The 57,671-nt window shown below is 57.0% G+C and carries 54 protein-coding genes (1 of these 54 running past the window's edge); 34 read left to right on the top strand and 20 right to left on the bottom strand.

Annotation, left to right across the window (positions count from 1 at the left end; genetic code table 11):
* Positions 1 to 425 precede the first annotated feature (425 nt).
* From V8G57_RS00005 to sctU, 16 genes are all read right to left on the bottom strand, one after another.
* Positions 426 to 1,817 carry a hypothetical protein gene (locus V8G57_RS00005; RefSeq protein WP_342827674.1) on the bottom strand — a complete coding sequence of 464 codons (1,392 nt, stop codon included), beginning with the start codon at positions 1,815 to 1,817 and terminating at the stop codon, positions 426 to 428.
* 252 nt (positions 1,818 to 2,069) lie between these two features.
* Positions 2,070 to 2,525 (bottom strand): CesT family type III secretion system chaperone, encoded by a 456-nt coding sequence (locus V8G57_RS00010; protein WP_092398330.1) that lies wholly within the window; start codon positions 2,523 to 2,525, stop codon positions 2,070 to 2,072.
* A gap of 114 nt (positions 2,526 to 2,639) precedes the next feature.
* Positions 2,640 to 2,786 (bottom strand): hypothetical protein, encoded by a 147-nt coding sequence (locus tag V8G57_RS00015; RefSeq protein ID WP_175501024.1) that lies wholly within the window; start codon positions 2,784 to 2,786, stop codon positions 2,640 to 2,642.
* Between the two features lie 86 nt (positions 2,787 to 2,872).
* Positions 2,873 to 3,025, bottom strand: coding sequence for a hypothetical protein (locus V8G57_RS00020; RefSeq protein WP_342827678.1), 153 nt, complete (start codon positions 3,023 to 3,025; stop codon positions 2,873 to 2,875).
* An 84-nt stretch (positions 3,026 to 3,109) separates the two neighbouring features.
* Positions 3,110 to 3,259 carry a hypothetical protein gene (locus V8G57_RS00025; protein ID WP_167351437.1) on the bottom strand — a complete coding sequence of 50 codons (150 nt, stop codon included), beginning with the start codon at positions 3,257 to 3,259 and terminating at the stop codon, positions 3,110 to 3,112.
* Positions 3,260 to 3,346: 87 nt separating this feature from the next.
* Complete coding sequence (locus V8G57_RS00030; RefSeq protein WP_167351437.1) at positions 3,347 to 3,496, bottom strand: hypothetical protein; 150 nt, start codon at positions 3,494 to 3,496, stop codon at positions 3,347 to 3,349.
* A gap of 87 nt (positions 3,497 to 3,583) precedes the next feature.
* Complete coding sequence (locus tag V8G57_RS00035; RefSeq protein ID WP_167351437.1) at positions 3,584 to 3,733, bottom strand: hypothetical protein; 150 nt, start codon at positions 3,731 to 3,733, stop codon at positions 3,584 to 3,586.
* Positions 3,734 to 3,891: 158 nt separating this feature from the next.
* On the bottom strand, positions 3,892 to 4,137 hold the full coding sequence (locus V8G57_RS00040) for a hypothetical protein (protein ID WP_342827679.1): 246 nt from the start codon (positions 4,135 to 4,137) through the stop codon (positions 3,892 to 3,894).
* Positions 4,138 to 4,147: 10 nt separating this feature from the next.
* Entirely contained in the window at positions 4,148 to 5,161 is a 1,014-nt protein-coding gene (gene hrpD5, locus V8G57_RS00045; protein ID WP_342827680.1) for an HrpD5 family protein, read from the bottom strand.
* Positions 5,162 to 5,325: 164 nt separating this feature from the next.
* Positions 5,326 to 6,228 carry a hypothetical protein gene (locus V8G57_RS00050; RefSeq protein WP_342827682.1) on the bottom strand — a complete coding sequence of 301 codons (903 nt, stop codon included), beginning with the start codon at positions 6,226 to 6,228 and terminating at the stop codon, positions 5,326 to 5,328.
* Entirely contained in the window at positions 6,225 to 6,485 is a 261-nt protein-coding gene (gene sctS / locus V8G57_RS00055; protein WP_092351180.1) for a type III secretion system export apparatus subunit SctS, read from the bottom strand. The genes V8G57_RS00050 and sctS overlap by 4 nt, the downstream gene beginning before the upstream one ends.
* A 4-nt stretch (positions 6,486 to 6,489) precedes the next feature.
* Positions 6,490 to 7,137, bottom strand: coding sequence for a type III secretion system export apparatus subunit SctR (gene sctR / locus V8G57_RS00060; protein ID WP_092351181.1), 648 nt, complete (start codon positions 7,135 to 7,137; stop codon positions 6,490 to 6,492).
* Positions 7,121 to 8,230, bottom strand: coding sequence for a type III secretion system cytoplasmic ring protein SctQ (gene sctQ / locus V8G57_RS00065; RefSeq protein ID WP_342827683.1), 1,110 nt, complete (start codon positions 8,228 to 8,230; stop codon positions 7,121 to 7,123). The genes sctR and sctQ overlap by 17 nt, the downstream gene beginning before the upstream one ends.
* Positions 8,231 to 8,256: 26 nt before the next feature.
* On the bottom strand, positions 8,257 to 8,877 hold the full coding sequence (sctP, locus tag V8G57_RS00070) for a type III secretion system protein SctP (protein WP_342827685.1): 621 nt from the start codon (positions 8,875 to 8,877) through the stop codon (positions 8,257 to 8,259).
* A 2-nt stretch (positions 8,878 to 8,879) separates the two neighbouring features.
* Positions 8,880 to 10,802 (bottom strand): FHIPEP family type III secretion protein, encoded by a 1,923-nt coding sequence (locus V8G57_RS00075; protein WP_342827686.1) that lies wholly within the window; start codon positions 10,800 to 10,802, stop codon positions 8,880 to 8,882.
* Positions 10,803 to 10,813: 11 nt separating this feature from the next.
* A complete protein-coding gene (sctU, locus tag V8G57_RS00080) occupies positions 10,814 to 11,881 on the bottom strand; it encodes a type III secretion system export apparatus subunit SctU (RefSeq protein WP_342827688.1) in 1,068 nt (355 codons plus the stop codon).
* A 279-nt stretch (positions 11,882 to 12,160) separates the two neighbouring features.
* On the opposite strand from sctU, the gene V8G57_RS00085 reads away from it, so the two are divergent.
* The 10 genes from V8G57_RS00085 (at position 12,161) to sctC (ending at position 21,588) form a co-directional block, all read left to right on the top strand.
* Positions 12,161 to 12,625: an HrpB1 family type III secretion system apparatus protein gene (locus V8G57_RS00085; RefSeq protein WP_175501061.1), complete on the top strand. Its 465-nt coding sequence runs from the start codon at positions 12,161 to 12,163 to the stop codon at positions 12,623 to 12,625.
* A gap of 16 nt (positions 12,626 to 12,641) precedes the next feature.
* Positions 12,642 to 13,055 (top strand): hypothetical protein, encoded by a 414-nt coding sequence (locus tag V8G57_RS00090; protein WP_342827689.1) that lies wholly within the window; start codon positions 12,642 to 12,644, stop codon positions 13,053 to 13,055.
* Positions 13,056 to 13,064: 9 nt separating this feature from the next.
* Positions 13,065 to 13,844: a type III secretion system inner membrane ring lipoprotein SctJ gene (gene sctJ, locus V8G57_RS00095; protein WP_342827690.1), complete on the top strand. Its 780-nt coding sequence runs from the start codon at positions 13,065 to 13,067 to the stop codon at positions 13,842 to 13,844.
* Positions 13,841 to 14,563 carry a type III secretion protein HrpB4 gene (locus tag V8G57_RS00100; protein WP_342827691.1) on the top strand — a complete coding sequence of 241 codons (723 nt, stop codon included), beginning with the start codon at positions 13,841 to 13,843 and terminating at the stop codon, positions 14,561 to 14,563. The genes sctJ and V8G57_RS00100 overlap by 4 nt, the downstream gene beginning before the upstream one ends.
* Positions 14,548 to 15,324 (top strand): type III secretion system stator protein SctL, encoded by a 777-nt coding sequence (sctL, locus tag V8G57_RS00105; protein ID WP_092399178.1) that lies wholly within the window; start codon positions 14,548 to 14,550, stop codon positions 15,322 to 15,324. Before V8G57_RS00100 ends, sctL begins: the two co-directional genes overlap by 16 nt.
* Positions 15,321 to 16,643, top strand: a complete 1,323-nt coding sequence (sctN, locus tag V8G57_RS00110; RefSeq protein ID WP_092399176.1) for a type III secretion system ATPase SctN — start codon at positions 15,321 to 15,323, stop codon at positions 16,641 to 16,643. The genes sctL and sctN overlap by 4 nt, the downstream gene beginning before the upstream one ends.
* Positions 16,644 to 16,652: 9 nt before the next feature.
* Positions 16,653 to 17,138, top strand: a complete 486-nt coding sequence (locus V8G57_RS00115) for a hypothetical protein (protein WP_342827692.1) — start codon at positions 16,653 to 16,655, stop codon at positions 17,136 to 17,138.
* A gap of 63 nt (positions 17,139 to 17,201) precedes the next feature.
* Positions 17,202 to 18,059, top strand: coding sequence for a type III secretion system export apparatus subunit SctT (gene sctT / locus V8G57_RS00120; RefSeq protein ID WP_342827693.1), 858 nt, complete (start codon positions 17,202 to 17,204; stop codon positions 18,057 to 18,059).
* 143 nt (positions 18,060 to 18,202) lie between these two features.
* Entirely contained in the window at positions 18,203 to 19,663 is a 1,461-nt protein-coding gene (locus V8G57_RS00125; protein WP_342827694.1) for a helix-turn-helix transcriptional regulator, read from the top strand.
* A 47-nt stretch (positions 19,664 to 19,710) separates the two neighbouring features.
* The gene (gene sctC / locus V8G57_RS00130) at positions 19,711 to 21,588 is read left to right on the top strand and encodes a type III secretion system outer membrane ring subunit SctC (RefSeq protein WP_342827695.1); all 1,878 of its coding nucleotides are present in this window, start codon (positions 19,711 to 19,713) and stop codon (positions 21,586 to 21,588) included.
* Positions 21,589 to 21,955: 367 nt separating this feature from the next.
* Here sctC and V8G57_RS00135 read toward each other — a convergent pair whose 3' ends face one another.
* Complete coding sequence (locus tag V8G57_RS00135; protein ID WP_092399168.1) at positions 21,956 to 22,798, bottom strand: hypothetical protein; 843 nt, start codon at positions 22,796 to 22,798, stop codon at positions 21,956 to 21,958.
* Between the two features lie 538 nt (positions 22,799 to 23,336).
* Between V8G57_RS00135 and V8G57_RS00140 the strand changes: the two genes are divergently transcribed.
* Entirely contained in the window at positions 23,337 to 24,173 is an 837-nt protein-coding gene (locus V8G57_RS00140) for a hypothetical protein (protein WP_342827696.1), read from the top strand.
* 319 nt (positions 24,174 to 24,492) lie between these two features.
* Here the strand turns inward: V8G57_RS00140 and V8G57_RS00145 are convergent, their stop codons facing one another.
* Entirely contained in the window at positions 24,493 to 25,242 is a 750-nt protein-coding gene (locus V8G57_RS00145) for a GntR family transcriptional regulator (RefSeq protein ID WP_092399210.1), read from the bottom strand.
* Positions 25,243 to 25,342: 100 nt separating this feature from the next.
* On the opposite strand from V8G57_RS00145, the gene V8G57_RS00150 reads away from it, so the two are divergent.
* From V8G57_RS00150 to V8G57_RS00205, 12 genes are all read left to right on the top strand, one after another.
* Positions 25,343 to 26,524 (top strand): esterase-like activity of phytase family protein, encoded by a 1,182-nt coding sequence (locus V8G57_RS00150; RefSeq protein WP_342827697.1) that lies wholly within the window; start codon positions 25,343 to 25,345, stop codon positions 26,522 to 26,524.
* Positions 26,525 to 26,947: 423 nt separating this feature from the next.
* Positions 26,948 to 28,111 carry a nucleoside hydrolase gene (locus tag V8G57_RS00155; RefSeq protein WP_342827698.1) on the top strand — a complete coding sequence of 388 codons (1,164 nt, stop codon included), beginning with the start codon at positions 26,948 to 26,950 and terminating at the stop codon, positions 28,109 to 28,111.
* Entirely contained in the window at positions 28,108 to 29,061 is a 954-nt protein-coding gene (locus V8G57_RS00160; protein ID WP_342827699.1) for a carbohydrate kinase family protein, read from the top strand. Before V8G57_RS00155 ends, V8G57_RS00160 begins: the two co-directional genes overlap by 4 nt.
* A gap of 102 nt (positions 29,062 to 29,163) precedes the next feature.
* Entirely contained in the window at positions 29,164 to 29,820 is a 657-nt protein-coding gene (locus V8G57_RS00165) for a hypothetical protein (RefSeq protein WP_092399160.1), read from the top strand.
* A gap of 139 nt (positions 29,821 to 29,959) precedes the next feature.
* Complete coding sequence (locus tag V8G57_RS00170; protein ID WP_342828044.1) at positions 29,960 to 31,234, top strand: NCS2 family permease; 1,275 nt, start codon at positions 29,960 to 29,962, stop codon at positions 31,232 to 31,234.
* A 22-nt stretch (positions 31,235 to 31,256) separates the two neighbouring features.
* Positions 31,257 to 31,670, top strand: coding sequence for an ExbD/TolR family protein (locus V8G57_RS00175; RefSeq protein ID WP_342827700.1), 414 nt, complete (start codon positions 31,257 to 31,259; stop codon positions 31,668 to 31,670).
* A 3-nt stretch (positions 31,671 to 31,673) separates the two neighbouring features.
* Positions 31,674 to 32,381: an energy transducer TonB gene (locus V8G57_RS00180; protein WP_342827701.1), complete on the top strand. Its 708-nt coding sequence runs from the start codon at positions 31,674 to 31,676 to the stop codon at positions 32,379 to 32,381.
* Positions 32,382 to 32,461: 80 nt separating this feature from the next.
* Positions 32,462 to 34,966 (top strand): TonB-dependent receptor, encoded by a 2,505-nt coding sequence (locus tag V8G57_RS00185; RefSeq protein ID WP_342827702.1) that lies wholly within the window; start codon positions 32,462 to 32,464, stop codon positions 34,964 to 34,966.
* A 71-nt stretch (positions 34,967 to 35,037) separates the two neighbouring features.
* A complete protein-coding gene (locus tag V8G57_RS00190) occupies positions 35,038 to 35,634 on the top strand; it encodes a MotA/TolQ/ExbB proton channel family protein (RefSeq protein WP_342827703.1) in 597 nt (198 codons plus the stop codon).
* Positions 35,635 to 35,670: 36 nt separating this feature from the next.
* The gene (locus tag V8G57_RS00195) at positions 35,671 to 35,904 is read left to right on the top strand and encodes a hypothetical protein (RefSeq protein ID WP_342827704.1); all 234 of its coding nucleotides are present in this window, start codon (positions 35,671 to 35,673) and stop codon (positions 35,902 to 35,904) included.
* 84 nt (positions 35,905 to 35,988) lie between these two features.
* A complete protein-coding gene (locus tag V8G57_RS00200; protein WP_342827705.1) occupies positions 35,989 to 36,579 on the top strand; it encodes an RNA polymerase sigma factor in 591 nt (196 codons plus the stop codon).
* Positions 36,576 to 36,854, top strand: coding sequence for an anti-sigma factor family protein (locus V8G57_RS00205; protein WP_342827706.1), 279 nt, complete (start codon positions 36,576 to 36,578; stop codon positions 36,852 to 36,854). The genes V8G57_RS00200 and V8G57_RS00205 overlap by 4 nt, the downstream gene beginning before the upstream one ends.
* A 105-nt stretch (positions 36,855 to 36,959) precedes the next feature.
* Here V8G57_RS00205 and V8G57_RS00210 read toward each other — a convergent pair whose 3' ends face one another.
* Positions 36,960 to 37,211, bottom strand: a complete 252-nt coding sequence (locus V8G57_RS00210) for a hypothetical protein (protein ID WP_342827707.1) — start codon at positions 37,209 to 37,211, stop codon at positions 36,960 to 36,962.
* A 557-nt stretch (positions 37,212 to 37,768) separates the two neighbouring features.
* Here V8G57_RS00210 and V8G57_RS00215 point away from each other — a divergent pair.
* The 7 genes from V8G57_RS00215 to V8G57_RS00245 all read left to right on the top strand — a co-directional run bounded on the left by V8G57_RS00215 (position 37,769) and on the right by V8G57_RS00245 (position 51,046).
* Positions 37,769 to 42,175, top strand: coding sequence for a coiled-coil domain-containing protein (locus tag V8G57_RS00215; RefSeq protein ID WP_342827708.1), 4,407 nt, complete (start codon positions 37,769 to 37,771; stop codon positions 42,173 to 42,175).
* 204 nt (positions 42,176 to 42,379) lie between these two features.
* The gene (locus V8G57_RS00220) at positions 42,380 to 47,098 is read left to right on the top strand and encodes a hypothetical protein (RefSeq protein ID WP_342827709.1); all 4,719 of its coding nucleotides are present in this window, start codon (positions 42,380 to 42,382) and stop codon (positions 47,096 to 47,098) included.
* Positions 47,099 to 47,280: 182 nt separating this feature from the next.
* Complete coding sequence (locus V8G57_RS00225) at positions 47,281 to 47,523, top strand: hypothetical protein (protein WP_139220089.1); 243 nt, start codon at positions 47,281 to 47,283, stop codon at positions 47,521 to 47,523.
* The gene (locus V8G57_RS00230) at positions 47,513 to 47,719 is read left to right on the top strand and encodes a hypothetical protein (protein ID WP_342827710.1); all 207 of its coding nucleotides are present in this window, start codon (positions 47,513 to 47,515) and stop codon (positions 47,717 to 47,719) included. Before V8G57_RS00225 ends, V8G57_RS00230 begins: the two co-directional genes overlap by 11 nt.
* Before the next feature lie 216 nt (positions 47,720 to 47,935).
* Positions 47,936 to 48,388, top strand: a complete 453-nt coding sequence (locus tag V8G57_RS00235) for a lytic transglycosylase domain-containing protein (protein ID WP_342828045.1) — start codon at positions 47,936 to 47,938, stop codon at positions 48,386 to 48,388.
* Positions 48,389 to 48,414: 26 nt separating this feature from the next.
* Positions 48,415 to 49,494 (top strand): SET domain-containing protein, encoded by a 1,080-nt coding sequence (locus V8G57_RS00240; protein ID WP_342827711.1) that lies wholly within the window; start codon positions 48,415 to 48,417, stop codon positions 49,492 to 49,494.
* Between the two features lie 310 nt (positions 49,495 to 49,804).
* Positions 49,805 to 51,046 carry a hypothetical protein gene (locus tag V8G57_RS00245; RefSeq protein ID WP_342827712.1) on the top strand — a complete coding sequence of 414 codons (1,242 nt, stop codon included), beginning with the start codon at positions 49,805 to 49,807 and terminating at the stop codon, positions 51,044 to 51,046.
* A gap of 120 nt (positions 51,047 to 51,166) precedes the next feature.
* On the opposite strand, the gene V8G57_RS00250 is transcribed toward V8G57_RS00245, so the two are convergent.
* Positions 51,167 to 51,946 carry a response regulator transcription factor gene (locus V8G57_RS00250; protein ID WP_342827713.1) on the bottom strand — a complete coding sequence of 260 codons (780 nt, stop codon included), beginning with the start codon at positions 51,944 to 51,946 and terminating at the stop codon, positions 51,167 to 51,169.
* Positions 51,947 to 52,488: 542 nt separating this feature from the next.
* Between V8G57_RS00250 and V8G57_RS00255 the strand changes: the two genes are divergently transcribed.
* The 4 genes from V8G57_RS00255 to V8G57_RS00270 all read left to right on the top strand — a co-directional run.
* Positions 52,489 to 55,176 (top strand): hypothetical protein, encoded by a 2,688-nt coding sequence (locus V8G57_RS00255; protein ID WP_342827714.1) that lies wholly within the window; start codon positions 52,489 to 52,491, stop codon positions 55,174 to 55,176.
* 45 nt (positions 55,177 to 55,221) lie between these two features.
* Complete coding sequence (locus V8G57_RS00260; protein WP_342827715.1) at positions 55,222 to 55,632, top strand: CesT family type III secretion system chaperone; 411 nt, start codon at positions 55,222 to 55,224, stop codon at positions 55,630 to 55,632.
* Positions 55,633 to 55,813: 181 nt separating this feature from the next.
* Positions 55,814 to 56,767: an SAM-dependent methyltransferase gene (locus tag V8G57_RS00265; RefSeq protein WP_342827716.1), complete on the top strand. Its 954-nt coding sequence runs from the start codon at positions 55,814 to 55,816 to the stop codon at positions 56,765 to 56,767.
* Positions 56,768 to 57,069: 302 nt separating this feature from the next.
* Positions 57,070 to 57,671, top strand: the 5' portion of a protein-coding gene (locus V8G57_RS00270; protein WP_342827717.1) for a sensor histidine kinase. 2,353 nt of this gene lie beyond the right edge of the window; only the first 602 of its 2,955 coding nucleotides appear in the window; its start codon is at positions 57,070 to 57,072; its stop codon lies beyond the right edge, outside the window.

Consider the following 57,671-nt stretch of genomic DNA (forward strand, 5'->3'; position numbering starts at 1 on the left):
CCGCACACCTACCGAAGTCGAGGCACAGTTCAAAAGTGCTTAATTAACCTGTCCACCAAAACCGGGACACCTCACTCCGACCCCAGTTAGCTGTGTTTGTCAGGCGCGTTGAAATCATACATGACGGATTCGGAGAAAGACAGGGCGCACCAGGTGGTTTTGTTCTCTTTAACGATGAGATAGGTACTCCGTGGCCCGCTAACTGGGGCCAGAGTGAAGTTTCTGCAAAAAGCGCGCAGAAAGTTCACTCTGACCCCAGTTAGCTGCGTTTGTCAGGTGCATTGAAATGCTACATGAGCAGATTTTAAGCGGGGAACAAAATGCATGGCAGGATAAAACCAAGGTATCGAACCGGCGATCCGCTCTGACAACGCCGCCGGAAAAACCGGTCGGCTGTCGGATCGGATCGCGATGGCTGCAATAAATTAGTGCGACGCTGGAGGAATTCTGTTGTTGTTAGAGTCGTACCTGGCCTCAGGGTACAAGACGTCCTTTGCGTCTACTGTCAATACGCCAAGGAAATTAAATTGCGGTTCGCCTTCCGCCGTTTTTCCGACTTTGCAGAAATGCTCGACGCTCTTGGGGGAAACGCCTTCTGCGTTGGTCGCCATCAATCCCGTGAATTCGGAAATGATTTTTTCCAGCATCGCCTCTGCTTCGTCGTCGGTCGGCAATTCCTGATTTTTTTCCACTTGCTTGGCCAGGGCAATCTGGGCGTGCGCCGCTTGATACAAGCGTACGGCAACGCTTGAGCAGATCTCTCCCGGAGTACGTTCTTTCGGGGTCATGGACAAGAAATGAGTGCCATCCGACGGTTGCGCCTGCGGCGGAGTATGGGTGAATGGGTCCGACGCCACCTGCAGGATATCCTTTTTGGCTGCGTCGGTAAATTTTGTAAATTTGTCGCCCGGTTTCATCGACGTACCCAGGATGGTTTTGCTGTAGGGGACGTCCTGCCACATTTGACCCGCCTGAGCCGCCCAGTCGCCGACATTTTTATCGGTGGGTTTGTAGACCCAGTATTGGCCGTCCTGTATCGAGGACGCCTGCACCCGCATGGTGTTCGAGGTGCCGAGTCCGCCGCGCGCTTCCAGTTGTTCTGCCTCGCCTTTTCCATCCAGCTCTGTCTTGACCGGATTTTGCTTATCGTGCGCCCACATCATGATGTGAAAACAATTATCGTCGCCTTTGTTGTCCTCGATGCCATTCAGGTTGGGCGCCATTTGCAATCCCAGGGAAAACGCATGCGCCTTCGATTCCGGAATGCTTTCCTTGCGTACCAGGATACATCCGGGAAATAAATCTTCTTTGCCGATTTTATGGGTGAAAGACTGGGTTGCCTGGGTATTGAGCGCGGCTTCGGTCCCCGGCTTTTTCAACCACGTCTGGACCTGGCCTTTAACGTATTTCACCAAGTCGAGCGTATCTTTCACTTTGACTGTATCTGCCTCTTTGACTGTGAATTTGCCCTTGACTACCATTTCATCCATCTTGGCATCGAGCTGCGATGCGTTGGTAAATGCGTTCTTCAGATGCGCTGCAAGAGCGGCATTGCTAGCTTCGCTTTTATGGCCGCCGCTCTTGCGGGGAGCTTGTTCAATGGACAGAGCGGCTAATGAGCTGCTTCCTTTGCTGCTGAAAACATTGCTGCTCGCTACTTTCTTCCCGCTGCCGGAAAGCGATTCCAGTCCGGGCAGCGATTCCCGGGTTGGCGATCGACTGCCGCTGCGGCGTGCAGCGCTATCGCCTTGCTGTTCCGCGGCAGCTTCGGTATCGATATGTTGGGATGTTGCGGGGGCGTTTCTGGTGATTTCCATTTTATTTACTCCATGATGTGATGACATTACATTCTCGCGGCTAGATGCCTGCCGTTGAAAAGTGGACTGCGAAATTACCTGGAAAATAACGAAACAGATGACAACGGGATGACAATATTTTTCAGGATGGAGGCAAAGGATGCATTCGCTATCACGATGACCGGCTCGCTTGAAATTACAAGGAGTAATGACGGGTGATAGCGGGGAATAAACGGAGATGAGGATGGCGGGAGGTGACGGGATGTGGAACCGTCAGGCCCGAATCCAGACGTATTCACCGGATGCGATATTTTCGAACATGTCGTCCCGCGCCAGGAACATATTGTCGCGCCAGTAACGGCCATGCTCAAGATAGTGGTCGATGAGGTCGACCAGCCATTTTCCATCGATTTCATCGTCCAGGGCAATGCGGCTGATCAGCACGATGCCGCCGGTATCTACCTCCAGCCCAAGTTGCGCCTGGTCTTGCGCATAAACGGCAAGGTTGGCTTCCAGCAGCAATCTGAAGATACGCAGCGTACGGCCGGCCGTGACGATGCCGAGCTGGAAATTGGCGTAGATGGCTTTCGGGTCGTCATCGAAATAATCGATTGCCACTTCGAAACTGTCAATTTCGAGCAAGCCTGAATTCACCGCACCGTCCACGTCGGCAATTTGCCGAATCGCGCACAGTTCGCGAATCAATTCGTCACGGCGTTCTATGCTCATAAATTTACACGAGGAGGGATTGGAGATTGAGGGCTCGACAAAAGAACAAATGGCACGTCGTCGAAAGAAGTTGGCCGGTATCCGGAACAGCAGCGGCAAGTCGGCACTTGGCCGTTAGCCAACGATATCTTTGGCGGCCTTAAAACCCATCGTATGGACTTTGGCCAGGGTATTGGCCAAGTCGATGGCATTCTCCGCCGCAGCGGCAGCTTCGATGATATCTATTTGTTTATCTGTATTCAGACCGGTGATCGCAGACATGTTGATATCTCCAAAGTTAAAGCGCTGTATTCTGAAAAAAATCTTGGCCGACACGCCGAAGAGTGTCGCCCGGTCGTACCTGTAGATTAGCCGACGACATCTTTGGCGGCCTTCAAACCCATCGTGTTGACCTTGGCCAGGGTGTTGGCCAGGTTGATGGCGTTTTCCGCATCCGCTGCCGCTTTGATTTCAGCGATTTGTGCACCTGCATGCACGCCTGGAAGTGCTGATTTTTTCACTTTGATGCTCCTTGGCAGAAGTGATATTGATTGAAAAAGCAGCCGGTCGACACCTTGAAAGGCGTCGGCCGCCTGCTACGTTGATTAGCCGACGATATCTTTGGCTGCCTTCAGACCCATCGTGTGGACCTTGGCCAGGGTGTTAGCCAAGTTGATGGCGTTTTCTGCTGCCGCTGCCGCTTCGATTTCAGCGATTTGTGCACCTGTATCCAGACCGGTAATTGCTCCTGCCATTTTGATTCTCCCTGATGAAAGTGGTAAAGATTAAAAAAAGAGACTGGTCGACGCCTTGCAAGGCGCCGGCCGGTCGATTTACAACGATTAGCCGACGATATCTTTGGCTGCCTTCAGACCCATCGTGTGGACCTTGGCCAGAGTGTTAGCCAAGTTGATGGCGTTTTCTGCTGCCGCTGCCGCTTCGATTTCAGCGATTTGTGCACCTGTATCCAGACCGGTAATTGCTCCTGCCATTTTGATTCTCCCTGATGAAAGTGGTAAAGATTAAAAAAAGAGACTGGTCGACGCCTTGCAAGGCGCCGGCCGGTCGATTTACAACGATTAGCCGACGATATCTTTGGCTGCCTTCAGACCCATCGTGTGGACCTTGGCCAGAGTGTTAGCCAAGTTGATGGCGTTTTCTGCTGCCGCTGCCGCTTCGATTTCAGCGATTTGTGCACCTGTATCCAGACCGGTAATTGCTCCTGCCATTTTGATTCTCCTTGATGAAAAACATGCTTCGATTTCGAAGCGGGCTAGATGGACTCCGTGAGGAGCCCGGTTAAAATGTGCAATTCCCGTATGGGCACCACACAAAACTGAGTCGATGCCGTGAAAAGCGACCGCACGGCATTGAAAACTGATAAACATTACGCAGCTTGTTCTACTGCAGAGCGGCATAATTCGGCTGCGGCTCTCAATCCATCCACTATCACGCTGCCGGTCAGGCGGTCGCTCGGATCTGCGCTCGCCCGGTTGGCCTCGGCGGCGCTGACCGCCATCTGTTCCAGCGCCTGTGCGACCGCCTTCAACTCGGCGGAATGGGCTGGATCGCCGGCTAACTTAGGTAGCGCATTTAAAGTATTGATCAGCGGTTCTGTCATATATTCGTACATTGCAATCACCTCATTGGAAACGGAGCGAAGCGTGTTGCGGCGAAACGAAACTTTTCGTACCGTCGCTCGACGCGAAATATTGCAGGCCGTCGACTGCCAGCGCGGAACCGATATCCTTAGCGGTAGCGATCTCGTCGGCACGCATGACATTGACATCGACCTTTTTGACCAGCGGCCCCAGGTCGGCGCGGAATTGCTCTACGACTTTTTGGATGGCCTCGGGGTGCAGTACGGTTCCTGTGACGGCAAAGACGCCGTCGCCCCTGTATTGCACATTCACGTCGGGGGCACGCAATGATTCCTTGAGATCGCGCACCACTTCATCCGCCGCCCTGACGTTCCACTTCAAATGTCCTGCCGCGAAGGCGTGCGCCGCTTGATAGATCTTGGCCGCGGCATCTTCTCGTTTTACGATGCCGCTGACGTTGACCACGCCGTCTTGCTCGGTAATTGTCAGATCGTCTTGATTCAGGTGCGCCACAGCCAGTTTCAGTCTTTCCAGCGACGCCTGCGGTTGCGGCAGAACGCCGCTGCGCAGTGGATTCGTGCCGGGCACGATCATCGCGGTGGCGGTCACGGCCGCCAGCAGCGAGGAGGTAAGAACCAGCCAGCTGATGGTTGCGTGGCGCGCCCAGATGGGGACAGGTTTGACCGGATGCAGAGATGCCGATGCCTGGTCCGGTAAATTGTCCAATGCGGCTAGCTGAGCGGCTTGCGGAGAACAGACCATGCGCAGCAAGCTGATGTCGGACGGCCATGTTGCGTCTGCCGGCCCTGCGCACAGCACAATATCGCTGAAGCTGCGAGGCTCGAAATCTTCCAGCCGGACCTGCGGCTCGCTGTCATTTGAAGCACCTATCGCGACGCTGCCTTGCTCATCCAGGGTAAGCAACATGGCCGGCGCGTTCCAGTCAGAGATTTGAATTTCAGACCTGGCGTCGCAGCCGATCGTGGTGTCGCCATTGGCCAGATTGATCACTGCTCCGGAGTGATGGCCAGTCAATACGCGAATCTGTTTTTTCATGGACTAACTCCCTTGTTCTGCTGTTGAATCAGGATCAATCAGGCTGCTGTCGTTGTTCACTTTGTTGTACTGCTTTGTGCTGTACTGCTTTGATATAAGTCTATCTTCGTGTCCTGCAGGCTGGCAGCCAAGGCCCGAATTTATTCGCTTGCGAACGAACTTGGCTACCATCCGCGGCCGCGCAGAATCAGTGCTGAAAGCATCGCCACACCGATCGCGCATTCCACATCCGTACGCTTGCGGGACAGGTTCAGCAGCAGCAACGGCAGCAGCAGGTTCATGGTTTCCTCAGCGGCAGTGCGTGTTCGCCGGGGTACGGGGCCGGACCGGAACAGCAGGGCGGCGGAAGGCGCATCGCCACCCGCATTGCCACCTCTGTTGACTGCCGGTACAGCTTGCTTGCCAGGTTCGATAAGTGCCACCAGGCTGTCGCGTACCGTATGTAAAGTTGTTGTCTGCGTGCGGTCAGCAACCGGCATTTGCAAAAATTCGCGCATGATCGCCAGGATCTTGTACGTCGTGCCTGATTGCTCCTTACCGGAAGTCAAGCTGTCGCGTGCTCCGAGCAATGCCGTTTCGGCAGCCGCGCGGCCGCGCAGCCGCAAATTGGTGTCGTGCGCCAATGGCCATGTGCCGAGTAACAGCGCCTCGTCTCGGATTGGACGCTTGGCGGCCCGCATGATGTTGATGGTGCGCGCCGAGCCCGCGGCATGAAATTGCATGCGCCCGGCATTGCCTGCGGCATCGCGGCGGCCTTCGCGCCGATCGCGGTCGGATGGCCGGCCATCGTCGCTGGATTGGCGAAGATTTATTGTATTGAATTCTGTGCGTTGCGACGAGGTGTGCTCTTCCAGCATCATCAGCAGATCATCGCTCAGGGCGCCTGCTTCGACCTGTTCCGGGTCTCCGCCGGCGCCGCGCCGCGCCGTCTGCCGCCTGGCGCGCAGGGCGGCTGCCCGGTGGCGATGGTGACCGGGAACTGGCAGCTGGAGCGGCTGCTGGATCGGCTGTTCCTCATCATCCGCCTGGTGCGGACTGTTCCAGCCGTTGATGCGCGAGATGTTCATGGGAATATCACCTGGAACACGGAACGCGCATAGTTCTGGATTGCTGCGGCAGCCCAAGGGGCGGCGATAACCACCACGACCGTCACGACTATCATTTTAATGCCCTGCGAGATGCTGGAATCCTGCAGCGAGGTAATCGCCTGCAGGAAAGCAATCACCAGGCCGGTGATTGCAGCAACGCCGACAACCGGCAGGGACACCAGCAGGGCCAGCGTCAATGCCTGCGTCGTCAGGTGGGTGATTGCGTCGTATTCCATGGCTTCACCGATAAGTGGATATGAGTCCGTGGACCAAGGTAGACCAGCCGTCCAGCGATATGAACAGCAGCAGCTTGAATGGAATCGCGACGTTGCTCGGATTGACCTGGGATAGTCCCAATGCCATCAGCACGTTGGCGATCACCAGGTCGATCACGATGAAACACAGGTAGAGCAGGAAACCGATCTTGAAAGCCGCAGTCAGCTCACTCAACGCGAACGCCGGCGCCAGCACGATCAGGTCGTCCGGCTTCAGCTCCGCGGCCCGTTCCGGCGGCCAGATCTGGCGCGCCGAGCGCATGAAAAATGCTTTCTCGCGTTCGGACGTATGCTTGCGTAGAAAGGCGCGGAACGGTTCGCGTGCCGCGTCGAACAATGGCATGATTTGCGATCCGGCGGTTTGCTCGCTCGATAGCTGCGCGTGCTTGACAGCTTCCATGCCTACCGGCGCCATCACGAAGCATGAAATGATGATGGCGACGCCGTTCAGCACCGAGGTCGGCGGCACTTGCTGCAGGCCGAGTGCGTTACGCAGCAAACCGAGCACGACGACGATTTTCGTATACGACGTGACGACCATCGCGGCGAAAGGCAAGATGCTAAGGGCGAGCGCTGCGATCAGCAGCGACGCGATATCAGGAGTTCCGCTCATTGCGCTCTGCCATGCGGTGGATTTGCAGGCCGAGCTGGCCGCCGACTGCCACCAGTTCGCCAAACGCAAGAACCTGGCCGTGCGAAACCAGCCGGATCTGGGCGTCGTCTATCGGCACTGGAAGTTCCAGGATACAGCCGGGTTCGAGCGCGGCGATTTGCGCTATGGGCAAATTGAGCGTGACAATCTCAAGATGGACCGGAATCTCAAGCTGTCCGACATCGATCTGCGCCGCCGCTTCTGCCGCTTCCAGGTCCGCAGGCTGATCGTTGTCCAGATTGTAGGTGGTCGTCATAGGTTTGTTCTCCAGGGTAATGGTGTGTGCCGCGACGCTTGCGAGCGCATTGGCGCACCAGCCGTTGCTGACGCCCCAGCGCAGCGCCACGTTGTCGATAGGCGCGCCGCGCACATAGTTTCCGCGCGGCTGCCAGCCGAGCAGGATGTCGCCACAGCGCAAAGAAGCGAGCAAGGCCTGGCTGCAATTGCGGCTGCGCAGCCGCAGATGGGTGGGCAGGGAAAGTGCGGGTAATGCTTGCGTGGTGTTGAAGACAGTCAGCGATTGCTGCTCGAGCAGTGTCGCCAGAGGCAGCGGCAGATCGACAATGACGGCAACATCAGCAACAGCAGGGAAGGTGTCTGCCGATGCGTGCCGGAATTCAAACGCCAACCCCTGCGCCAGCGTCGATGCGCCAGCCAGCGTCAGTTCCGCAACGGTTGGCTGCGGATAGCCGTTCGCCGCCAATTTTTCAAGCAGCGGCGCCAGCCATAGATTGGCCAGTGCGATACGTCTTTGGCGGTCGCTGTCGAGCGCGATCATTTCAAGCGCCGGATGGCTGGCCAGATCGACCAGTGCGGTCAGGACGCCGCAGGAAGAATCCAGGCGCAGCGTAGCAGCGCGTTTGAAGCTGACCGACGCCGCCGGCAGCGCACGCAGTTCGATGCCGGCGGTGCGGGCTGCCATGCGCATCGTGCTGCGCGCATCGAACAAGCTTCGGGACAGGCTGGCCAGCGCTGCCGGATAGGAGCGCAAGCGGTTGCCGATGGGTGTTGCCTCGACTTGCTCTGTAACTTGTTCCGTAACTCGCTTATGCATAGGAATCCGTCTCTTTTCTGAAGGCTCTAGGCCACCTCGATGTCAATCTCGAGGCTGGCGCCGAGCCGGGAACGCAGGCGCTGTTGCAATGCGTCCGTGTTCAAGCAGATTAGGGCATTTGCCCGTATATCACTGCAATCGAAGCGAAGCGACAGCCGGAATGGCGAAAGTTTCAGCTGCAGGCTGGTCTCAGGCAGGATGGCAGGATTAAGCACGATGGTTACTTCCCAGATCCCGCCTCCTTGAACCGCCGGCGACGAGCAGAAATTTGCGATGCGCTCAGCCAGGTGCTCGACTACCAGGTCAGCCTCCGCCGCCTGCGAGCATTGCCGGATCATGCGCGCGCGCAGGGCGGCGAGCGCATCCCGCTCGGCGTCGTTGCCATCAACGGCTGCCGCCGCAGCGGCCTGGCTGTCTTCGTCCGCCATGACTGGCGGAGCATCGTCCCGCTGCTCCGCATCTTCATCCGTCGATCGGTTTTCGGAGCCAGCGTAGGCACTGTCAGTCAGCGATTGCCGGGCGGCGCCGAGAAGTGTGTTGAAACGCGCCGTCCGCTGCCGTGCGGGCCGGCTAGGGGTCGTCTCGGAATGCGCTGCGGAAAGTCGCAGGACCCGCAATTCGCGCGCCTGCCGGAAGCGGTTATCCATGGCTACAGATTAACCACGCCGACCGGCTGCAGCTCGACATCCGCTCCCAGTTCCTGGAATGAATACACCTGCAGCGCCGGAAAGCCTTGCTCGATCATGCGCCGGAAGTAACGCCGGATATCCATTGCCGTAACAACCGCGACGCCGGCCGCAGGTTCGCTGCCGACGGCGCTTTGGACAGACTCCAGCAGGGCGTCGATTTGTTGCGGTTCAAGCGTCAGGAAATTGCCTGCCGGGGTGGGCTTGATAGCCTGGCGGATCGTCTGCTCGACGTCGGCGTCGAGCACGATCGCCTGCATTTTTCCAGTGCCTGACGTCGCCCGGTGCGCGATGAAGCGACCCAGGTCGCCACGTACGTATTCGGTCAGCATCAGAACGTCCTTTTCCTTGGCGCCCCATGCCACCAGGCTTTCCAGGATTGCCCGGATATTACGGATCGGTACGCGCTCTTCGAGAAGACGCCTGAATACTTCCGCAATCTTCGGCACGGTCGAGACTTTCTGCACCTCTGCCACCAGGCCCGGATACTCGGCGCCGACGCGATCCAGTATCCACTGTGTCTCTTGCAGCCCGATGAAAAGATGCGCTGCACGCCGCACCGAATCGCACACATCGTCTGCCAGCACCTTTTCGCGTTGACTGACTGACTCCGGCATTTCTACCGGCGGCAACGGCACCTCCTGCAGCAGGATCTGGTACGACAGGCCGGACAAATTGTCGGCGGTCCAAACGGCAGTGCGCGGAAAAGGCAGGCCAAGTTCTTCTACCAGCCGCAGCCGTATGTCGTTCAGGGCCTGGTTCAAGGCGGTCTCGTCGAGCCGGCCGGTCAGGTTCTTCGATAGGCGCAAGGACAGCGGCACGGCGAACGCGGGAGCGTGCTGGGCGATGCTGGGCGTGTTGCCTTTGACGCCGTCGGTGAGCAGCGCGGAGAGTTCGGTCCCGGCATCGGGCTGGGTTTGGCGCTGCTTGCGTCGCAAGTTGTAGCCGCCGGCGAAAATCGCGACCGCCAATACCAGGAACAAGGTAGTCGGGAAGCCTGGCACCAACGCGAAACCGCATAGCATTGCGGAAGCACTAAACAAAGCATTCGCGTTGGTGGACAGCTGCGATGCGATATCCATGCCCAGCGAGCGAGGGCGGCTGTGTTCGTCAGCCACGCGCGTAATCAGGATGCCGGCCGCGACCGAGATCAGCAGCGATGGAATTTGCGAAACCATCGCATCGCCGATGGACAGCACGGAAAAGCGGTTGGCAGCTTCGCCGGCACTCATGCCATGATAGCTGACGCCGATCACCATGCCTGCCAGGATGTTAACCATGGTGATGACCAGGCCGGCGATCGCATCGCCCTTGACGAACTTCATCGCGCCGTCCATGCCGCCATGCAGCTGGCTCTCGATGGCCAGCAGCGCACGCCGTTGCCTGGCGTCTTCGACCGAAAGATTGCCCGCCTTGACGTCGGCGTCAATACTCATCTGCTTGCCCGGCATTGCATCCAGGGTGAAACGTGCGCCTACCTCCGCCACCCGTTCCGAGCCTTTTGCGATGACGATGAACTGCACGGTTGCGATGATCAGGAACACTACCAGCCCAACCACCAGGTTGCCGCCGACCACCAATTCGCCAAAGCTCTCGATGATATGGCCGGCTTCGGCGTTGAGCAAGATCGATTTGGTCGAGGCTATGTTAAGCGACAGGCGGAACAGCGTGGTAAACAACAGCAGGGATGGAAAGGCCGACAGCGATGTGGCGCTGGGAATGTACATCGTCACCATCAGCAGCACGATGCTGATGGTGATATTCAGGCCCAGCAGCATATCGATCAGGAAAGTGGGCAAAGGCAGGATCATCAGAGCGATAACCGAGATCACCAGCGCTACGATGCCGACCTCGCCGCTGATATTGAAGAGGCGCGACGATTTCATGTAAATCTCCTTCAAGCTGGATTGACAGCTGTGGTGTGGCCTTTGCCCATATCGTCAACCCAGGCCAGCACTGCTGCTACCGCGTCGAAAAGGGGTTCGGGGATCGTTTCTTCCAGGGCAACCAGATACAGCGCGCGCGCCAATGGCGGGTTGCCGACAATCGGAACGCCATGCAGGGTTGCCAGTTCACGGATGACGCGCGCTTCTTCATCGGTTCCCTTGGCGATGACGCGCGGCAAGCCGCATTCTTCAGGCGCGTAGCGCAGGGCGACAGCGTAGTGGGTCGGATTGACCACCACCACATTGGCCTGCCCTACATGCGATTTCTGCGGCGCGTTGGCAAGTTCCTTGGACAGTTTGCGCAGCTCTTGCTTGATTTCCGGATTGCCGTTGCTTTCCTTGTTCTCCCGTTTGACTTCGTCTTTGCTCATGCGGTGGTCCCTGATGAACAACCAGCGCTGGATAGCAAAATCGGCCGTGCCTATCACCAGGAAAACGACAGCAGAGATGGCGAGCATCTTGCATAAAGCGCCCCAGGCGATGCTGTCCAATCCCAGGATCGGCTGGTACACGACCCCGATCAGCAATGGCATCAGTATCAGCACGGTTTTCCACAATACCGTGCCCAAAATGCAAGCTTTGACCACGGTTTTTGCCAGCTCTATCATCGAGCGCATCGAAAAGATCCGCTTCAGTCCCGACGCCGGATTGATTGAATTGAATTTCAGTTCCAGCGGCTTGAAAGCGAGTTGCAATCCGACTTGCGCCGCAATGACGGCAGCCGAAATCAGTGCGGCGAGCAGCGCTATGGGCAGGCAAAGAGCCAAGCCGCGCATGCCGGCAGTCACCAGCGCATCGGTATAACTGAAGTTTTCCGATTGTGCATTCGCAACGTCGAGTCCCATGCGCAGCAGCAAACGCAATTGTTCTGTCATGACAGGGCCGCCCAGCGAAAAGCCGATCGCCGCACTGAACAGAATTGCGGCAAACGGCAAATCCTGGCTTTTCGACGTTTCGCCGTCGCGCCGGGCGTCGGTCAGCTTCTTTTCGCTGGGTTCTTCGGTTTTTTCGTCGGACATGGATGTATACCGAAATAATGTGTGGAGCGATTATTGAGCCGGTGCGAGGTCGGCAAGAGCGTGAATGCGAACCGATGCGCGTTGTGGCGAAGCAGGAGGGTATTGCCGTCTTCGGGAAGTTATAGCGCAGCGCGATGTTTCGCTAGTTGCGATGCCGGTTCGTATCTGCAGCGGCAACGGCCGCGAAGTTCATTTACCTTCCGGTACTACCTACCGCGTAGTGCGTGCTGTTCTCAAGGCGGCGTGCGGGGGTTTTTCTTCGAGGAGCCGGATATGAAGATGGGAAATTGCAGTAACGAGCTGTTAACGGGGCTGATCGAACTATTGATGTTCGGCGCCAAGCACAACCATATCGAGCCAACCGAGCGCCTGCTGGCGGCGGTGCACCTGATGCGGCCGGGTTTTATCGAATTGCGCGCGTACGACGCCTGGATATTGATCCGTCAGAGGCGTTTCTCCGACGCCGTGCGTCTGTTGCGGGAGCTTGAACAGCAGCCTTTGCGAGGATCGTTCGGCCCTTACGTCAGTTCGCTGCTGGCGATCTGCCTGGCCAATCAGAACGATGAATCCTGGCGTCACTATGCCAATGAAGTCATGTCGGGCAAGGAGGATGCCGACTCGATCGAGCTCATGACTACCCTGATGGGGCAGGCAGGCGACAAGACGGCGAAACGGCCGCCTGTGGCACAGATCGAGAAGAGTCAATTGCAATTTTTGCTGCAACACCGGCATCTGCGCGCTTAAGGAGATCACTATGAGCATGACAATTCCACCACTGCCGCCGATCTCAAGCACACCCGCAATGCAGGGTGGTGCGGGTGCGGCCAAGGAAACCGCGGCAGTCTCTGCGGCGCCGGCGCCACGGACCGATCTGGTCGAACAATTCCGCGCCAAGTTCGAGCAAGCGCGTCTTTCGCCGCAAAGCGTGACGCACTTCCAGGGACCTTCTGCGGTATCGCAAATGATTACGCAACAAGACCAGGCCATGGGAACCTTGACCAGCAAGGTCGACGCCTTCGCGGCAGGCGCCGACAAGATGAGCATGCAAGAGGTGGTTGCGCAATCGGTCAAGGTGCAGCTTGACGTTGCCACCTTGACGGCCAAGCTTTATCTCGGGCAAACGCTTGCGCAAGGCAGCAAGGGCGCCATACAGACCTTGGTCAAGAATCAATAGGAGGGCCAGATGCCACACTTTCCATCGTTGGTCCGCAGGCTCCGCATCGCTCTGGTCGCTGTGCTTAGCGTCGTTCTCATCAGCGGTTGCAGCGAGCAGTTGTTTGCGCAATTATCCGAAGCCGACGCCAACGACATGCTGGCGGCGCTGCTCGACGCCGGCATTTCCGCATCCAAGCAGAAAGATGAAAGCGGCAAAAGCTGGTCGGTGAAAGCAGAAGAGCAAGATTTTGCGCGGGCCATCAATGTGCTGCGCTCGCACGGGATGCCGCATCAAAAGCATGAAAATCTCGGCGAAATGTTCAAGAAGGATGGTTTGATCTCCACCCCTACCGAAGAGCGGGTGCGTTTTATCTATGGGGTATCGCAGCAGCTGTCGGAGGTGCTTTCAAGGATCGACGGCGTCAGTTACGCCAGTGTCCAGATCGTCCTGCCGAATAACGATCCCTTGGCGAACGAAGTCAAGCCGTCGTCGGCAGCGGTGTTCGTCAAGTACTTGCCTGGAACGGATGTTGCCTCGCTGGTGCCGAGCATTAAGAACCTGGTGGTGCATGCGGTGGAAGGGCTGACCTACGACAACGTCAGCGTGACGATGGTTGCAGGCACCGACTTGCCGGCCGCGGGATCGGGGCGCCGCAATACCGGCGACGGCTGGCTGATCGGGGCCGGACTGCTGCTTGCGGGAATTCTGGCCGCAGCGCTGGTGCTTGCCGCCAGACGCTACGGCCTGCTGCGCAAGCTGGCGCCGGCAGGGCTGCGTGGCTTGGTTTCGCGGAGCAAGCCGTCTTGAACGCTCGCAATGTCAGTGGCGCCGACGGCGTCGGCGAGCCGAAGGAAAGCGAGCCAGCATCGCTTGCCCAGCTGCATGGTTGGGCCGCCAGATACGAAGCCAGGGTGCGCGAGGAGGCGGCGCGCCAGGCGCAACTTCATTGCCAGCGCTGGCGCCAGGCTTGCACGCCTGCCGCTGTCCAGATATGGCTCGCCGCTCGCCATGCCTGGCTGCCAGGCGCGGTGTCGATCGACCAGTTAAGCGTGAGTGTCAACCGGCTTGCTTTGCTGGATGCCGACGGTTTGCGCAAGGTCTTGTCGGCTCGTGCGCTGTACCGGTCACGCGCCAGCCTGCGCCGGGTGGTGGCCCGCAGCCAGTGCGAGCAGCTGCGCGCCGCGGTCGGCGAGCATGCGCTGGAACGCCTGCAGCAGGCGGATGCGGTTGTTGCCGGTTCCGGGGCGCCGCTGCCTGAGTCTTTTACCGCGATGTCGCTGGCGGCCGATGGCTGGCAACTGATCCAGTCCGAGGATGCCGGTCTGGCCCCGGCTTCGGCTGCGCTGGTGGCCTATGCGCTTGCGCTGGACGAGATTGCCGGCGCCGGCATGGCAGGTGTTCCAGGATCAAGCCGGGATAGACATTCGCCGATATCGTCCAGCCCAGTTTCCGGCGGCGACGAGTCGGCGTGTTTTTTTGCGAAATTAGGATCGTTCTTTCCGGAGATGCAATGGCTATTTGGCTAAGCTCGGAACAACCGTCCGTCGGACCCGACGTGGACGTGATACGCAACGCAGAATTTGCCAGCGTGGTGGCCCTCGATCAAGCGCATGGCGTACTTGAACGACGTTACTCCGGCCTGCTGGCTGACGCCGAAGCGACTGCCCAGGCTATCGTAGCCGAAGCCCGGAACCGAGCAGATGCGCTTGAAACGGCAGCGCAGCGCCGCTTCGACAATAGTGCGCGCCTGGGCTACGCGGCCGGCCGTCGGCGCGGGCTGGCAGAGGTGCATGACGCCATGCTGCGCCAGGCGGCTTCGCAGCGTCAGTTGCTCTGTGCCGCCCGCGAGCGGATCGCGCAGATTGTTACGCGTAGCGTCGAACGCGTGCTCGGCACCGCCGATCCCAAGGCGCTGTTCGCGCAGGTCGCGGGGACCGTCGACCGGCTCCTGGACGACTCATCGTTTTTGACTGTACGGGTTGCTCCCGAAGACCTGGACGCTGCACGAGACGCCTTCGGCGCGGCCTGCAGCGCCAACCAATGGGGCGTCAATCCGCAAGTCGTGGCACGCGCCGACCTGCTGCCGGGAAGCTGCGTCTGCGAGTGGGACTACGGCGTGATCGACGGCAGCCTTTCATTGCATGTCGAAGCGCTGCGGCGCGCTGTTGCCGGTTTGGTTACCGGCCTGGTTGCCGAGCCGCAGCCACAGCCACAGCTCCAGCAATTCCACGAAGACAATCCGCTGGACCAGGACGACGCGCTGGCCGAATATGAAAGCACGGAATGATGGACGGATTCGATAGCTTCCTCGACACGCTGGACGCCACGCTCGATGCGACGCCCATGCTCAAGCAGCACGGCAAGGTGGTCGAAGTCATAGGAACTTTGCTGAAAGTGGGCGGCCTGGACGCTACGCTAGGTGAATTATGCGAGCTGCGCGAAGCTGACGGACGCTTGGTGCAGCGCGCCGAGGTGGTCGGCTTCACCCGCCAATTCGCACTGCTGGCGCCGTTCGGCAGCGTAGTCGGCTTATCGCGTTCAACCCGGGTGGTAGGACAGGGCCGGCCCTTGTCCGTGCCGGTAGGCCCGGCGCTCATGGGCCGCGTGCTCGATGGCCTGGGTGAGCCGCTGGACCAGCTGGGAGCAATCGAAACCAAAGAGTTCCGCTCAGTCATCGCGGCGGCTCCGGATCCGCTCACCCGCCGCATGATAGAAGAGCCGCTTGACACCGGCGTGCGCGTCATCGACGGCTTGATGACGATTGGAGAAGGTCAGCGGGTCGGCATCTTCGCTCCGGCCGGCGTCGGCAAGAGCACGCTGCTCGGCATGCTGGCCCGCGGTGCAGCCTGCGACGTGAATGTGGTGGTGTTGATCGGTGAACGCGGCCGCGAAGTGCGCGAGTTCATTGAACTGATTCTTGGCAAGGAAGGCATGGCCAAGAGCGTGGTGGTCTGCGCGACTTCTGATCGCTCATCGATCGAGCGCGCCAAGGCTGCCTACGTGGGCACTGCGATTGCCGAGTATTTTCGCGACCAAGGCATGCGTGTGCTGCTGATGATGGATTCGCTGACGCGCTTTGCGCGAGCCCAGCGTGAAATCGGCTTGTCGGCTGGCGAACCGCCGACACGGCGCGGCTTTCCGCCCTCCATTTTTGCCGAGCTGCCACGCTTGCTGGAACGCGCCGGCATGGGCAGCGTAGGCTCGATCACGGCGTTTTATACGGTGCTTGCCGAGGACGAAGAAGGGAACGATCCCGTCAGCGAAGAAGTACGCGGCATCCTTGACGGCCACATCGTCCTGTCGCGCGCTATCGCGGCGCGCAATCACTATCCTGCAATCGACGTTCTCAACAGCTTGAGCCGGGTGATGACGCTGGTAGCGAGCAGTGCGCATTGCAGCGGCGCCGGCCGGGTGCGCAAGCTGATGGCGAAATTCAACGAGATCGAGCTGCTGCTGCAGATCGGCGAGTATCAGCAGGGGACCGATCCGCTGGCCGACGAGGCTATCTCGCATCACGACGCAATCGAGCAATTCTTGATCCAGGGCACGGACGAAGAGGCGCCGGGAGCGCATACCCACGCGATCATTTCGCAGTTCTCCAACTGATGGCGCGCGATGAGCGTTGATGCTGCAAAAATATGGCGGGCAATTGTTGCCGCGCAGACGCGCCGCCAGCAGCGCGCAAAGGATGAACTCGAAGCCGCCCGGCAAGACATGCTGGCGGCCGAGGAGGCGCATGCCGCAGCGGTTGCTGAAACAGAGCAGGCTAGCGAACGCCGCCGGATTCACGAAGATGGCTTGAGAGAGCTGCTCTCCGCAAGCTTGTCGGCGGCACTGTATTTAAGCCATGACGCCTGGCGCAGCCATTTGCGCGGGGAGATCCAGGCCCTGCAAGTGCGCGAGCGCCAGGCAGCCGATGCGCTCGAAAAACAGGAGCGCAAAGTCGCGGGGTTGCGCAGCAAGCTGGCTCGCATAGATGCCGCGCTCGACAAGTGCCGGCACAAGCTGAAACAGATTGAAGACGAATCGCGCCGCCGCCGCGAGGAAAACGCTGACGAGGAAGCCATTGAAACGCTGCTGGCGCGGCGTGCCTTAAGGTGAACTGCGTCATTTCCGCGTTCGCCGCAACGACGAAACTCTTGGCACCACCTAAGGCAGATAACAATGAATGAATTAACGGTTCTGAGCAATACGCTGCTGTCCTTGTACACGGCGTATCACAATTTGATCGTCATGATGCTGCTCGCCGGCATGCGCATCATGATTGTATTTCTGGTATTCCCGCCTGCCAGCGATCAGGCGATTCCCGGCATAGCCCGCAACGGCGTCATCTATTTGCTCACCTATTTTGTGACAGCGGGACAGAATCCTGAAGCCTTTGAAAATTTGAATAGTGCGACGTTGCTGGTCCTGACGGCAAAGGAGGCTTTTCTTGGACTGGCGTTCGGCTATTCCGCTGCCACGGCGTTTTGGATCGCGCAGAGCGTTGGCACGCTGATCGACGATCTTGCCGGGTTCAATAACGTACAGATGAGCAACCCGCTGCGCGGCGATCAAAGCACGCCTGTATCGACCGTGCTGATGCAACTAGTGGTCACCTTGTTTTACGTTGGCGGCGGCATGATCTTTGTGCTTGGGGCTCTGTTCGAATCTTTCAAATGGTGGCCGGTGGAGCAGCTTATGCCATCGCTCTCAAGCACTGCCGAGGCATTCCTGATTCAACGCACGGATTCTGTCTGGATCGGCATCGCCAAACTGGGTACGCCAATCATGCTGGTGCTGGTATTGATCGAAATAGGCATAGGCTTGATTTCCCGCGCGGCGGACAAACTTGAGCCGAACTCGCTGAGCCAGCCGCTGCGCGGCGCGGTAGGCCTGGTGATGGTAATCGCGCTGGCATCGGTGTTCGCGGGACAGGTCGTGAACGATATTAAATTCCTGGGTTTCGGCCGGGCGCTCAGCGCCGGCATGGTCGCTAATCCGCAAGATAAATCGACGCCGGAAAATGCATTGAAAAAGTGAAGATTGTTGTGGAATCAGATGTTGTTTGTTGAAATTTGCGGAGTTGCTTTCGCCTATGATGAACTTGTCGCTGGTGTCATTCATTCGGCAACCGGCAACGGATCGTCTGATTTTTTTTGACAACCTACACTGGAGTAACGTTCATGTTTTCCACCGTCTATTTTGCGCTGACTTCGGCGCTTTCCCTGCAAGATCAACTTCCCGCCTATTCAACCGCATTGCTCGACAGCGCTTTCGATCGGGCCTATTGCCAGGTCGACGACGTGCTTGAATGCAGCCGCCGCGACCTGACGGCAGACGATATTTCCCGCTTGATTGCGCTAGGCGATTCGTCGCTGCTGCTTGGCCATGACGAGGATGCCGAAGAGGCATATCGTCGCGCGCAAAAACTGCTCGGGGCCAATGGCGACCGGCTGCGCATCATGTCTTGCCGGAATACCGGCTGGCAGCTGATGCTGCGCGATCGTTACAGCGCTAGCGCCAAATGTTTTACGCGCATGTGCAACGACGAGGCTGCCACTGCCAGCGATGTGCTGGAAGGTTTGCTGGGGATCGCACTGGTCCAGCATCAGATCGGACACCAGACTGCCGCCGACGACGCGCTGTTGCGTGCCGCAGAACTGGCCGATGAACATCGTCAGGCTGGCTGGCGTTTATTGGTAGCGCTGCTGGCAAGAGAGTTCGACGTGCAGTTGCAGATACGCGGCGCCGCGACCCTGGGCGATCATGCGTTCTGGACTTCGGCGCGCAGCGCCAGCATGCAGTCAGCCGGCGAACGCACTGCGCGCATGCACCATGTGCATGAAGAGACTGCTGTCATGTCGCCAATGCCGTTGTTGCTGGTGCAGCGCCGGGAATATCTTAATTTGCTGGATCGCCTGGTGCAAGGCGACGCCAGCGCGGCGGACCGGCTTTTTTTCGCGATTGACGAGCCGCAGCGCTTCGGCGGCGCCGGCCAGGGTTTCCTTGCCAAGCTCGACGTCATACTCGCGGCGCTGGCGGGTGGACTCGACGACATTGCGGATCGTGTCCTGGTCAAGATCAATCGATCTGAAGGAGAAGCAGGCACGCGGCGCTGGAATGTCGAGTATCTGTATGCCTCGTCGAAAGTTGCAGTGCGGCGCGGCAATCCAGCCCAGGCGCTCCAGTTTTACTCGAAATATGCAAGCGAGGCGTTGCGATGCCTGCGGCTGGAGGTGGTCGAGGTGCGGCCGCTCGACAGGGCACACGGCGGGGCGCACAGCGGGACGGCGGCTAGCGACGATGTTTCGGCTCGCCTGCCGGCAAAATACCGGCGCGCATATCGCTATATCGTCGATAACCTGAACCGGGCAAATCTGAGCACGCGCGAGGTTGCCGCGCATGTCGACGTCACCGAGCGCGCCTTGCAGCTGGCGTTCAAGAGATCGATCGGCGTATCGCCCAGCAACGTGATTCGCAGTCTGCGGCTGGATGGCGTCCGCAATGATCTGCTTGACGGCGACTGGGCCGGCGCGTCGATCTTCGATACCGCCAGCCGATGGGGCGTCAGCAGCCGGTCCGCGCTGGCCAAGGGCTATCGCCGGCAATTCAACGAGTCTCCATCCGAAACCATCTACGGCTGAACCCCGAGGCGGTTCTTTCGGGCCGCCCATCTCTCTCATACCTATTCATGAAAAACACTCCTCTGATGTGCGGGCTAGCGCACAGCGCGGTTTCGTATCTGCGCAGATTGCGCAGCGCGCTGTATCAACAAATATCCTGGGTATTGCCGGTGATTCTATGCATGGCGGGAGCCAGTGCCGGCGCTCAGCCGCTGGTCTGGAAAAGCCAGAGATTCCAGTATGTGGCTGACCATAAAGACCTGAAGGATGTCTTGCGCGACTTTGGCGCCAGCGAAAATATCATGACCTCGATTTCCTCTCACGTAGACGGTTCCGTGTCGGGTCGTTTCGACAGTTCTCCAGAGCAGTTCCTGGACAAGATGGCCAATACATTCGGCTTCATCTGGTATTACGACGGTGCGGTGCTCAGTATTGCCGGCGCCAACGAGGCCCGTAACGCAACCATCAGTCTCAAGCACAGCAATGTGGCGGAACTGCGGCGCGTGCTGGGAAGCCTTGGCATAGCGGATCGGCGTTTTCCCATTCGCTATGACGGCGAGACAGGATTGGTGATCGCGTCCGGGCCGCCGCGATACGTAGAACTGGTGTCCGATGTCGCCCGTTTGATTGATCAAACTTCGGCGCCGAGCGATAAAATTGTTGTGCAGCGTTTTCCTCTGAACTATGCCTGGGCAACGGACCGCACCGTCACAATCGACGGCCAGGGCGTGACGGTGCGCGGTGTCGCTTCGCTGCTGCGCGGCCTGTATGCGGCGAATGGCGGCGGTCAGGGAGCAGTTGGCGACGCCGCTCCGGCGCCGCGCGATACTTACCGCATGAAGAGCCTGCGCAGCACCGGCAACAACAGCGGCAATGGGCTTCCGTCCACCGCTAGCGCGCGGCCGCCGCTGCCGACCTTGCCCGGGCTCTCCATGGCGGATAATGCGCGCCAGCCTGCCGCAGATGTTCCGCCGCTTCCCGTCGGCGCCGTGGCTGGCCGTACAGACGGCAATACTGCCGAACCAGCCGCGGCGTCAGCCGGACCGGTGATCGAAGCCGATCCTCGCAGCAATGCGATTTTCGTGCGCGACCGGGCCGAAAACATGCCGGCTTTTCAAGCGCTGATCGAATCGCTGGACCAGCGCCCCGGCGTGCTCGAAATAGATGCGACCATCATCGAGATCACCGACAATGCGCTGAAAGAACTGGGCGTCGATTGGCGGCTGCATTCCGGCCACATGGATGTGCAGACCGGGAACGGCGCCCTGGCCCAGACCGGCAACCCCGACTCCCTCAATCCGCAGGGTTTCGGCAACCCGGCGAATCAAACCAGCACCGGGCCGATACTCTCCACGCCGGCCGGCGGCGTCCTGACGGCGGTGATCGGCGGCGCCGGGCGTTATTTGCTGGGACGGGTCAGCGCACTCCAGCAAAGCGATCAGGCGCGCGTCACTGCCAGTCCCAAAGTCGAGACGCTGGACAACGTCGAAGCAATCATGGACAACAAGCAAACCTTCTATGTACCGGTGTCCGGCTACCAGTCTGCGGACCTGTATAGCGTGTCGGCCGGCGTATCGCTCAGGGTATTGCCGATGATCGTTCCTACTTCAAGCACTGAGCAGATCCATCTTAATGTGCACATCGAGGATGGCCAGCTGAGCACGCAACAGGTTGGAACCTTGCCGATTGTCAGCAACAGCACCATAGACACGCAGGCGTTGATCAACAACGGCGAGAGTTTGCTGATTGCCGGTTACTCCGTCGACCAGGATGACCATGCAGAAACTGCTGTGCCAGGTTTGTCGAAAATCCCATTGATCGGCGGCCTGTTCCGTTTCAAGCACCACCAGGGCCAGCGTTTCCAACGGCTGTTCCTGTTGACGCCGCGGATCATTGCCGTGTCAGGTCCGTCCGCGGCGAACGTTTCGACCAGTTCAGTCCGCTAGTGTCCTGGGTGTTAACTTATTGAGAGTTTCATCATTCACGACATAGCCACGGCAAGAGTCATCTGGGGTCAGAGTCAACTTTCGCAGTGCTTCATCGCGAAACTTGACTCTGACCCCACATGACGGATTCGGAGAAAGAAAGAGCGCATAACGCAGTTTTGGTCTTTATAACGATGAGGCATGTACTTCGTGGCCCGCTAAGTGGGGTCAGAGTGAAGTTTCTGCAAAAACCGCGCAGAAAGTTCACTCTGACCCCAGTTAGCTCAGTCCGCAAAAAAAAACATCCTTCGTGCTTTCGCAGGAAGGATGCTTGGGCTTATTCGAGGCAATCTTGACGCAGCGTTGCCTGCATCAAATCAATTGCCGATTATGCGAATGCGTGCTTCTGATGCGAGGAGCGTTCGTTGTCGGCGTTTTTATGATTGCGGCTGACATCGGGTGCCAATAACAGAAACGGCAAGACATTCGAAGCCGCTTCTGCAGTTTTTGGATTCGACGCCAGTTTTGTTTCAGCGTAATCTTCAACCTTGGAAACCACTTCGCTTTTGGCGAATTTTTCGGCGCCCTTCACCATCTCGCCTACATTACCGTGCATTGCGCCGGCCACCAGGTCGTCGATCTTGGCGTTGCCAATATGAGCGGCGACCATCACCTGGCTCGCCATGTCTACCGCTAAACCTTCCGGCGTCAGGTCGGCCGCCACGGTTACCACATCTTCGCCTACTTTCATCACGTCGCCCATTGCCGCCTTCAGATCACCATGGGCCAGATCTTTCAGCATCTGAAGCGAGCCGGTGGCGATGCCGACTGTGGAATCGGCGAGAGTCTTGATCGTCGAGTCAACGCCTTTCTCGACATCGTCAGTAATTGTCTTGAGTTCTTTTTCAGCGCCGCTGACGAATTTGTCGAGTCCTTTGGATATATGCAAATCGCCCAGCATGCTCATTGCCATTTTGGCTTGCGACGTGGCCAGATCGGTGCCGGTCTTGACTACGTCATCCGTCACTTTCAGAAAGTCCTGCAAGCCTTCCTTGAAATGCCCCTCCATCAGCGCTTCTGTCATCTTCATCGTATCTTGCAAGATGTGCTCAACGTCTTTTTCCATCGTTTTGACGACGCCTTCGACGTCGTGGATGGCGGCCTTGGCTACATGTTCGATGTCATGCCCGACCTTCTCAAAGGCGTGTTTGATTTTTGAAAAAATGCTCATGATGTTTCCCCATTAGATTGATTACCGGAATGCGAGGCATTGCCCTGCATTTAACGACGCGATTGAATGATTTCCTGTCTTTTTTTCAAAGCGGCACTTACCTCCTTGGCTAGAAATTGAATAAATTGCGGTGATGTGTGCCGCCATGGCGTTGAACAGCTGCTGCTTCGCGTGTTTCATCTCTGTCATTCTGGCGACGACGCATATCCGACAATAAGTAGCACATGCGGCAGTCGAAAATTCCGTCGCACGCCCGTGTGTTTCGGTGCACAGGTTAGGGGATTTGGGGTTGCGGAGCAGTCGGTAACCGCGAAGTTTGGGCCATGCATCCGAAGCGGCATTTACTCCGGATGTAGCGCGATGACGGCATCATGCTGTTCAGGCTGGGGTTTCTGTTTGCCGTTGTGAAAAATCATGCTCGATAGTGAAGCGCCGGGTTGCGCGTTGCATCACTTCGGAAACTGGTGCCAAGTTTCGCTGCGGCAGCACGCGTGGCTGGGTGCAACTGTCAAGCTGCGAGCCATAACCTCAACTTCTTATGACGTTTGCTATGTTCTTACATTTTTCATCGCGCCACCGTTCCTCAGCAGACACGGCAACGACTGCCCCGATCGCGGCAATCGTTGCCGTGACAGCCGCCGAGGCAACGATCGCTGCACTGTTCAACCCGGGCGACGCCATTGCACGGCTCGGCAGCGTGCGCGAGATGACCGCTCTGTTGCAGGTGCGGCTCGAGAAATTGTCCAGCGCAGGTGTCGCCGAGGATCTTGCACCGCATCTGCACCTGGAGCTTGTCGCGCGCAAGTTGAATCTGCTTTTCGGCAGCAATTGTGCGGCGGCGCTGGGGGCTCTCCACAGCCTGATCATGGCGCGCAGGCCATTAGCCGCTACGGGAGATGCTTTTCACCTGGCGCGTGTGCTGGCAGGCAGCGTCACCGGCGCGGCAGCGCTAAGTGCGTTGCTTGAGGGGGCTGTCCGGGATGCCAGGCCAGGCTCATCCGGTATGCGAAGCGAGGCCGAAAAGCAAGCGCTGCGCGCCGCCAACTATCTGATCGCAGTCGCTCCGCTCGATATGCTGGTGCCGCGCAATATCGGGGAGACTGCCGAACTCGCGCAACGCATGCTGCCTGCGCATGAACGCAGTGAAATTGCTGAACCATTGCCGGCTGGTGCATACCGGGCAACCATTCCGGCCAAAGCGCTGCTCGCTGCGGTGGAGTTGGCGCGTAATCCTGGCGCTGCACTGTTGCCGCACTTGAAACTGGCCTATTTCGCGTGGTGCAACGGCTTTCATGAGGAGGGCCCGGGTACGCCGCTGGATAGCGCGAAAGAGCATTTTTTTGCGTTGTCGGGTCATACCCGGCTGGCAAGCTAGGCAGAGATCTGTGGCATAGCGCAGAAAGAGTCATCTGGGGTCAGAGTCAACTTTCGCAGCGCTTCATCGCGAAACTTGACTCTGACCTCACATGACGGGTTCGGAGAAAGACAGGGCGCACCAGGCGGTTTTGTTCTTTGTTAACGATGAGGCAACTACTCCGTGGCCCGCTAAGTGGGGTCAGAGTGAAGTTTCTGCAAAAGGCGCGCAGAAAGTTCACTCTGACCCCACTTAGCTGCGTTTGTCAGGCGCGACCGGGCAAGGGCGTTATCATGCTGTACAAAAGACGGTCAGGAATGTTTTACAGGCAAGCGAAAAATCAATCGCCGCTGCGTTTTGCGATGCGTGTTTTATAGCGATAGCTCGATAAATATTTCATCAAGCAATATTCAATAGGTTCCCGGCGATCCGACAAGGTGACTCTTTCGCAAATAAGCAATGGATCCGCTTTTTGAATGCCCAATAAACGCGCATCTTCCTGTTCGGCGGCGCCGGCACTGAGATTTTCGACCGCCTCGGCAGGAGTAAAGCCGAATTTTTCAGTCAACAGCTTGTATAAGGAGCCGGCTCGCTCGATCTGGGAGAGTGTCAATTTTGCTCCCGGCGGCAATACGAAATAGGCGTCGTGCAAACCAACCGGAACATTGTCCATCAGGCGGATCCGATGCACGCGGATCAAGGGATCGCCCGGCCTCACGTTCAGCAGGCCTGCAATCGCCATCGATGCAGCAACCGGCTCGACGTTCAGGACGCGCTGGCCTGGGACGCTGCCCCGGTTACTTGCATCTTGCGAAAAGCTGTCAATAAAGCGCGTGGTTCCGCGCACGATGGCCGGTGCCACAAAAGTGCCGCGGCCGTGTCCGCTATAAATTATGCCGCGCTCCTCCATATAGCGCACCGCTTTGCGGACGGTATCGCGACTCACCTCGTAGCGCTCCGCCAGTTCGCGCTCGGAAGGCAATGCCTGGTTGTCAGCGAGCAGGCCTTGGCTGATGGTGGTGCCGATAATATTGGCAAGCCATTTGTAGCGGGGCAGGGTTAGCGCTGTTGTATCGTCAATTTTCATCATATCATCCCATGGTATGATGGTACGTACCAATTGTCAACAATCGAAATTTCCTTTAAGCTGCCGGACATCTTCTCCTCCTCACATTCGGATTGCCATATTCATGCTGATCAAAAATATATCATCAAGCGCGTGCCTGTCCTTGGTGTTGCTTTGCGCAGCCTGTGCCAGCATCGATGGCGATCACCTGCAGCAGGCGTCTGCCGGCCGCAGTGTTGCCAGTCTGCGCTTCATTGGCGAGCAGCGCATCCCCTTGGACTATCCATTCAGGGGAAGCATTGTCGGCGGTTTGTCCGGAATTGACTATGATCCGCGAACGAATAGCTGGGTAATGGAAAGCGATGACCGTTCGGAAGTCAATCCGGCGCGCTTTTATAGCGCCAGCCTGGACTATGATAGCGAGGGCTTTCATGCCGTCAACCTGACCGGCGTTACCTATTTCAGGCAGGCCGACGGCAGCCTCTATCCCGGCGTGGCTGATTTTTCCCGGCGCGGCGGGGGGCTTGGCGGCGAGGTGCCGGACATCGAGTCGATCCGTTTCGATCCGCAAGACAGCAGCATCTGGTATTCCAGTGAAGGCTATCGCAAGCTGGGGATGGGACCTTTTGTCAAGCAGGCAAGCAGCGACGGAGCTTATCTGGCGTCGCTGCCGCTGGCGCCGATGTTTCGGATCGCGACGGATCAAGAACTCGGGCCGCGCGACAACCTCTCTTTTGAAGGATTGAGTTTTTCGCCGGACGGCAGCTACCTGTGGGTCGGAATGGAAGCACCCTTGTACCAGGATGGTCCGCTGGCCAGCGTACAGGCTGGTGCGGTAGCGCGAATCACCAAATACACGCGCGGCGGCAAGCTGCTTGGACAATATGCTTATCCGGTCGATGCCATTCCTTTTGCCCCGGCCGGTAAATATGCCGACAACGGCGTATCCGAAATTCTGGCAATCAACGACCACCAATTGCTCATGCTGGAGCGCGCGGGCATTCAAAATAGCGAAGGCGTATTCAAATTCTATATTCGCATCTATGAAATGGATGTCAGCGAGGCAAGCGATATCAGCCGGATTGCGTCATTGCAAGGCGCAGCCTATCGGCCTGCAAAAAAGCATTTGATCTTGAATTTGAATGAAAGCAATCTTCCGTATGTAGATAATCTGGAAGGTATCGCATGGGGACCGCCGCTGGCCAACGGTCACAATAGCCTGGTGCTGGTTTCGGACAATAACTTCAACGCGACGCAGGTAACGCAGTTGCTTGCGTTTGAAGTGATACCGAAGCAGGCGCGCTGACAATTCCTTGCCGCGCCTGTCTGGCGCGGGTGCTGTAGTTTTACCCTCTTCTTCATATCCTTTCCAGGAAAATACGGCTGTGCAAGTCCACAAGTAAGTAAGCACAGCCGCAGCATTTTCCAGGTTCGACCCTCTCTTTCCTCCTGCTCTATCTTTTTCATAACGATGCCCGGCAATGGTGCGGTCATGATCGTCCATGCACAAATATTGTCACAAAACACCATGTGTGCTGACAATGGTTCGTACCAGTCATGATAATGTCATATTTGTCTTGTATGCTTTACCCGTGCCTATGATGTTCATATATATCGCTCTATTGGATTATTTAATATTTATTAGAGTAAGTGGTTCGTACCATCTTGGCATGGATATTGCTGATGTTGCTGATATGCGCCATGTGTCCATGCGTCGAAAAGTCGGCCTGTGCTTGCATCGGTGATCAACATTGAAAGTCTGGAAATGAAAACAACTTTAGATCGGGTATTGCTCTGGCTGATGGCGCCGCTTGCGATGGCGATATTGGCGTTGCCCGCGAACGCCGATGCTGGCAGGCGCAAGCTGATTATCAGCCAGGACGCGTATGGGCCTGGCGGCAGCAATATGCAATCGATACTGATGCTATTGCAGGCGCCAGACGTCGATGTGCTAGGCATCGTGGTCGGCAGCGGTGATGGCTGGCGCGACGAAAACATCCAGCACACATTGCGTTTATTGGAGATTGCCGGTCGTCCCGAGGTTCCGGTGCATGCCGGGACGGTATTTCCGTTGCTGAACAGTGCCGAGAAAACGCAGCGCTGGGAAAGCCTGTACGGGGAATTGTCATATAAGGGCGCATGGTCGAAACCTATCGACAAAAAACGTCATGCCGATCCTTATGTGGTTCCCGCACTGCCTGAAGGAATGGCTGCGATAAAGCCGGCGGCGGAAACCGGCGTCGATTTCATGATTCGCAAGGTGCATGAATTCCCGGGACAGGTGACGATTTGGGCGGCTGGTCCGCTAACCGACCTGGCCGTGGCGGCTCGCCTTGATTCCTCATTCTCCTCGCTCGCCAAGGAACTGGTTTTCATGGGAGGGAGTTTCCGCCCGGTCCCCGCGGCCAATGCATTCGCTGACGAATATCGGCATAACACCCGGCTTGAATTCAATCTGCGCTGGGATCCCGAAGCTGCCTCGATAGTGCTGCATGAGCCGTGGAAAAAGGTGCTGCAGGTTCCCGTTGATCCGACCACTGCAACAATGTTCCGGCCCGAGCTGCTGGCTCGGATTGCGAACGGAAAGACTCACTTCGCAAGCTATATCGGACAGTATGGGCAGCCGTTTCCAATGTGGGATGAATTGGCGGCGATGGTGTGGATCGACCCCGGCATCGTGAAAGCAAGCTCGACCATGCTGGTCGACGTCGATACCAGTTTTACCGCCGGTTATGGCAACACCCTGAGCTGGGCCTTGGGAAAAGGTCCGCGACTCGGCGAACGGCCGGTACTGGTGATTCAAGAAATCGATGTGCCGCGTTTCGAACAATTGACTGTCGATCTCCTGACTCGCCCCCAAACCGTGAATAGCGAAAGAGCGCAAGCGCAATGATCCATATCCTGAGAAACAACGATGCGCGCCGATTTGGGCTGCTGGCATTTGGCGATCCCAACCTGGATACGGTTATCGCGGTCGACACAGTGCCAAGAGCGGATCAGAAATGCCTTGGGCGGCGGCTCGAATCATTTGCCGGCGGCACCGTCGCCAATGTTGCGTGCGCCGCCAGCCGCCTGCGCATACCCGCAGCAAGCTACGGCCGGACAGGCGACGATGCGGCAGGCGAGTTCTTGCGGTCGGAATTTCAGCGCGCCGGCGTATCGACGGCCTATCTGCGCAACATGCCCGGAAAAGTTTCGGCCAATGCACTGATCATGCTGGATAAATGCGGCGAAAAGGCGGTGGTGTATGAACCGATGCCTGGCCCGGTACTGGATCCGAAAACCATATCGCAAGCTCTGGTCGACAGCCGCGTGGTGCATGCGATGCCCTACGATCTCGAGGAATTTTTTGAACTGAGCAAACTGGCGCATGGCACAGGCACGGCGGTTTCGATTGACATTGAAGCGGCGATGGTGAATGGGCCGGCTCGTCTCGACGCGCTGCTGGCCTTGTCCGACCTGGTGTTCATGAACGAGCAGAGTTTCTCGGACATCGTGAAAAAGCCCCTCACGGCCGCCAACGTTCGCACGCTGCTTGAGCGCGGCCCGGAGGTGATCGTGGTGACGCGCGGGGCCGCCGGCGCCATAGCGGTCAGTCGTCAGCAGACGGTCGAGCAATCCGCCTTTCGAGCGCAGGTCGTCGATACCACCGGCGCCGGCGATTGCTTCAACGGCGCGTTTATCGCAGCGCTGCTGGAGGGCCGCTCGCTGATGCAGGCGACGCGCTTTGCCTGCGCCGCTGCATGCATCTCGGTGACGGCAGTCGGGGCACGCTCCGGCCTGCCCGATCGCGAGGCGGTGTCAGCGTTGCTGGCCGCCGCTGATCAATCGTTCGATTATTGATATGGCTAATTCTCTTGCCTTATTCAACTCAATTAATTAACTCAGTTATTCAACCTAATTACTCAACCTAATTATTCAACTTAACCCACTAACGGAATTTTCATGACGCCTATAAAAAAATCTCCAGCTTTCATTACTTTCACAGGAGTGGATTGCGTCGACCTGATACCTGGCATGCAAGCGCTTGCCGCACGTTATCCGGTCGAATGGGGAGTCTTGTTTGATGAAACACGCGAAGGTCAGCCAAGATTTCCGGCCGGCGATGTGCGGCAAGCTATCCGCTGTTCCGGTTTGCGCCTGTCGGCGCACGTATGTGGCCCGGCCGCGCGCGCGATCGTGGCGGGGCAATCGCCGGAACTCGATCTGGCAGGTTTTGCGCGGATTCAGATCAACCATGGTTTCCTCGGCAGCAGCGATATCGAAATACAGAACAGCCATACCTACGCCGCGCGTTACGGCATGCGTGCGGCGCTGCAGTGCCAGGGCGACTTCCCGTCGGATACGCGCGTGGATTGGCTGTACGACCTGTCCTTCGGCACCGGCGTTCAGCCAAAAATATGGCCGCCGCTGGACGCCGACCATCCGCTGTGCGGATATTCGGGCGGTTTTTCCTCCACCAACATTGCCGCGCTGCTGGATGCCTTCCCGGTAGCGTCGCAAGTTGCGTACTGGATCGACATGGAGTCTGGCGTGCGTACCGGCGATCAATTCGATCTTGAAAAGTGCACGGCGATTTGCCGGCAAGTCTTTGACCGATAAGCCGAGCCATCAGCCGAGTTGTTAGTCAACCTGTAAGCCATACATCAATCCTCACCCGTGCGAGAAACCTTTGAAAATTCACCGGCTCCTTGATCGTTTTTTTCACCTGCATAGTCGCGGTACGACTGTCGGCCGTGAAATGATCGCCGGCATGACGACCTTTGCCGCGATGAGTTACATCGTTGTCGTCAATCCGATGATTTTATCCTCGACAGGCATGGATAAGCAGGGCTTGCTGCTGGCCACCGTCGTCTCGGCGGTGGCCGGCACCCTGATCATGGCCCTGTGGGCGAATTTGCCGATTGCGCTCGCGCCCGGCATGGGCACCAACATCGTGTTCGCTCAGATACTGGTGGGGCAGATGGGCGTATCGTGGCAGACCGGGCTGACCATGGTGTTTTTGAATGCCGTCATCTTCCTGGTGCTATCGCTGACGCGCTGGCGCGAACGCATCATCGCGGCGTTTCCAGAGCCGATAAAACTTGGCATGCAATGTTCTATCGGCGCCTTTGTCGCATATCTGGGACTGAAAAGCGCCGGCCTGGTGGTGGCGGTTCCCGGTTCTATCGCAGGGTTCGGGAATCTCGGCGACCCTGCTGCTTTGCTGGCGTTGGGCGGCATCGTGGCAACGCCGCTGCTGGCTGGACGGCGGGTTCCGGGCGCGCTGCTGATATCGATTATCGCCATCACGATAGCCGGCTCGTTCATACACGGCGCCGACGGCAAAGTGCTCACGGTGTGGCCAGACCATATGGTCGCCATGCCGGCATTCAAGACAGACCTGATTGGCGCGTTCGATTTCCACGAATTCCTGTCGAAGTTCCATTTGCTCTTGCCGGTCACGCTTTATTTCCTGCTGTCGGAATTTTTTGCCGGCACCGCAACCCTGTTTGGGGTAACCAGGCGCGCCAACTTGTTGACGGCATCCGGCAATCTCCCGGACGCGCGGGCGGCGTTTGCATCGGATGCGCTGGCCAGCGTGGTCGGCGCGGCGGTCGGCACCTCCACTGTCACCGCCTATGTCGAATCGGTCGCCGGCGTCGAGTCGGGCGGGCGCACCGGCTTGATGGGAGTGACGGTAGCGGTCCTGTTTGCACTGAGCATATTTTTAGCGCCGTTGATCACGATTGTTCCGGTGCAAGCCACGGCCCCGGTACTCGTGCTGGTCGGATTGCTGATGATGGAGGGATTCCGCGAAATCGATCTCTCGCGTCTCGAAGCCAGCCTGCCGCCGCTATTGATGACGCTGGTCACTGTTTTAACCACCGACCTGATGGCAGGCATGGCATTCGGCTGTTTTGCGTACACGCTGGTCGCCGCCGCACTACGTCGGCCGCAAAAGGTGACGCTGGCCGTGCTGGCGCTGGACGCCGTGTTGGTGCTGTACCTGGTTTTACGACATTCAATTAATTAAATAAATAAAGAGAGTTGCCGCTATGCGTAAATGGGAAGAGCCTGAAAACCGCAAGGCCCGCATCGAGATCATCCCAATGATCGACGTCATGATGTTCCTGCTGGTTTTTTTCGTGCTGTTGAGCTTAAACGTGATTCCGGCCTTGGGCGTGAAGACAGCGTTGCCGTCGTCATCCACCGCCGAGGATCTGCAGACCCAGAATCTGGCCCGCATCACCCTGACCGCATCCGCCGAAATGCAGCTGGAAGGGCAGGCGGTTACTGCCGAAATCCTGGTTTCACGCCTGAAATTGCTCGAGGCGAAAGAACCAAAAAAGAAGCTGGTGCTGCTCGTCAATGCCGATCAAAAGGTAGAGTTTCAGCATGTCATAGACCTGATGGATACCCTCAAGGGCAAGGGTTTTGAAGCGATCTCATTTGTGACAAAACGGAAGTAAGCCATGTCCATGTTTTATGTCAACAGGAATATGATCGCAGCCTTGCCATCGGCCTCGCTGCTGGTCTTTCTGCTGTTCGGGATGATCAGCACCGTGCGTCCGCTTAAACCGAAATACGACGAGCCGATCAAGCTGGAGCTGGTCGAAATGCCAGCACCGGTACCGGCGCCGGTATCGCCGAAAACGGAAGCAAGGCTGGAAGCGGCGGCGCCGCAACGGCCGCAGCCACCCCTGCCGCCGCAGCCGCCAAAGCAAGTCCAGCCGGAACCAGCGCATGCCCTGCAGCCGCCAACGCCAGCGAGTCCGATAGCGACGCCTGCGCCAGCGCTGCAAGCGCCAGCGGCGGCAGCCGAGCCGGCCTCGCCTTTGAAGCCGCCTGAGCCGGCGCCGGTTGTTGCCGCCAAGCCGAACGCCGATGGCGAATACATCGCACGGATCCGAAGCTACCTGAATTCGATAAAACGTTATCCGAGCGGTCGTGAAGCGAGCCAGCTGCGGCCCGAAGGCACGGTGAAGATCTGGTTCGTGTTACGGCGCGACGGATCTCTGGTGGATTGCGGCATTGAACAATCATCGAACTCGACATTGCTCGACGAAGCAGCACGCAAGACTGTCAGCCGGGCGTCGTTTCCCGGCTTTCCGGAGCAGTTCACGGCAGATCAAGAGACACATCGCTTTAGCGTGGACTTGCAGTTCAGGCCGGCTAATTGACGATGCAAATTCAAGCATGCAAATGTGATGCATGACCGAAATATCAACGCAGTCTATCGAACGCAATCAAGGGGAATTAAATGAAATTCAAAATCAACCGGCTGGCGCTGATCGTGTCTGGCCTTTTCTTGAGCAACATGCCGGCGGTCCAGGCCGCCGACACCACCGATCTGGGACAAATCAATGTGCAGGGCCTTCCCGGCGGCACCAGCACTGGCTTGATACAGCAAGAGGAATCACCGAAAGCGCGCAGTTCGGTGACAGCGGCTGCGATTGAAAAAAAGACGCCGACCTCGACCGCATTTCAGATGATCGAAGCCCTGCCGGGTGTGTCGACCTTCGACCAGGATGGCACCGGCCTGTTCGGCGGCACATTGCGGGTGCGCGGATTCAACAGCAACCAGATGGGCCTGACGCTGGATGGCGTGCCGTTGAACGATTCGCTCAACTATACGATCAACATCCAGGAATTTGCCGATCCGGAAAACACCTGCGAAGTTTTCCTGACTCAAGGCAGCACCGACATTGACGCGCCGCATGTCGGCGCCAGCGGTGGAAATATCGGCATTTCAACCTGCGATCCGAAAGACAAGCTTGGCGGCAAGGTTGCCTATGCTGTGGGCAGCAATAGCTATCACAAGGAGTTTGTCCGTTTCGATTCCGGACGCTTCATGAACGATCGCGCCAAATTCTTTGTTTCGCTGTCGCAAGCCGGCGCCGATAAATTCAAGGGCGACGGCAAGGCCGACCGCGAGCATCTTGACGCCAAGGCCGTGTTTAATTTCGACGGCGGCAGCTTTTCGAAGCTCACAGGTCTCTACAACAAGATGAACAACGCGAACTATCGTACCGTCAGCAAAAACGATATTGCCAACGGCGGTTACGACCTCGATTTCGGCACGCGTGCGCCGGTACACCAGCCTGCGGTGGCCGGAACCGCCCAAAACGACACGACCTATGCGCCGAATGCGGGTATCTTCGGTGCATCCGGCGCGCAGTACGCCGGTTTCAATAACAACCCGTTCGAGAATTACCAGGTAGCTTTGCAGAATCACTGGCAAATTTCTCCCAGGGCGAGCATCGATGTGAATCCTTATTACAGTTACGGCTACGGCACTGGCGGCAACCAGTTGACCACCGTGACGGAGTCCAAGGCAAGCACCGCATTGCATGGCGGCATCCGCGACGCCAATGGCGATGGTGACACCCGCGACACGGTTGCGATGTATGGCAGCAATATCAGCGAAACCAACCGCTGGGGCATTACCGCCAAGGCCAACTACCAGGCCGGCATCCACAATGTGAGCGGCGGCATCTGGTTTGACAGGGGTACTTCCAAGCAGTACAGCCCGGTGGTAGCGATTGGCAACAATGGCAACTCCGCCGACTACTGGCTCAGGAACAGTTCCGCTTATTTGCAATATCAGGACGGCACGCCATATAACGCCGCAAGAAACTGGAAGACCAATGTCGATGCGCATACCTTGTTCCTTCAGGATAGCTTCGGCCTGCTCAACGATAAATTGAATGTATTGCTAGGCTTGAAACGTCAGACCGTGGCGCGCGACTTCAACAACTATGCCAGCGGTTCGGGCGTCAATGCCAATGGCGTGAACTACAGCGAGCATCAGGATTTCTCGGACAACCTGGCTAACCTCGGCCTGCGCTATCAGTTCACGGATAAGCAATCGGCGTTTTTTAATGCCGGCCAGAACGCTCGCGCGCCCGAAAACAGTGCGAACACGGGATTGGCTCAATTGACAGGCAAAAACTATTCAACCTCGATCGTCAACGGCGTCATGGTGGCCAAAGATGGCGCGGGCAATGTCATTCCGGTCAACATTTTGGCGGTCAACGTTAAACCTGAAAAGTCCAACAACTTTGATTTAGGCTATCGCTTCGCCGGGGAGCAACTGACATTCTCCGGTTCCGCGTTCTATGTTGATTTTAAAGACCGTCTTTCCAGCCAATACGATCCGACGACCAATCTGACCACCCAATTCAACGTCGGAAAATCCAGAACCGTCGGTCTTGAACTGGAAGCAGGTTACAAGGTAAACAGCCAATGGAACGTATACAGTTCGCTGACGCGCACGGAGTCGACGATGCTGGAAGACAGGGTCTTCGCCAAAACCACCAACGGCGGTTCGGCCGCATTGCCGACCTCGGGAAAACAAATGCCGGACACGCCGAAATGGCTGGCGTCGCTCTCCCTGCAGTACACCTACGGGTCGTTTTATTCGTCGATCCAGGGGCGCTATGTCGGCGCCCGCTATACCTCGCTGGTCAATGACGATCAGGTCGGCGGCTATACCTTATACGATGTCGGCGCCGGCTATCGCTTCGCACCAACTGCTTTCATGAAGACGCCGACGATTCGCCTGACGGTATCGAATCTGTTCAGCAAGCAATATCTGAGCATGACCGGCACCAGCGGCTCGTCGTTTACAAGCAACGTGAATCCGGTAGTGACAGCGCAAGGCACCGTCGCCGGGAATATATCAGCATCCGGCAACGCGACTTCACCGTCGTTTTATGTCGGCGCGCCACGCACCTTGCAAATATCTTTAAGCACGGACTTTTAATCCAGGAATGCAATCTTGCTTCAACCAGGCGCCGCACCCAATGCGGCATATCATCTCGACCAGGTACCCATATGAACTACATTGAACTATTTCATAATCTGACGTTTTATGCGATGTACGGAGCCGCTGCGCTTGCCGTATTCGTCATCATTGAACGGCAAATTTTTTACATGACCGGCAGACGCGACGCCAGCGCCATCCTGCGTCTTATGGCCGGCACTGCCAACGATGCAACGCGGATCCCGGCTGCGTTTCTGGAGCGTAAATCGACTCCTGTGCAGCTGCTGCGTGAAGCACTGCAGTCGCGCGACGCGAAGCTTGCCCCAGCGCGTGTGGAAGATCTTTCGGAAGCCATTTATCTGTCCAGCAGATCGCGTGTAATCGCCCGCTTATGGATATTGGATACGATTGTGACTGCAGCGCCGCTGCTGGGACTGGTCGGCACTATCCTCGGGATCATCGATACGTTTGCGGTGTTGGCTTCATCCGGCATTTCGGATCCATCCGGCGTATCCAAGGGGATCGGTACTGCGCTTTACGCGACCGCCTTGGGGATATCGATAGCGCTGTTCGGATTGCTTTTTTATAATTTCCTGCGCGAATGCTCGGACCGCTTGAACGATCAACTGAAAGAACTGTTGTTGAGAATTACCGATCCTTCGCATTGAAATCCGGCGTTCATTGCCACCAGTCTGCACTTGGGGATGTCGCTCGTAGCGGGCGACACGGTGCAGCGTTTTTACCAAAATAAAAATCAAATCAATGACGGTAAGAGCGACAAAACTGCCGTCAGTTCCGGCGCCGAACTTTTCCTTCGATCATCCGCCATTAAGAAGTTCGCCAACATGGGCCCGGTCGCCCATGCAGTTGGTCGCAGCCGGCGTCCCGGACTGATCGTAGCCATTTATCGGATCGCTGATGTCGGATCGCTGATCTGATCTTACCAAAGGGCCGAAACATTCTTTGAGAGAGCCGGGTTTTTTTCTCATATCCGTAATCCAGTCTAACTACATTCGATGGCCATGACACTAATCTCTAATAATTTGACGCGCCAGCCGGAGCAAGCAGATAATGACGACGTTGGCTCCCTTCGCTGCATCGCTGCCGGGGACCGGCAATCCCTATCGGCCCTGTACCTGAAGTATCACCGCAGGTTAAGTCGTTTCCTCGGGCGGGTGACATATTGTGAAGAGGCGATTGAGGAGGCCATTAACGACACATTCCTGGTCGTCTGGCAAAAAGCCCGTGAATTTCGCGGGGAGGCGCTAGTGTCGACCTGGATCATGGGAATCGCTTACCGCACTGCGCTCAAGTCGTTGCGCGGGACGAGGCAGGCCCTGTGGGAAAATTCAGCGCCAGGCGGCGATTTGTCGGTCACCTGTCCTTTCGACGACCACGAAGTGCTCGACTGGGTCGCCAAAGGGCTGGTACTGTTGCCGATCGATCAGCGGCTGACGTTGGAGCTGGCGTACTGGATGGGGTACTCGCTGGAAGAAATCGCCGAGATCATGGAGTGTCCCGTCAGCACAATAAAAGCAAGGATGTTTCGCGCTCGCGTCACGCTGCGCGGCACCTTGCCAAAACTGGGAGGTCTTTTGGAGAAGAAACATTGAGCGATTCGACCGATGTCAATGCTTGTCACGGGAAAGTGCTGGAGCTATTGCCTTGGGTAATCAACGGACGCGCATCCGCTGAGGAGCGCAGCATGGTCGAAATGCATTTGCGAGAGTGCGAAGATTGCCGGACAGAATACCAATTTCAGCGTGCGCTGTTCACGAAAATGCGTAATGGCCGGGTTCCGGAGCCTGACGCAGCACGGGGCCTTGAACGTCTGTGGGAGCGGATCGACCAGGCTGCACGCGATGCTGTTCCGGGACTTCCGAGGTAATGCTCTCGAATAGCCGCGTTCGCATTCGCGAAAACTTATGAAATGAGTTCTAAACAAGTTTTAAATAAGCCCCGTGCAAAACAAGGCGATGCACGGGGCATTCCTTCAATGACGAACAATGTCGATCAGTTCCAGGTTGGGTTCCCTGACGCCTAAATGACGCAGCATCGTCAGTTCGTCGCAGGTCAGCGGCCCGATCTGGAAATACGGTCCGCCGTGCAGATGGACGCCGCTCAATTTGGTATGAATCGCGCAGTCGTTGATCGGGATTTCGATCGCGCCGGCGCCGGGCTTGGATACCTTCAAAATATCGCCCGACAGCGTCGCGAAAAGAGCATTGATGTGATTTGCGTGCATGATTATCCTCTGGTTACGTTATGTCTCGGTTGCCAAGCCAACCTGGCTATCGCTCCAGGATTTCGGAGAGCTTTCCGGCTTTCCAACAACCTCGCACGGCAGATATTCACTCCGTTTTCTTCCCGCGGCCTCAATTCTGCCGAATCTTTATTGCGGGATACGAAGCCTTCCCATGTCAATCTCCTTGCCCGGTTTGGGCTTAACAATCGCAACTAACTGGGGTCAGAGTGAACTTTCTGCGCGCCTTTTGCAGAAACTTCACTCTGACCCCACTTAGCGGGCCACGGAGTACCTGCCTCATCGTCAAAAAAAACCGCGTAGTGCGGCCTGTCTTTCTCCGAATCCGTCATGTGAGGTTAGAGTCAAGTTTCGCGAAGAAGCACTGCGAGAGTTGACTCTGACCCCAGATGACTCTTTCAGCGCATGCCAATTGCTTCGCGCGCTGAGCATATTTTTCGCTCATCAGAAGATAGGTCGACTACACGAAGGTATGTTTTCCAGAAGGAGTTGGAGAGGAGCGCTGCGCGGGCTCATGAGTTTCATACATCGGAGGGGGGATGCCTGGATTCACTTTTATTACACGGAAATCAATATCCACAACGGCCGAATCTCCCGCCTCGCCGGATAAAGCAGCGAGCGAGAGAAACTCCAGCACCAGGAGAAAATCATCGGATTCTTTCTTCGCGCCGCTAAAAAGCATCCGTAGCGGTTATCGTGCGGGGGTCAAGACAATCATGGAGCGGCCGGTTGGCGTTGGCGGCCCTTTACCTGGCACCTCTGTGGCATTCGAACGCCCGTCCAGAACTCACCTTAATAAGAAATCCGAGCAAACTTCTTCACCTGTACCTCAGGATATTCCAAGCAAGTTTGATGACATTGCCCAGCAAGCGAAGTCCTTGCAGAAACGCCTGGCGCAACCATCCCGCAGTCTGTCGGATAGGCCAGGTGGCCCGACTACCGCCTGGGAAAAACTGGTCGAATGCTTCCCTGTACTCCAGCCGCATGCAGTGCCGAAAATGCAGACGCTCCAGGCAAAGCCCCTGAAGCAATCCAAATCGTCAAATGTGTTGACGACTGCGGAAGCCGAATCCATCAAAACCCGTTTAGTCCAGAACTTGCAGGGACTTGGGCAGGAATACCAAGAGGCACGCCAGGATTGGCAAACGCTGGCAAATGAGCATCAGCAATTGACGGCGCAGCGTGAAGCGCTCGAAGAGAAGATTGCCATGCTGACTCCTTTGAGTGAAAAAGCAGGGCAGGACATAGACAACATCCAGAACCGGGTATCGGCCGCGCAGCATGCGCCAAGCTTTTCCCCGCAACGGCTGGAGGCGGTAAGCCTGAGACATGAAGCCGAGCGCCTGGAAGCGCAGCTTCAGCAATGCCGATTGCAACAATCATCCCACAGCAGACGCTTGGCGCCGTTGCTGCAGAGAGAGCAAATTGCAGCAGGCGCAAGCTTGCAAGCTGAAAAAAGAATGCTGCATGCAGCCTCGCGCCTGCATGCACTGGTGACGCCGAGTGAAGTAAATGACATAGCCGGAGCCGTGCTGGCGTCAGACATCGCTGTCAAGCACCTGGACTTTACCCAGGCGGAGCTGAGCAGGCTAAGCGATATTTCTCAGGAACTTCTTAGGCAATGCGAGACGGACAAGGCCAGCCTGGAACCCGCGCTTGGAGCGCTGGTAGAGGCTCATCAGCAGATATGTGAAAACCTGCAATTGGTGCAAACCGAATGTACCGTGCAACAGCATACCCACGCCTCCCTCAAGAACGACCTAAGCTTGGTGGTTGGACACAAAAACGCTTTGCAACAACGTTTGACGGCCATTGCGGGGCAGCCTGAGGCGAATGCCGAGGTCAATGTCGATGAGCTGAGTTCTATCCAGGCCGAGTGCACCCATTTCGGGCAGCTGGAAGAGACCCTTAACGGCTTGATTGCAGAAATCGGAGCGCTTGCCACCTCCGCGGAAGAGCGTGTTGAGCACATGGTTGGCGAGGCTGAACGGGTTCTTGGACAACTGGATGTGGTGATGCGCGGCCTTCACACTGCACAGACTGGCATCCAGGGGGCTGACAAAGCACAGGAAGCGCTGGCGTCAGCTAAGGCTGTTGTTGGGGAACGGCTTGGCGTCACGACCACCGAGAACCAGAAAATCCATGCAATATCGGATGATCTGAGCGCAGAGTCAGTCGTCACAATGCTGCTGCATCCGCCAGGCTTCGGAGCCTCGGAATCGCTTCGGGCTTTAAGCCGGGAGTTGAATAGCGCAACGAATGCGATGCCGACGAATCCGGCAGCCGACGCGCTGCCGAAGACGGATATTGCCGAAAGCCTTTCGTATGCCTTGGCGATAGTGAGCGGCGGTGACGCCCAACGCGCCACCGTGCTGTTGCGGGAATTGAGGGCACGCCCGACCTTGTCCATGGTCATGCGAGAAGATAGCGCAGGAGCGTCCAGTTCATCGTCGGGGCAAACCCCGGCCGACATCAAGGCCTTATTCCACCTGATGGCCGCCATGCCGCGCGGGATCGAAGTATTGCAATCGCTAGGCAATAACGCTGGTGAAGTCCTTGCCAGCAAACAGCTGGTTGCGTTGCGGGTGTATTGGCAATCCGACATGGCAATCTCCCAGTCAAAATCGGCGCCGGTCAAGGCGTGGCTGAACGACGCCAAACTGGTAGCTGCGGAAAGATTGCAGCTGGATCCCGGCGCCGACCTGGACCAGCATTTGTCTGAGCGGTTCGGCGAGCGCCAGCTAGGCGCTTACAATGCAGTTCGAAACGGCTACGTCACCAATGAGCCTGGCTCGCCTTACGGTGCTCGCGACAAGGAGTTGCGCAAAGTCGGCGAAGAATGGATGCAACGCAGGCTGGGCCGCTATGGCGAAGGCTTGTTGCGGGGACTCGCCCCGTCCCGCGCAAAAACACCGTTTACATCTCACGCTCTGGCAAACACGGCAGCAATGGGCGAGCGTTTCGGCATCACGACTCATGCGAGCAAGGTCGCCGCGGCGATCTCGGCGGCAGCTTCGTCATTAGGCGAAACTGCCAAAGGCTTGCCGATGAGCGCTCTCAACAGCGATGAACAGATGCATTGTCTGGCGGTGACGGTTTTGTGCGATCACATAAGGGAAAACTTCACCGAGCTGCGCGCGTTGACGCCGGCGGATTTCGACGCGATCAGAAAGCGCTTCAATCAAGCGCTGCCGACACCCGCCGCCGGCGCAAGCGCGAAGAAGCAAGCTCTACCTGAACCATTCGAGGAATATGCCGCCGAAGCCAATGCCATGGCACGCAGCAGCAGATCCTTTCCCTTGGGCCGTAAAGCCAATATCGGAGTGAGCGCGGAGTCTGTCTTGCGCGATGTGTCAGAGCAAATTCTGCAAAGGCATGCCGAGCACTTGAGCCCGCAACAGATTGATTCCATCGTTGTCGGACTTGGTTTGGACACATCAGAGGTTCAGGATAATTTCCGCCTCTCACATATTTCGCGTTACGGTCAAGGCCAGAAATTGCGCCTCGACGATAACCAGGACCTGGTCGAGTTTTACAGGCCGATGTTCGCGGAATGGGGGCTGCGCAATAAATTAAAGACATCGAACGGCGGGGCGCTGGGACTAGGCCTGCCTTTTCTGCCTTATATATCGCCCAATATTGTCGGCCCTATGCTAACCGCCGGCTATTCTGAGAAACAGGAAGCGTTTGTTCAATTCTTCCAGCCTATTCTTGGATTCGAGATGATGGTGGGGGAGAGCAAGAGCAAAACCACGGAAGGCAGCGTGGGTGTTACAGTCGGCAAGACGCATGGCAAGCACCTCTACGGCGGGGGAACGGCGACGATTCCCGCGACTCACGAGCGTATGAAGATGAATGGCACTGTTGTACGTTTTCTGCGTGCGCGGGGACAGGATGAGGTGCAGCGCCGGAATATGCTGAAGGCATGGGAATCCACTGTGTTGTGGAAGGACCTGAAACCCACGAATAGCGACGCAGGCGACACAGGTTTCTCTGGGCCGATGGAGGCCATCCTTTCCCGGCTGCCTGACGCGGTAGTTACCGGATTTGAAGCAGGATCTGTCGCTACCCAGGTAGAGGCCAGAGGAAGTGCCGGACTCCGGCTGCAAACCAAACCGGACAGCCGTAAGGCTGAATTTGGCCTGGGCGCGATATTGACCGGCAAGGCGAAAGCACAAAGGGCGTTTGAATACCGGACGGAAGACAAGGCAGCGGTATATGTGGTGTCCGACAAGTCAAGCACAGGCAAGCAAACCGCCGCGGCTTCACTGGACGTGCAGTTGCCGCTACCGCGCAATGCAAGAGCCCTTCCCCTATCGCACGATAAGCACGATAAGGACGGCACATTGGGTGGCGGCAGCGTACCCATTGATTTTTCGTTTGAAAGGGAGTTTGCCCAGCACCTGCAGAAACATGGATTGTCGCCGTTCCGCATCAATGACAAGCAGGATGGCGACCTCGATCGGCACTACTTCGGCGCCAAGGAAATGCTGGCCGAAATTTCTGCAAACCGTGACCAGTGGTGCGCTCGTGCCTTGGAGACGATGCCGGAAGTGAGTGGAACCAAGGACACGCCGGAGAATCGTGCCGAGGCCCAGCGGCTGCTCGCCCAGTTTGAAAAGGATATCGTGGCCTTGGAAAAAGAGGGAAAGTATTGCCAGTTCAACGTCAATTACTCAATGCGGCCGCAGGCATCTGCACGCATCGATGGCGCTCGGCTGGTCGGCGGACTGGCTGAAACTCTTGGCGATGCGAGCCGGGTGAATGAAAAGGTAAAACTGGCTGACGCCGTCTTGCAGCAACCGGCCACGTGGCGCCCGCTAATGCTGATCGTCCGGGAAAAGGGCAAGGAGGCAACAAATATTGGCCTCAACTATGGATTGCGAGTGCAAAGTGTCGCTACGGTTGATGGACAACGCACTGCCGCTCAATTTCCTTTAGCGTAGTTGAATTCGTCGTCCATCGTCCATGGCGCAGCGCTCAGCGCCCGGACGGAGCGGACAAGACGCTCACCGGCAGCATGTAGTTTCGCTGACAGATAACTGCCTTCGTTGCGATCATCGTGCGTGCGCGGCGCGTAAAGCTAGAGTTCCTCAATCCGATTAACTATGTCTGGGGTCGTGACCAAAAGCCACGTCTTCACTTTACTCATGACCATCGATCCCATCCGTTCCCCAGCGCCTTTGCTTGTCGAAGCTACTACCCCCAGCCATGCCGATGCGCAATCCGGGAGCGGGGCCAGCAGGAGCCGTGAGCGTTCATCCGAATCAGCGGCGAGCGCAACCGGTTTGCCGCCCAGCTATCTCCAGCGAGGTGTTACGGCAATCTCTTCCTTTGCGCCGCGCAACCACCTGAGGGCGCTTTCCAACGGCGGCTGGAACGCAGTCGCGCAGGGTGGCCAGACGCTTGACGCCGCTTACCATGCGATCGCCAATTTCGCCGGCGCCATCTTCACCAGGTCTGCTGCCGCTCCTGCTACGGCTGCCGCTGTCCTGGATGTAGCGCCGACCGCACTGGATCAGGAGAAAAACGATCACGGCGTCACGCAGACCCAGTTTGATCAATTCATGCGCAAGCATCAGGCGGTGTTCTCGCCATCGGCCTCTGCCGGACGGGATTTGCGCAGTCTCAATGACGCCGCCGGCGTGCTGATGATTCCGGCAAGGGATGGCAGGTTCACCGTGATGGAAAGGCTGAAAGTGGTGGCTGACACTGTGCGCGTCAGCAATACCGGGACCGAGCGGCGTTTATTCGTAGTGGGCTATGGCGGCCGGCCTGTGAAACTGGAAGAGCTGGATCTCGCGCTGGAAGAAATCAACGCAGCGCCGGGCGCCGCGGTCAAGGACAAGGGAAAAGCAAAGGCTGCGGCCACTGAAATGGAAACACCCTTGCGCAGCGCAATCATGGTTTTGTCCGAGCGTTCGCCGCTGTCGGCTCGCAGGGACGCCAAGGAATCCGACGGCAAGTTCATGCTGCTGCCGCCGAATCCTTCGCCGCTGCCGCGCAGAAGCACCTGGGCCAATGCCGAGCATGCCATGCCGCACGGCGTCGGGACGCGCGATGGGGACGGGTTTTTCCCCATCTATATGGACCACAACAAGATTGAAAACCATTTGCTGATCTTCAAGAAAGAAATGCAGGTAATACCCGGCAAGAACGAAGCAGGCCATCCGACTTCGGTCAATATGGATGGCGCGGTGCTGGCCGACATCCAAGGTATCAAAAGCATCGAAGTGATGGGGCCGGCCGGGCAGGAAATGGGTGTCAAGGGCGCCAAGCTGCGCAGCTGGGCCGATCTGGAACGCGGCCCCGCGCCGCGCGCGGATGTCACGCTGCATATCACCACCGAAGATGAGGCCGTGCATCGGCTTGTGCTTGGCGACAACGGCATTAAGATGTCGCTCATCAACCCGCAGCCGGCGCTGTCAGGCCATGCCTCCGGCAGGGCGTTTGGCGCGGATGAGACGGTTCATGCACGAGTCGATGTCGACGTCTATTCGTATCAAGGCCGCGATACCGGCAAGACCGGCAGCAAGGATGGTTTTCCCGATTCGGAATTGATCCTGTCGACCGGCGACAAGCTCAAGGCCGGGCCTTTGCTGAAAGGCCCTCCTGCCGCCGCATTGGCGTCTGCCGCGGGCGGCATCAGGCGGTTTACCGGCGACACCGTCGCCGACGCTGCGACCTCTGCCACCGAGGTGCTGGCGGGACATGGGCAATCGTTGGCCAAGTTGATGCTAGGAGCGGCAACCATGGCGCCGACGCTGGCCGGCGGCAGGGGAGCAGTCACTTATACCTTGAACCTGGCGACCAAATCCTTTGTCACCGCCGCCGTCGTGGTCGGGCTCAACGATGCGCTGAAATTCTACAAGCACGCGCCGAACGGCGCCATCGCAGGCGGTTCGCACGGTTTCAGCGCGGCTGGCGGACAAAGCGTCAGCCCCGAAGTGTTGTTTTGTGCGATCACGTCGATGGTGGTGGTGCAGGAAGCGTTAACCCATGTTTTCTCTTTCGTCGGCAAATTTGTTCCGGCGCAAACCAAGGACCGCGAAACCAAGGCCTCCGTCCTGCTGAATGATTTGCTGGTGCCTGCCATTCCAGAGTTCACCCGCCTGGTCAGCAATCTCTTGGTGCAGAAGGGCTTCGGCTTCAACCGCGGCAGCAAGGCAGACGTCGCCGGACTGCTGGCCGCCTCGCTGGTCAATGCCGGTATAGACCAGCTATGGAAAAATCGTATCGGCGAAGAGGAAAACCATCCGGCCGCACACAGTGCACGGGCGATTGTGCGCTTCTTCAACGACGTGACGTTCCGTTCTTTGGGCAATACTTACAATTCGACGAAATTCAATCCGGATACGGTTGTTGCCGACTATCGCGAAGCTATCGTGACGCGCCTGGCAACCCGCAGCCTGGACAAGCTGGTGTTGCCCATCGTGGCGACGGTGCTCAATGGCTTGGGCATCGTGGGACGCAATGCCGGCGCTTATGACGGCCAGATTGAGCGTGAACGCGGTTTCAACAATGCCATTTCAGTGCTGCTTGGCTTTGCCAACGACGTCGCCGCCATCGGCGACCGGATGGGAGCCCATTTTGGCGATATCAAGAAGATTCGCGACGCTGTTTTTTCCGTTACCGACAGCCTGGAACAGGTCAAGCAGTGGAGCAATCGCATCATGCTCAAGCCAAAAGGACGGATAGACGGCGAAATCATGGCGGTGCAGGACGCCATCGCGTTTCACCAGATGGCGCCGGAGCAGCAACAGGAGTACCTGGGGCAGCTGGAACAGACGATGACGGAGATGGTCGCCAACCTGACCGCGCAGGGAGCTTCCAGCAGCAGCCAGCCAGGACCCGGCAATATGCCAACGGCGCAACCGGTGCAAAACAATCGAAGTCAATTGCCGCCGAAGTCGGCAGCCTACATGGCCAGGCTGGACCAGGACCACACGCTGTACATGCAACAGGCAACCAAGGATACGCCGGGTTACAGCGCCTATCCGGTTAACGTCAGTTTCGACGGCAAGGCGCATCCGGCGGGCGCCACTGCAGCGCCGTTCGGCCTGAGCGACTCGGCAAAGATTCCCAAGACGCTCACCACCTGGAGCTGGAACGCGCAAGCCTATGCGCTGCCGACTCACGAAGCGATGTTGAAAGGCCCAGGACTTGATTCCATGCGCATGTCCAAGCCGGACTTGTCCCGCGAGCTGCAGAAAAACATCATGCAGGCGGTACGCGACTACACCATCGAGTCACAATATTTTCATTATCCGCTGCGCTGGGAAAACACCGGGCAGGCCAAGCATCAGCCGGTAGTGCCGGGCATCGACTTTGTCTACAACATCATGAACAAGCCGGGCAATACCGAGGGGCCGTCAGAGAGCCATCGCATGGGCGGGGAAGAGCATTTCGACCCGATCGAGGCGATCCATATCAATCTGGGCGCATTGCATTCAAAGAAATTTCCCGCCATCGTGCAGCGTGCCGTGGTGACCGAAGCTCCCTACGTAGAACGTAAAACCGCAGATACCCCTGATTGGCATGTTGCGACCGGCGACGTCGCCACGCTGACCGAAATATTGTCGGCCTCGATGTCGAGCCGGCTGGCAGCGGCATTCGGGCAAGCGCTTGGTTTTGGCGCTGCGCCAAAAGCACAAAATCAACGCCTGGTGATGCGCCAGCAAACGGCCCTGAATATTTCCGCCGAATCCGATCTGGGACAAGCCGAAGTGATTGTCTTGCCAGGCGCCCTGTACAGCATCCGGCATGTCGACAAATCGCCGCCCAAACCACAACTCCAGCCTGGCGAACCGGAGGACCTGAAAAAAGACATCGGCCAGGTGGTGTACATGGACAGTATCGATACCGGGAAACTGGAAAAAAAATACTGCGATTTTCTTGAGGGAAAATTAACCGAAGCCGATGATGGCGCCTCAATGGTTCATCCCGAATCCGGGCATTTCCACACTTACGACGCCCAAAGCAGGCAGGCCATCTATGTCGCACCGACCAAGAATTATTTTCTTGGCAAACCTCTCGAAACTTCTTCACCGAGCACCCAGCATGCACGCTGGCGCCATCCATATACATCGGATTTCTCGCCGCGCACCACCAAGGACGCGATCCATGCCGCGATCTTGCGCGGCGATCCCATCGTGGCGCATCTGGATGACGCCACCAAGAATATCCACCATGAGCATTTCCGTCTGCTGAACGGCTACTACGAAACGCCAACCGGCGTCCGTGAAGCGGAGCAAAAGGCTGCCGTCCGCAAACAGGCAGCCGATATTTCCGCGGCCTTTCCCGATCATTCCGACCAGGCCCTGACGGCCGTCGACGGCATGCCAGGCGAATTGCTTGCCTGGACCGCCGCCAGCATGTTGCGCAAGCCGATCAGCATGGTCAGGATCAAGGACGGGGCCGGACATGAAATCGACATGGAGAGCCGGATCGACATAAACAAGACTTACGACAAAGTGTCGCTGCATGCAGAGCCGGCCGTAATGATAGGTGTCGGGGACGACGGGTTTTACGCGATTCGCAACCAGGACGGCAAGCATACGGCGCTTAAAATGAATGTCAGCGGGGAGGGACACAGCGCCGGCAATCTATTGCATGTGTTTCACCGTGCCGCCTATGCCGACGACCGCCAATACAAGTTGGCGACCAAGGCAGACGGCAGCAGCCACCTGTCGGCCGGCAAGGCGGAGAAAAACACGGTTGACCAGTTGTTGGGCAAACTCAAGGGTTTTGCGCAAACCTCTTCCTACATGGTGTGGGAACAAGCCTTGGTGGATAAATTCACTGCACTAGGCGGCAATCCCGCTGCGCCGGCGGACGATATGACAGCGCGAGGAAAGCAAAAAGCATGATGCGGCCATGTGCATGTGTGTGTGCAAGTTCGGGTTTTTTCTCCTTAAGAGAAATGTCGAATATCCAGGCAGCGCCGGGCGGCATTTTCAATTTCGTTTTGCAATCCCTGCATTCGTGCTTGCATGCCGGTCGCGGCGCCGATCTGCGATCGTTGAGTTCCTTCTAACTCTTGGAGATTTAAATGGGCCACCATTCCGTAAATAATCATTCGTCACCTACCACGCACGCACCTGACACTACGCACAAACCTGACGAAACGAACAATTCCAAAAAAAATAAAAAAAAGGATGATTCCAATACCCAGAATCAGGACCAGCTGAATGCTTTGATAGTTAACTTCGCTATCTCTATCATGCAGAAATCGATAGCGCAAGCGAAAGAAGTCAATGCGGATCTTAAGGCCGAGGATCCAGATGCGTTTTGACCGGATCCATTTGAGACCGTATCGCCAGGTTGAATTTACTTCGATCTTCGGCGATATGACGCGCTTCGAATCAGAGCAGCCGAAAGTCCGTAGCGGCGATGACCGCATGCTGCTGATTGAGCATGGCCATCGGCTGATAAACAGGCTGAATGATCGGCTGAGAAGTAAAAACGTCGATGGCAAGTTCGCCATCTGAGTTGGACCGGCAGGTGACCGGGCGCGATCGCGATCGCGTCAATCTTTGGAATCCGCACATCGACCGTGTCGTGATGCCGAAGAACGTGTCACCTGTTTTTTATGTCTCCATTTCAGTTTTCATCGAAGTACATGACAGCGTAGATCAATAGTGAAAACAAAAAAAAATTGTGCTGCTTGCCGCATCGGCTGGATCGTCTTGTCCGGTCTGGCGTCGATGCTGCTGCCGACTGACGTCGCGCGCGCTGATTGTTTCGACGACGCGGCGCTTTACCAAAACGTGAATCCGACCATACTGCGGGCAATTGCCTGGCAAGAATCCCATAACAGAGCCGATGCGATTCATGTCAACGCGAACGGCTCTACCGACTATGGCGTCATGCAGATCAACTCGGTTCATCTTGCCGAACTCGCCAAGTACGGCGTTCACAGGAAGACCTTGCTGCAACCTTGCCAGAATGTTTACATCGCGGCCTGGCATCTGCGACGGATGGTAAGCAAATACGGCAACAGCTGGAAGGCGGTCGGCGCCTATCATTCGGAGACGCTGCCGGAACGTGACGCATATGCGCAGCGTATCCAGCGCATCGTCGCCGCCTGGGGCAAAATCCCGCCAGCTGCCGGGGATCAACGCCGTGCAGCCGCTCAAAAATTAAACGTGAAACCGTAGTTCAAAAAGAGGCAAGGAGAATTGTTATGAGTGCTGTAATTTCAATTAGTGAAAACAGCGTGCGCGCATCACGGATCGCGACGGAATGCAGAAGATTGCGCGAATACATCCATCTGCGCCTGAATGATGTTGATGAATTTCCTAACGTGGCGGAACAGCATGAGTTTCTGTTCGAAATGGTGCCAGCTCTGCGCGGCGAAATTCAGGGGATACTCACGCCGGCAATGCGCGCGGCGCTGCAAGCTGCCGGTGTAGACGTCAGCTGGGAGGCGGGCGCCCAGGTTGAAGGAGAATTGACTGACGACGAGAACAGCATCCGCTGCGACATCATGGATAATTTCCGCGGCAACGCCGAACTTGAAAGAGCTTGCGAAATGTGGTTGCTGGTCCGATACGGGGCATACTGGCTGCTCAAGGAATTCCATGGTTTGCAAGTACACTGCGCAATCGAGCGCCTGCCGTATTCCCCCGAGCTGGACGGCAGATATCCTTTCCGCGACGCCGAATCCCGGCCTGTGATGATCCGGAAAATATGGCAGTCGCAGCCCACCGCCTCGGGGGAAGTCGTTTCGGCCGATGCAGTCTGGCCGTTGATTGACCCGCTGGCAACTGCGCAGGCGAGAATGGAGCATTATCATTCGATGCTTCAATGCCGGCTCATCGAAGCCGGCGACCTGCAGGACCCGAGGGAATCGAGCCTGCTCGGCGAAAGAGGCGTTTTCACCGTCCGTCCGGTGCAGAAAGGGGAGTGCGTCGGGGTCTACGGCGGCCGCCTGATGACGCCCGCGATGTATTTCATGTTGCGTTCCGACTCGTTTGCGATTTCGTCGATCAGCGGTGCTGCAGTCTCGTTCCTGGATGGCGAAAATATCCTGGCGATGATGAACACTTCGCTCGAATATGACGAATCCGGCCGTTGCGCCCGGCAATCGCCTGACGCTTACAATGTCGAGCCGGTTGCTTTTGACGTCGAGTCGGATATCGGCGGAAAATTTTCGATCCGCGCTTTTTTTGCCACCTGCGATATTCCCGCCGGCGTTGAACTCAGATGGAACTATAGATATTCCGATGACATGGTTCGTCAGGTTTTTGGAAGGCGGTTGTAACTGTAAACCAGCCGCGTCTTCGTTCAGTGCCGCTTGCCTGCAAACCAGGATGTGCAGGATGATGAAATGGTTTGCCGGCGCCGGCAGGCGCACAAGAAAAGGGCAAGATCGTGAGCTTGACCTGGGCGCTGGGCGCCGGCCTGAATCTCTATCGGCAATAACCCTGCCCAGCATCAGTCTGGAAGTTGATCCGGCAACGGTAACTTCCGGCAAACGAGAACTTCGCTATCCATGCCGGAATTTCGCGTAACGGATCGGATGCGCCCGGACAGCTTCTACAATGGCATCAAACATTTCCAAGGTGCCCATCATGAAACTTCCGAAATTCGGTCTCCCCGGATTCCTGTCACCCGGTGTCGCGCAGCACGTAAAACCGCAAGCTCTGCCTACCGGCGAGAAAACGGCTCGGAAAAGTAACTCCTTATTGGATGTCCTGGCGAGGCGGGTGAATGGACAAAAAAGCGACAGCACGAGCACCGCAAGGCATGCAATTTATCGCGCCGGCCGCTCCGTTCAGTCGCGGCCGGCTCGGCCTGACGCTGGCGCTGGGCGTGCCGGGCTGGCTGAGAGTAGTGGGCTGAGCCCCGAGATACTTACCCGGTTTCAGGCATTGAAAGGCGGCCCTGTACCCCCCCAGGCAGAATTGTTTGCACGGTTTGAAGCGTTGAAACGCCCGCCGGTTCGGTCAAAACCGGAGTCCGTCGCCGTTCAGTCGCGGCCGGCTCGGCCTGATGCTGGTGCCGGGCGTGCCGGGCTGGCGGGGCTGGCCGAGAGTAGCGGACTGAACCCCGAGATACTTACCCGGTTTCAGGCATTGAAAGGTGGCCCTGTACCCTCCCAGGCGGAATTGTTTGCACGGTTTGAAGCGTTGAAACACTCTCCGGTTCAGTCAAAACCGGAGCCTGTCGCCGATTTGCATACGCTTTTGCAAGAACTGAAAAAATCTCCAGGCCCCACGCATGCGGCAGCCGCACCGGCTCGCCGCGCCGCCGTGCCGAAACTGTCGGTGCAACAGGCACGTGCTCAAGGGCTGGCAACACCGTCGCGGCCAGCGCCTCCGATACCTCTTGACGGTACGCCAGCCAAATTCAAGCAACTGCATTTGCAGTACCGGGATGCGCCAATCATGTTCCGGCGTACGAATAGCGGTGTAGCGCAAAAGCTGTCGATGCCTGAGTTGGGGTTTTTCACCAGCAAAAAAAACAATCTTCAGACACTGCTTGATAAACGCGCCAGCCTGACAACCAATCTGCAATCGCTGCATGGCTTGATCGAGAACAATCGATCTGCGCCGCATGATTTAGGGAAAATACAGCAATTCATGCAGGTAACCCGCAGTGAAATCAAGAATCTGCGCGATAGCGATAGAGCGGCCCCTGGCGCAGCAACCCGGCAGCAGATTCTTGCACTGGCAACTCAACTCAAGCAAGCTAGCGCGATTGCGCAAGATCTGGAAAGCATCATCAAGCAAGCCCAGCTGAGCATGTCGCTCTTCAATGACGCGCAAGCGCTGCTCGGCAAGGTCAATCAGCGGATCGGCAGCTATGGATAAAGGGCCCACCTGGTTTTCCCAAGGGCGCCAGAATAAGCTGCAACGATTCAGTCGCACACTATCGACTGTGGGAGAAATGAATAAATATACGGGATCGCGCGCGGATTTGATGCAACCTGATCAGGTTGTCAGAGAGTTACAGGCATCGCTATCGTCGCTCTCTGCCCGAACCAGCGCCGGAAGTTGTCCTGGAACGGATTGTTCAGTTTGCCGCAGGTCCGGTGAAATCTCAAGTTTGTAGCCTAGCGCGTACACCGTCTTCAAGCTGGCTCCGGTAGCCGTAGACGATAGGCCCAATTTCTTGCGCAGCTTATAAATATGCTGTTCCAGCGAGCGGGCTGCCACCTCTTCGGAATTGCCCCAGACGCTTGTGGTGATCTGTGATCGGCTCAGGAATTTTCCCGGATTGGAGAAAAGCAGCCATGCGATAGAGAATTCGCGCGGAGTGAGACTGACGTCAATGCCGCCGCAGGCGACCATGTCGCTTCCGCGATTCAGTACATAGTCGCCAATCTGTATCCTGTCGATGCGGGTGCAGTGCGCCAGGCGCCGCAGGGCAACGCATACCCTCAGCCCGATCTGATCAACGTCTGCGCGGCTTACGACGTCGTGCGCGCCGGCTTCGATCCAATCTTGCATCACGTTCCATGTCAGGAGCGAGGTCAATATGATCGCCGGGGTATAAAAGTCAGCGTTGCAGTTGCGCCATGACAGCAAGCTGCTGGCCAGTCCGACGGTGCTTTTGGCGTCAAGCAGCACCAGGTCATAGGTGATTGTACGCATCGCGCGCAGTGTCAGCAACTCAGTACAGTAAGCGTCTATGGTGATCGAATACTTCTCGAAATATTTCGCCAGTTTCTGCGCTAAAACTGAATCGTCAGTCAAAATTGCAAATCGCATGCCTAATCCTCTATCGGAATCACCCTGAAAGGGTGATTGAGCATTTCTGAAATTTTCCGATGCAAGCAAACCGGCATCGGACGCTGGATGATCTATCGAACATCTGTTCCTTTTCTTCCCGCGCCACGACCGTTTATTGTGAAAGCCGTGTTCTGGAACAAAGTTGTTTTCTCTCAGTGAGTACCATTTCGTGCGAAAGATGATGCATGCAGTGCAAATTTTTTTTGCGCCGGTTATTCAAGCGCCGACTCCCATTCGTATTAATGCGTATTGAATACACTTACTGTTTTTGCATAATTGCCAGATTCGAATGCAATTTCAATCAGACCTTCCTGAATTGCAGGTAGGCATTTCCTTCATTGTTGTGTGAATGATTACGGCAAGCGGGCGGTTGCCTCTATAACGCAAGGAGCGACGGTATCTCAACCGTTCGTCGGCGATTTGCGAAAAATTTCGTAAGAACGAACGGTGTTTCGCGGCGCAATTACAAAGATTATGTCAAACCGGTAATCTGCAATCGTCGAAAAAAAACGAAAGCCCTTATGCACATTCCTTCATCCACGAGCAAATCGGCGGCTGCCGATGATGCGGTAATACATGAGCGATCTGGCGCAGTTGACGAAGCAGATCCCCGTTCCGTGCGACGCTCATCGAGCGAGCCGAGCGCTGCGTTGAGAGTTCTGGCGCCATTGCGCAATTCGACCACAGACGTTGCCGGCAGTTCAGGCATGGGGGAATCGGATAACGCGACGACGTCGCAACGACCGAGGTTGCCTGCGAACAGATTAAAGCCGCCTGTCGCGATTCACACTGCAAAAGTGCTGCCGCAGCACATGCAGGATATCGCTTCAAGTTCTCATTCAATCGGTTCGCATACCGCTATTCACCATGAAGAAATCACCGTGGAAAACGCGCCATCGCGCATAAACCCGCTTGGTGAAGCCGGGAATGCTGCCGTGATCGATATGCCGACCGAGCACGAGCTGCATCGAGACTTGATGGCGCATAGCAAGGCCTTTGTCGAGGAAGACCGGATTGTACTGAATCCGGAACATGTCCAGGCATTCGTCGAAACTCGGGCGCATGCGCTTAAAACAGGTGACTGGACTCAGGCAAAACAGTGCTTTCACACGATGCTGAATCTAGACCAGCATGAGATGGACGCAGGGTTCAGGGAGGGCGGGAAAGCGTATTCCTGGCGCAATGCTCCTGCCTCGATACTATCCCTGCTGCCTACAATTTTTACCTTCAAGGCGCATGGCAAGGCGCCGGTTCCTGCGCGGAACCTGGCAGTGGGCTACTTCGGCAGCGTGATGGCGGCTTCCACGGTCAGCAGCCTGGTAAATACCTATACCTTGCTGCATGTCACACCCTATCAGGATATGGCGTTTCGAAACGCGGCCGATATTGCTCCGGAATTGAATACCCCGACATTCGACAAGATCGAAACGGAATTGAAACAGGTGCTGCAACACGTGCAGGATGAATCGCCCAGGCTGCAGGAACTGCTAACACGTTCCGTCGCAGATCCGGAAAATCAAGCGCTCAGGGATGCGGCGAATCACGCCGTCGATGAAGTCGCAAAGACACTTGATCACGCCATCAATCATTACACCACGCGCTGCCAGCTCAATCGTGTCTATTTCGAAGGGCTGCATCGGCAGTCATGTTTGCAGACACTGAAATTCTACGGCAATCTTTTGGCTGGATGGGGCGGGTATATTGCGAAGGATCCCCGCGTCGCAGCCGGGATCCAGATAGCGACGTCCATCTCGCAACTTGTGTTGCAGCGGCTGGTCGCGCCATCCGACGAGGTAGACAAGCAGAATCTGATGATCGACCTGAAAATGCTGACGGCGGATGATCCGGGCAAATTCAAGGAACTCATGCGAAGCCCGTTGCAAATACGGGTAAAGACACTGGATCAGATATTCACGGGGCAGGTCCGGGAACTGGAACAACAGATTGCAGACACATTGAATTTGGGCGCCAACGGACCGAACGAATGGCGGACTCACGTGACGCTTAAGGACCGCGCTGAATACCCGGCGCGGCTCGCAGCAGTGAGCGACATCAGGAGCGCCGCTTTCGAATCCTTGGGCGGCGCCGCGAAGGCCGAGGTGCAAGCTCTCGAGATCGAGTTGGCGTCCGCGATGGTTGTTCGGAATTATGAACGTGCGGACGAATTGCATGCAGTCATCGCCGGCAGGTTAAAGATCGACGCGGGGGTTTTCAAGAAGTACGCCAGCCTTCAGGCGCAGGCGAACAAATTTCCGCCATTGAGCGATGCCGAGCAAGAGCAGCTGGAGCTACTGAGCAACAAGATCGAGACGGCCTGCGGCGGTTTGCCGGATGGCCCGAAGAGCAAATTCGATACGCTTATCTCTGCCTGGGAATCAACCCGCCATGATCCTCAGCACGTACGCGAGGGACGGTTTACAGAGGTTTCTGACTACAACGACAACAAACGCACCGTCCATGATGGCATGCAAGTCACGGAACACACGAATTTGTTCGAACTATCACCGGAATTCAAGGTGGGATTCGTCAAGGCCGGCAACACACGCAGCGGGTTGCCGGATGAGGTCTCGGCGACTTACGGTGCGGCGTCCTGGCGCGCATTCCAGTTAGGGGTCGCGGGCATAAACGGGTCATTGATGATCAATTCCTTGCTGGGCATGGTCAGCGCGCAAAAAAAGACCTACGACCATACCTACCATGAACCCCTTTGGGAACGATATCTCTCCTTGGGCGTCACCATGAGCGCGGTACTGGTCAATGTTGCTGCCGCATATCAGGTTGCGAACGCCAAAACCAAGCCACTGGGTAAATTGTGGGGGCAGGTCGCCTCTGGACCGACATCGTCCATATCGGAAACCGTTTATCAAAACAATAAACTGGACGAGCGACGCAAAATTCGTGAAGCGACGGCACAGGGAGCGTATCCCTATGTCGGTGTCAGCATTAAATCGCTCTCCACTTATTGCCTGGATGCGCTGAAGCTGGGTTTCAAGGGAATGGCCTTTATGCCGCGGGACGGAATCGCTGCCTCAAAGGCGAGGGCGGCGTTCGAGAAAGCCGAGGGGAAGCAGAAAGAGCTGGAGCAAATGAAAAATGGACGGCTGCAGCCTGATCGGGCTTTAAATATCTCCGACGATACGGCTGGGCAATACGTTGCGCCTGATACCCGCGAGTCTCCGCTGCCGCTGCTGATTCCAAAGCGCGGTTGAAGCCGGAACCGTCGATAACTTCCTACAAAAGAACTGGAGAAATATATGGCGTCAGAAAATTATCGGAAACTGATAGATGAAATATGTGCGATCTCAAAAATCGAGAATCCGAAGTTGTTTTATACGACGGCCGATCTGACCATCGATGGCGTCAATTTCACTTTGATCGATGGCAGCACTGCGCAAGAAGAAGGCCTGGCCATGTATTGCGATTTCGGTGCGCTGCCGGTAAAAAATCGTGCCGAGGTGCTGGAACGGCTATTGGAAATGAATTTGACGATGCATGGCGTAAATACGCCGGTATTTACGGTTAACTTCGAAACCCGGCATGTTCTGCTGGCGCGGCGTATTCCTATTGGACAGATATCGGCACTTGATCTGATGAATACCCTGTCAGAGCATGCGGCGCATTGCAAGGATTGGCGCAAGACTTACTATCTGAATGAAGCGAGGTAATCAATGCCGGCAAATGGCAACACCTGACTTAAGCCAGTCACTTGAATTCACCGCCCTGGCGCCGGCGTTCGCGGAGCCTGGCGATGCGAAAGAAGCAAAGGCTTGTGTGGAAACGGCAATGCGGGTTGACAGTACTCTTCTATAATTTTTTTCGGTGGCAATCGTGTCCAATGAGGGAAGAATGAAGAATGCAAATGCACCCGTGGCCGGCGCCACAAGCCGCTATCAGCTGATTTCTCACGGCGTTGATCCCCAGAATGGCTACGGCGATCTGCTGGATTCCATCAGGTCAAGGCTAAGCTTGGCGGGAGACCTTCCCGGCGTCACGGTTGAGCAGCAAATTCGCTTGCTTGATGAATTGTCCGCTTGCGAACTCGGCCGGTTTTTGCTGGAGAATCGCGGCCTGAACGCCTACTGGACGCACCAATTGGTGACCTACCGTCAAGGACAGGCGTCAACAGACTCGGTGTCCGATATGGAGTACCGGATATTTGAGAAGTTGCCGGCGGTGCTGGCAACCCGAGAACGTTTTGGAATTTTCCGGCAGCAACTGCAAGCTTTGCTCAAGCCAGGGCTTGTCCTGGCGTCAATCCCCTGCGGCTTGATGGGAGAATTGCTGCTGCTCGACTATGACCAGCAGCCGGATATCACGCTGGTGGGCATAGATCTGGATCAACATGCTTTGAACGGCGCGTTGGAACTGGCGCGAGAACGCGGGTTGGCCGACCGCCTGTCGCTTCGTTGCGAGGACGCATGGACCTCGAGCCTGCAAGGCGAGATCGACGTGCTGACAAGTAACGGCCTCAACATCTATGAACCGGACAATAACCGTGTAACGGCACTGTATCGTTCATTCTTCGACATTCTGAAACCGGGTGGCACGCTGGTCACCAGCTTCCTGACGCCGCCGCCCAGCCTGTCGGCGGAATCTCCTTGGAATATGGCGGAAATCGACCAGGAGTCGTTATCGCTTCAGCAGCTTCTGTTTGTGCGCATCATCGAGGCGAAATGGAGCGCGTTTCGTACCCATGCACAGACCATGGCGCAACTCGTTGACGCCGGTTTTGCCGATATTCGGTTCATCAATGACCGCGGTTGCCTGTTTCCGACTGTCGTCGCGCGGAAGCCGTTCTGACGAATGCTGAGAGGACCGGCTGAGATCATGGCGCGGTCCGCAATGAGGCCCAGGGAAATCCCTACGCAAAAACAGGAATATCCTGATTTGCATCAAAGGAAATTTGAACGACCATTCTCGTCAATGCAGCCGTTGCTGGTGGATAAGCCGATGGGATAGCAACTCGCCACGGCAACCTAGCTTGACGTTTCCGTTATCGCATGGGCCGCTTCCATGCTTTGGACGGAATAAATATCAGCCCACCCTAAAATAGCAGGGAATCCGGAGTTGTAATGGTCTTGCGTTGCCGCCCTCGAATTACCATGCTGCTCTGGCTGCTTTCCTTCCCGTTGCTGGCAATCTGCCAGCAACTGCCTTTACGCTATTACAAGCAAGTGGATGGCTTGGGAAATCTGGCTGTTAACGCTCTTGCGCAGGAGAGAAGCGGCTATATCTGGATCGGCACGGAAAACGGCTTGTTCCGCTACGACGGCGCGCGCTTCGAGCGTTTTGAACTGGGCGATGGCGTTGCCGCCCCTAATATCTTCGCATTGCATGTGGATGCGGATGGCCATTTATGGGCGGGTACTTCAAACGGCTTGCATCAGTTGCAGGGACAACGCTTCGTTCTCACCCAATTTCAAAACACAAGGCTCACGTTTGACAAGGGACAGGTTTTTTCCTCCCTTGGATCGAATCGTTTTCTGGCGCTGAGCCAGGACCAGCTGTGGCTGCTGAAATCGACGGACCAGGGAGCGACATGGCAGGCACACCCGTTTTTTAGCGCCGAGCAACTTGCGCAGCATCCGGAAATGCATTCCCTGCGTAGTATCCATGTCGGACCGAAGGGTGATTTGTGGATCGGTTGCAGCCAATCGCTCTGTCATTATGATCAAGGCAAGTTGCTTGTCTTGGGAAGGAAGGA

The organism is Collimonas rhizosphaerae, assembly GCF_038896935.1.
Taxonomy (GTDB): Bacteria; Pseudomonadota; Gammaproteobacteria; order Burkholderiales; family Burkholderiaceae_D; genus Collimonas; species Collimonas rhizosphaerae.

Bases quoted from the DNA above. Each gene is read 5' to 3' on its own strand.
- V8G57_RS00005 (WP_342827674.1), bottom strand. From the start codon at position 1,817: ATGGAAATCACCAGAAACGCCCCCGCAACATCCCAACATATCGATACC.
- V8G57_RS00010 (WP_092398330.1), bottom strand. From the start codon at position 2,525: ATGAGCATAGAACGCCGTGACGAATTGATTCGCGAACTGTGCGCGATT.
- V8G57_RS00015 (WP_175501024.1), bottom strand. From the start codon at position 2,786: ATGTCTGCGATCACCGGTCTGAATACAGATAAACAAATAGATATCATC.
- V8G57_RS00025 (WP_167351437.1), bottom strand. From the start codon at position 3,259: ATGGCAGGAGCAATTACCGGTCTGGATACAGGTGCACAAATCGCTGAA.
- V8G57_RS00030 (WP_167351437.1), bottom strand. From the start codon at position 3,496: ATGGCAGGAGCAATTACCGGTCTGGATACAGGTGCACAAATCGCTGAA.
- V8G57_RS00035 (WP_167351437.1), bottom strand. From the start codon at position 3,733: ATGGCAGGAGCAATTACCGGTCTGGATACAGGTGCACAAATCGCTGAA.
- V8G57_RS00040 (WP_342827679.1), bottom strand. From the start codon at position 4,137: ATGTACGAATATATGACAGAACCGCTGATCAATACTTTAAATGCGCTA.
- hrpD5 (WP_342827680.1), bottom strand. From the start codon at position 5,161: ATGAAAAAACAGATTCGCGTATTGACTGGCCATCACTCCGGAGCAGTG.
- V8G57_RS00050 (WP_342827682.1), bottom strand. From the start codon at position 6,228: ATGAACATCTCGCGCATCAACGGCTGGAACAGTCCGCACCAGGCGGAT.
- sctS (WP_092351180.1), bottom strand. From the start codon at position 6,485: ATGGAATACGACGCAATCACCCACCTGACGACGCAGGCATTGACGCTG.
- sctR (WP_092351181.1), bottom strand. From the start codon at position 7,137: ATGAGCGGAACTCCTGATATCGCGTCGCTGCTGATCGCAGCGCTCGCC.
- sctQ (WP_342827683.1), bottom strand. From the start codon at position 8,230: ATGCATAAGCGAGTTACGGAACAAGTTACAGAGCAAGTCGAGGCAACA.
- sctP (WP_342827685.1), bottom strand. From the start codon at position 8,877: ATGGATAACCGCTTCCGGCAGGCGCGCGAATTGCGGGTCCTGCGACTT.
- V8G57_RS00075 (WP_342827686.1), bottom strand. From the start codon at position 10,802: ATGAAATCGTCGCGCCTCTTCAATATCAGCGGCGAGGTCGGCATCGTA.
- sctU (WP_342827688.1), bottom strand. From the start codon at position 11,881: ATGTCCGACGAAAAAACCGAAGAACCCAGCGAAAAGAAGCTGACCGAC.
- V8G57_RS00085 (WP_175501061.1), top strand. From the start codon at position 12,161: ATGGGAAATTGCAGTAACGAGCTGTTAACGGGGCTGATCGAACTATTG.
- V8G57_RS00090 (WP_342827689.1), top strand. From the start codon at position 12,642: ATGACAATTCCACCACTGCCGCCGATCTCAAGCACACCCGCAATGCAG.
- sctJ (WP_342827690.1), top strand. From the start codon at position 13,065: ATGCCACACTTTCCATCGTTGGTCCGCAGGCTCCGCATCGCTCTGGTC.
- sctL (WP_092399178.1), top strand. From the start codon at position 14,548: ATGGCTATTTGGCTAAGCTCGGAACAACCGTCCGTCGGACCCGACGTG.
- sctN (WP_092399176.1), top strand. From the start codon at position 15,321: ATGATGGACGGATTCGATAGCTTCCTCGACACGCTGGACGCCACGCTC.
- V8G57_RS00115 (WP_342827692.1), top strand. From the start codon at position 16,653: ATGAGCGTTGATGCTGCAAAAATATGGCGGGCAATTGTTGCCGCGCAG.
- sctT (WP_342827693.1), top strand. From the start codon at position 17,202: ATGAATGAATTAACGGTTCTGAGCAATACGCTGCTGTCCTTGTACACG.
- V8G57_RS00125 (WP_342827694.1), top strand. From the start codon at position 18,203: ATGTTTTCCACCGTCTATTTTGCGCTGACTTCGGCGCTTTCCCTGCAA.
- sctC (WP_342827695.1), top strand. From the start codon at position 19,711: ATGAAAAACACTCCTCTGATGTGCGGGCTAGCGCACAGCGCGGTTTCG.
- V8G57_RS00135 (WP_092399168.1), bottom strand. From the start codon at position 22,798: ATGAGCATTTTTTCAAAAATCAAACACGCCTTTGAGAAGGTCGGGCAT.
- V8G57_RS00140 (WP_342827696.1), top strand. From the start codon at position 23,337: ATGACGTTTGCTATGTTCTTACATTTTTCATCGCGCCACCGTTCCTCA.
- V8G57_RS00145 (WP_092399210.1), bottom strand. From the start codon at position 25,242: ATGATGAAAATTGACGATACAACAGCGCTAACCCTGCCCCGCTACAAA.
- V8G57_RS00150 (WP_342827697.1), top strand. From the start codon at position 25,343: ATGCTGATCAAAAATATATCATCAAGCGCGTGCCTGTCCTTGGTGTTG.
- V8G57_RS00160 (WP_342827699.1), top strand. From the start codon at position 28,108: ATGATCCATATCCTGAGAAACAACGATGCGCGCCGATTTGGGCTGCTG.
- V8G57_RS00165 (WP_092399160.1), top strand. From the start codon at position 29,164: ATGACGCCTATAAAAAAATCTCCAGCTTTCATTACTTTCACAGGAGTG.
- V8G57_RS00170 (WP_342828044.1), top strand. From the start codon at position 29,960: ATGATCGCCGGCATGACGACCTTTGCCGCGATGAGTTACATCGTTGTC.
- V8G57_RS00175 (WP_342827700.1), top strand. From the start codon at position 31,257: ATGCGTAAATGGGAAGAGCCTGAAAACCGCAAGGCCCGCATCGAGATC.
- V8G57_RS00180 (WP_342827701.1), top strand. From the start codon at position 31,674: ATGTCCATGTTTTATGTCAACAGGAATATGATCGCAGCCTTGCCATCG.
- V8G57_RS00185 (WP_342827702.1), top strand. From the start codon at position 32,462: ATGAAATTCAAAATCAACCGGCTGGCGCTGATCGTGTCTGGCCTTTTC.
- V8G57_RS00190 (WP_342827703.1), top strand. From the start codon at position 35,038: ATGAACTACATTGAACTATTTCATAATCTGACGTTTTATGCGATGTAC.
- V8G57_RS00195 (WP_342827704.1), top strand. From the start codon at position 35,671: ATGTCGCTCGTAGCGGGCGACACGGTGCAGCGTTTTTACCAAAATAAA.
- V8G57_RS00200 (WP_342827705.1), top strand. From the start codon at position 35,989: ATGACACTAATCTCTAATAATTTGACGCGCCAGCCGGAGCAAGCAGAT.
- V8G57_RS00210 (WP_342827707.1), bottom strand. From the start codon at position 37,211: ATGCACGCAAATCACATCAATGCTCTTTTCGCGACGCTGTCGGGCGAT.
- V8G57_RS00215 (WP_342827708.1), top strand. From the start codon at position 37,769: ATGCCTGGATTCACTTTTATTACACGGAAATCAATATCCACAACGGCC.
- V8G57_RS00220 (WP_342827709.1), top strand. From the start codon at position 42,380: ATGACCATCGATCCCATCCGTTCCCCAGCGCCTTTGCTTGTCGAAGCT.
- V8G57_RS00225 (WP_139220089.1), top strand. From the start codon at position 47,281: ATGGGCCACCATTCCGTAAATAATCATTCGTCACCTACCACGCACGCA.
- V8G57_RS00230 (WP_342827710.1), top strand. From the start codon at position 47,513: ATGCGTTTTGACCGGATCCATTTGAGACCGTATCGCCAGGTTGAATTT.
- V8G57_RS00235 (WP_342828045.1), top strand. From the start codon at position 47,936: ATGCTGCTGCCGACTGACGTCGCGCGCGCTGATTGTTTCGACGACGCG.
- V8G57_RS00240 (WP_342827711.1), top strand. From the start codon at position 48,415: ATGAGTGCTGTAATTTCAATTAGTGAAAACAGCGTGCGCGCATCACGG.
- V8G57_RS00245 (WP_342827712.1), top strand. From the start codon at position 49,805: ATGAAACTTCCGAAATTCGGTCTCCCCGGATTCCTGTCACCCGGTGTC.
- V8G57_RS00250 (WP_342827713.1), bottom strand. From the start codon at position 51,946: ATGCGATTTGCAATTTTGACTGACGATTCAGTTTTAGCGCAGAAACTG.
- V8G57_RS00255 (WP_342827714.1), top strand. From the start codon at position 52,489: ATGCACATTCCTTCATCCACGAGCAAATCGGCGGCTGCCGATGATGCG.
- V8G57_RS00260 (WP_342827715.1), top strand. From the start codon at position 55,222: ATGGCGTCAGAAAATTATCGGAAACTGATAGATGAAATATGTGCGATC.
- V8G57_RS00265 (WP_342827716.1), top strand. From the start codon at position 55,814: ATGAAGAATGCAAATGCACCCGTGGCCGGCGCCACAAGCCGCTATCAG.